This is a genomic window from Roseovarius sp. B-10 (genome assembly GCF_056859295.1).
In genome coordinates this window covers 1-54,006 of record NZ_JBSXOE010000029.1, presented here as the reverse complement: position 1 = coordinate 54,006, position 54,006 = coordinate 1, and the positions used below count along the sequence as shown (strand labels likewise).

Sequence of the window (54,006 nt, the reverse complement as noted above, 5' to 3'; positions counted from 1 at the left end):
GCGCGGGCGCATCGCCGCGCTACTGGGTGCGGCCTGTCGCGGCCATGACATCCTCTATTCGACCCGGATTCTGAAGAAGACGGGGCTGCGGCTACGGCCCGAAGGAGACACGTAATGTTTCGCCTGACCGAGTATATGCACCAACTGGTGACCCCCACCCCCGTGCGCCCAAGGCGTGGCGCGGCCGAGGTCAGGCCGGTGGTGATCTGGAACCTTACCCGGCGCTGTAACCTGAAATGCCGGCATTGCTACACGGTCTCCGCGAACGTGGATTTCCCCGGCGAGCTGACCCATGCGCAGGCCATGACGACGCTGGACGATCTGGGTGATTTCGGTATCCCCGCGCTGATTCTGTCGGGGGGCGAACCGCTCGACAGACGGGACCTGTTCGAGATCGCGCGCGCGGCACGCGACAAGGTGCGGATGCTGGCGCTGTCGACCAATGGGACGCAGATCCATGGCGAGACGGCGGATCGCGTGGCCGAGATCGGCTTTGACTATGTCGGCATTTCCATCGACGGGATCGGCAAAACCAATGACTGGTTTCGCGGCGTGGATGGTGCCTTTGCCGACGCATTGCGCGGGGTGCGCGAATGCAAAAAGCGCGGCATCAAGGTGGGGCTACGGTTCACGCTGACGCGGGACAACGCGACCCAATTGCCTGACTTGCTACAGCTTTGCGATTACGAGGGGGTGGACAAGTTCTACCTCTCGCACCTCGTCTATGCCGGGCGTGGTGACAAGAACCGGGGCGAAGACGCGGTTCACGCCCATACCCGTGCCGCCCTCGACGCGTTGATCGACCGCGCCTGGGTGGCTGCGGCGGAGAGCGCGCCGCTCGATATCGTGACTGGCAACAACGATGCCGACGCCGTCTATCTGCTGCGCTGGGCAGAGCGTCACTTCACCCCCGAGCGCGTGGCGCATCTGCATGCCCATCTCGAGGCCTGGGGCGGCAATTCCTCTGGCCTGGGTGTGGCCAATATCGACACGCTGGGACGTGTGCATCCTGATACCTACTGGTCGGATTACACCGTGGGGAACGTGAAAACCGCACGCTTTTCCGAGCTGTGGACCGGCGACGACCCGATGCTGGCGCAACTGCGCCGCCGTCCGCGCCCGCTCAAGGGGCGCTGCGGGGCCTGCGCCCATCAGTCGGTCTGCGGCGGCAACACCCGTATCCGCGCACTGCAACTGACCGGCGATCCCTGGGCCGAGGACCCGGCCTGTTACCTTGATGACGACGAGATCGGCGTGCGCGACGCGGGCGACCGCCTGGCCGTCACCCCCTTCAGAGGCAAGCGACATGATCCGGCTCATCGTTTCCACTAGCGCGTTGACCCTCGCCTTCGGCATGGCTCTGGCAGAACCGGCAGAGACCTACGACGTCCATTGCGCCGCATGCCACGGGGCAGATCGGCTGGGCGGCCTCGGGCCCGCGCTCATCCCCGAGACACTGGGGCGGATGCGCGGTCCCGACCTGACCCAAGTGATCTCCAGCGGGCGCGCGGCCTCGCAGATGCCAGCTTTTGCCGGTCAAATCGGCGAAGGCGACATCGCAGCGCTGGCCGACTGGCTGCGCAAACCGCTGGCCGACGTGCCGGAATGGGGCCTGGCCGAGATCGCGGCGACACGCTGGTTCGACCCCGAGTACACCCCCGCCGAGACCCCGGCATTCGACGCCGACCCCCTCAACATCACGCTGGTGGTGGAGACGGGCGACCATCATGTCAGCGTTCTGGATGGGGACACGTTCAAGGTACTCGAGCGATTCCAGACGCCCTTTGCCGTGCACGGCGGCCCGAAATTTTCGCCTGACGGGCGCTATGTCTTCATCATGTCGCGCGATGGCTGGGTGCAGAAATACGATATCTGGTCGCTGCATCAGGTGGGCCGCGTGCGCGCGGGCCTCAACAGCCGCAACATCGCGATGAGCCGGGACGGCAAGTGGCTCGCGGTGGCCAATTACCTGCCGATGACGCTGACGATCCTCGATACCGACAACCTGAGCGTCGAGAAGGTGATCGCCGTCACCGGCAAGGACGGCACGGCGAGCCGCGTTTCGGCGGTCTACCAGGCGCCGCAGCGTGACAGCTTCATCCTCGCGCTCAAGGATGTGGCGGAAATCTGGGAGGTCGCTACCGACCCCGAGGCCGACCCCGTCTACGAGGGCTTTGTCCACAGCCGCCGCAAGGACATGATCGAGGCGCTGCCATCGTCTCAGGGCCTTTTCGCGCGGCGGCGGATCATGTTGAGCGCACCGCTCGACGATTTCTTCTTTACCGACGATTATCGCCACCTGATCGGCGCGGCGCGTGATACCGGGCGCGGCGTGGTGGTCAATCTCAACGTGGGACGCGAGATCGCTGATTTACCCCTGCCTGGCATGCCGCATCTGGGATCGGGCATTTCATGGGAGCGGGACGGCCGCCGGGTGATGGCCACACCGCACCTGAAGGAGGGCAAGCTCTCGATCATCGACACCCAAAGCTGGACCGTGACCGATACCATCAAGACCGACGGCCCGGGCTTCTTCCTGCGCAGCCACGAGAACACGCGCTATTTCTGGGCCGACGTGTTCTTTGGCCCCAACCGCGACGCGATGCACGTCATCGACAAACAGAGCCTCGAAATCGTGCGCACCCTGCGCCCGGTGCCGGGCGCCACGGTGGCACATGTGGAGTTCACCCGCGACGGCAGCCACGCGCTGGTCTCGGTCTGGGAAGAGGATGGCGCGGTGATCGTCTACGATGCCGAATCGCTGGAGGAGGTGACCCGCCTTCCGATGCGCAAACCCTCGGGGAAATACAATGTCTACAATAAGATCACGTTCTCCGAAGGCACCAGCCACTAGCCCGCCCATGTCCACGCCCAAACGCCCGCCCCTGCGGCTTTACCTGCTGCTCTACCCGTTCACCGCGCTGGCGGTGGCGATCAACCTCTTCATGCTGGCGCTGATGTGGCAGGCGGTAGGATGGCCCGCCCTGACGCCGGTAGCCGCCCTGTGGCTCTGTCTGCCGCTTGGCCTGCCAGCCAACTGGTGGGTGACGCTGTGGGTCAAGGGCCTGATCGACGAGGCCGAAGGGCACAAATGAGGTGGGCCGCCCCGCGCGTGGCGAGGCGGCCCTTGTATATCGCGCCGAGGCGCTTACTCGAACGTCGCGAGATAGGCGATCACGTCGGCGATCTCCTCTTCCTTGCGCAGGCCGGGAAAGGCCATCTTGGTGCCCTTGGCATATTTACGCGGGCTGTCGAGGAAGGCAGCCAGTTCCTCCTCGGTCCAGACCGCATCCTCGGCGGCCATTTCCTGGAACACGTCGGAATACTTGAACCCCTCGACAGATGCGACCGGCCCGCCCACGACACCGTTGAGCGCGGGACCAACGCGGTTCTTGGCACCCTCGCCGACCATGTGACAGGCCTTGCACTTCCGGAATACCTTCTCGCCGGCCTCCGGGTCGCCCTCGGCCCATGCCGGGGCTGCCACGGCAAGTGCGAGAATCGCGGTCACGAGTTTCTTCTTCATGGTGTTTTCCTTTGCTTGGTTGCTGATCTTTCAGGTGAATACCTCGATCCGCGCTCCTGCGAACCGGGCCACGGCGCGCCGCGCCGCACCCTCATCCAGCAGGCAAAGCGCGGTCGAAAGGCCATCGGCGACAGATGCCCGACGGGCGGAAACGCTGACCAGTGCATGGCGCGGTGCGCGGCCAGAAGGGTCGATGATATGGCCCCGCCCGCCCGGCATGACCGTGCCCATCGGCGCAGAGGTGGCCAACGCGCGGTCGCGCAGCGTCACACGCTCAACCACCCGGCGATCCGGGTCGGCGATGCCCGCGCGCCACGCCGCGCCGTCTGCGCGCCGTCCGCGCGCCACGACCTCGCCGATATCCACCAGCACGTCGCCGAAACCACGCGCCGCCAGAAGACCGGCGATGCGGTCGGAGACATAGCCCTGCGCGATGCCGTTCAGGGTTAGCGCCATGCCGGGGCGGTCGAACCGCACGGTTCCGGCGTCGAACCGCACGGACTGCCAGCCTACGCGCGACTGCGCCGCGGTCTCTTCCCGGCCCGCCGCGCGCGCCTGCCAGAGCGGTTGCACCGACGGATCAAACGCGCCGCCGGTCGCGTCATGGATCGCGCCCGCCAATGCGAGCACCTCCAACAGCTCGGGCGGGGGCGCGTCGAGACGACCATCCGTATTGAGCCGCACCAGCGCGCTGTCGTCGCGGTAGAGACTGAATATCCGCTCCAACCGCCGCAACTCGGCCTCCAGCGCGGCAAACACCGGGCGCGCCTCCAAGGGCGTGATCCCGGCGAGGATCATCGTGGCCGGGGCACCCAGTGCGATACCACTCCAGCGGGCGCTCTGGCCTGCGACGGCGGCGGAGGGCGCGGCCAGCGCGGCCGCGGAAATGCTCAGGAAACGGCGGCGGGTCAGGGTCATGTCTGGGTCTCCTCCAGCACGATGTCTACGGGGGCGAGCACGGTCTCGGGCGGGATGGCGTCGAGCGTCATCACCTCGCCGCCCTTGTCGGCAGCAAACGCACGCGCCGCTGCGGCGTCCGAAAACGGCACGATCTCGGGCGCACCCATGCCTCCGGTGACGTGCGCGCCTACCACGAAATGCGCGGTGGCGGCCTCGGTCCAGTTGTCGATCCCGGGCGCATCCCAGCTCGGAGCGCGGCCCATGTCGCTGACATAGACGGCACGGATCTCGGCGTCGCGCTCGGGCCCCTTCAGATAGGCCAGCGCGTCGCGCACCTGGCTGAAGAAAATCGGATCGGGCAATCCGGCGAGGTGGATCTGCGCCTTGGGGCCGGGGTGCTGGTCGAGCTGCATCATGCAGAAATGGCCCAGCGCATCGCTGGTCATGGTGACGGGGTCGGGGGCGCGCGCCTCTTCTTCCTGGCAGGCGGCCAGGACCAGCATTGCGATCATGGCAAGATGCCTCATGACTCGACCCTCTCAAAGACCGTCCGCGCCAGCGCAAGCGCCAATACCGGCCACAGCAAGAGCGACAGTGGCGCGGCCCAGCCGGGCAGAGCCTCGCCCGCACCCGCCATGCCGGACACCAACGCCACCTCCTGCGCCGCCGAGACATTCCACAGCCGGAACGCATCCGCCGGGTTGAGCGCCAACAGCCAAGGGAAGACGTGCTTGGTAAACCCGCCCCCTGCATCCATCACCAGCGCGCCGAGAAGCCCGAGGTCGTAGAGCACCACCAGCACCAGCCACAGCGCCACCGCCAGCCCCGCGGCCCCCGCGCCGCTGCCCGACAGCGCCGACGCAACATAGCCCAGCGCAAGGAAGCTGGCCCCCAGCAGGATCGCCGTGGCGATGAGCCGCGCGAGCGCCTGCACGCTCGCCGGTCCCGCGCCCCCCGCGAGCCAGGCCGCGACCCCGGCCGAGCCGAGGCCGAGCGCGATGGCGATGGCCAGCACCGCAAGATGCGCCGCGAACTTGCCCAGCAGCATTTCGCCGCGGCTGAGCGGGTAGGTGAGCGTGAGCCCCAGCGTGCCGCGCTCCGCCTCTCCCGCGATGGCGTCGAAGGCGATCATCAGCGCAAGGAAGGGCGCGAGGTATACCGCGAGCGTCGTCATCGAAGCGACCGAGACCGTCAGCAAATCCACCCCCAGCGATCCGGTGGGCGCCGATCCGGCAAAGGTCAGCGCCAGCGCGAAGAGCGTCATCAGCACCGTGGCCGACGCCAGCCAGCGGTTGCGCGTCTGAATGCGGAATTCGGTCGCCGCGATAGCCATGATCCGGGTGATCATTGCCTGTTCTCCCCGCAATAGTGTCGATAGAGGTCCTCCAGGCTCGGTGGCACCATCTCTACATCGCGGACCGCTTCACCCAGCCCCGAGATGCGCGCGAGCTGCGCCATCTTCTGCTCGGTCGTGCAGTCCAACTCAACGGCGCGGCCATTGACGCGCCGCCCGCCAAGCTCGGCCTGCACCGCCTCTGCCGCGCCCTCGCGCGCCGTGAGGCGGATGCGCGTGGGCAGCGCGGCTGCGCGCGCGAGGTTGCCAAGGCTGTCATCCGCCACCAGCCGCCCCTTGGCCATGATCGCGATGCGGTCGGTGCGCGCCTCCAGCTCGGTGAGCGCATGGCTCGCGATCAGGAGCGCGGTGCCGTTCGCCGCCATCTCGTCGATAACGGCGTACAGATCGTGGCGCGAGATCGGGTCGAGGCCGCTCGTCGGCTCGTCCAAAAGCGCCACGCGTCGGCGGCCGAGAAGCGCTTGTGCCAGCCCCAGCCGCTGCCGCATTCCCTTGGAATATGTCCCGATGCGACCGTCGGCAGCGGGGGCCAGCCCGACCCGTTCCAGCAGCGGCGCGACGGTTTTCGGATGCTCGCCCGCCAGCCGCGCGAACATGGTCAGTTGCTCGCGCCCCGTCAGCGATCTGTGAAACGCCACCTGCTCGGGCAGGTAGGCGGTGGCGGCGCGCGCCGCCGCACTGCCAGGCGCATGACCGGCCACGCGGATGCTGCCCGCACCGGGCCGGATCAACCCGAGGATCATCTTGATGAGCGTGGATTTGCCCGCGCCGTTATGACCCAGAAGCGCCACCCGCTCGCCCGGGGCCACGTCGAGCGTGATACCCCCGAGCACCTGCGTGCGCCCGAAGCTCTTGTCCAACCCCGCGATGGCCAGCGCCGTGTCACGATCCGTCATGTCTCAGCTCCCAGTCCGGGATGGAAATCTCCACCGGCTGCATCAGCGGCGCACGGTCCACCACGCCCCCCGGCAACAGCGCCGGAAACGCCGATTGCGCCCATTTCACCAGTTGCACGGCCGGCGCGCCCAATAGCAGCTTGGCCGCCGGTTGCGTCCACAGGATGTGATCCATGCTGTCATTTGGCCGGTAGGGCGCATCGGCGATGCCGTCGCCGTCGAGGTCATAGCCCGCGAAATCGGACCAGTAATTGCCGCGCCCGCCTTCGCTCCAGTCCACCCAGGTGGAGCCCACGTATTTTACCTGCGTGCGGTTTCCGACAAAGGCGTTTCCGATAATCCTGTTGCGCTCGGATCCGGCGGTGAAATGTACGCCGATCCCGCAGCGCTCGAACCGATTGCCGGTGATCTCGTTCTTGTGGGCATTATAGATGAACAGGCATTTTGTACCTCCGCCCAGAACCAGATTGCCCCGCACCTCCGAGCCATTGGTATAATTTAGCATCACCCCGTGCTCGACATCGTTCACCGAGACGTTGTCGATGATCTTCACACCCCGCGAATACATCACGGCAAAGCCAAGGCCGTTGCCGATGGAGAGATTGCCGCGCACCTCCGAGCGGTTGGCATACATATAGTGCACCGCAAAGCGCAGGTCGCGGAAACGGTTTCCGACAAAGGCGTTGGAATGCGACGTGTTGACAAAGATGCCGTCGCGGCCCCAGCGGACATCGTTGCCGATGACCCGGGCACCGGGCGCGTTCCAGACATAGACACCGTTGCCGCGTTCGTTCATCCGGTGGTCCTGCCGTCCCTCGATCACGTTGCGTGTGACCAGCGCGTCGCGCGCACCGTGGATATCCACGCCGTAGAGGTTGCCGGTCAGGCGATTGCCCGTCACACGGGCCTCATCCGCCCCTTTCAGCAGGCGAATACCGCTGTCGAGAGATTCGTGATCGCTGCCCGATCCGGTGATGGCACAGCCGGTGATCGTCACGTCGGGCGCCGTCACCTCGAGGACGGAGCCCTGCCCGCCGCCGTCAATCCGTGCGCCCGGCGCGCAATCGAGGGTCAGCGGTTTGTCAATCTCTATGCCGCCCCGATGGCGGCCCGGACCAAGGCGGAGAATATCCCCCGCCTTGGCCCCTTGCACGGCCTGCGCCAGCGCCCCATCCGCCGCCGGCACGTCACCGATCTCTGCCCGGGCGCCCCCGGGCAGGATCAGGCAAAGCGCCAGCAGGATATCGGCGAGGCGCCGCATGGCTCAGGCGTCCCGCGGCTCGACCAGCATCCGGCCGCGCATCTCCATATGGAGCGCGTGGCAGAACCACTGGCAGTAGAACCAGTGCACGCCCGGACGGTCGGCGGTGAAGGTGACCGAGGCGGTGGCTTGCGGCGCGATCTCCATCGCCACCCCGTGGTTCGAAATGGTCAGCCCGTGGGTCACGTCGTCGATATCGTCGAGATTGGTGACGTAGATCGTCACCTCGTCGCCCTGCCGCACGGTGAATTTCTCCATCGAGAAGGTCGGGGCTATGGACCACATGTAGATGCGCACCTTGTTGCCGTCGCGGATCGGCTCGGGGTGACCGTCCTCCAGCACCACGCCATCGGCCTCGGCCTGCTTGCGCGCCTCTTCCCACGTCGGATCGTTGCGGTCCCAGACATTCACCGGGTTAACGATATCCCGGCGCACGATGACGCAGTCATGCGGCTCGGCAAAGGTCGGGCCATCATGAACGACCGGCATGTCATCCTGCGTGATGTCCAGAAGCTGCTCGTTCTCAGGCTTGAGCGGTCCGACATTTATGAACCGATCCTTGGAGAACTTATTAAGCGAGATCAGCCACTTGCCATCTGCCTCTTTGGTCTCTCCCATCGAGGTGTGGTTGTGACCGGGCTGGTACATCACGTCGGTCTTGGTCACGATCGGATCCACGTCCTCGCCGGCATAGGCGCGCACGGCCTTCTCGATGTCCCATTTCACGATCTGGCTGTCGAGGAACAGCGTCGTATAGGCCATACCCTTGCCGTCGAAGGCGGTATGTAGCGGCCCAAGGCCCAGTTCCGGTTCCGCCACGATGCAGGAGCGTTCGTCGGCATTGTCGGTAAAAAGCGCATCGACCTTGGTCACGTCGATCACCGAGCAGGTCGGAGACAGCTTGCCATTGATGACCACGTGGCGCCCGTCCGGCGCGGTGTTGCAGCCATGCGGGCTGTTGGGGACTGGCACGTAGCGGGTATAGTTCTTGTTGCGTCCCTTGCGGCCGTCGATCACCTTCACGCCGCTGTACTCGGTGTAATCACCCGCCGCGATACCCTTCTCGATCTCCTTGATGTTAAAGATCACGCAATGGTCCATCTCGCTCTCGGTCATCTCGGCGAGGTTCATCCCCATTTCCGAGTTGTACGAGGTCGAGAAGGCATACTTGCCCTGATAATCGGCATCGCAGTTATCAAGGTTGCCCGACACCATCACCTGCCACGCGATTTCCATCGTGTCACCGTCGATGGCGGTAAAGATGTTCACGTATTCCTCGGGCTGATCGAGGATCGTGCCATCGTTGACGATCGGCATTTCATGCTCGCCATTGGCAAAGACATAGCCGGTACGCGGGTATTTCTGCGGGCGCAGCCCGTGAATATCACCGGTATTGGGGATCTCGATGATCTTGTCGCATTTCATCACGTCGCAACGCACCCGCGCCACGCGGGTGTTGGCCTTGTCGTTCATGAACAGGTAGCGACCGTCATAGGTCCCGTCGGTAAAGGACATGTGCGGGTGGTGCAGGTCGCCGTTATCATAGGTGACCTTGCCGCGCTTGGCGAGGAACGCCTTGGTTTCCTCGGTCAACCCCTCGGTCAGCACCTTGAGGCTTTCGTTGGTCTGGCCCCAGCCGGTAGCCGAGCAGCGGTTGAACACAGGCACGCGCATCAGCTCGCGCATGGACGGAAATCCGAGGATGCGCATCTCTCCGGTCTGGCCCGAAGACCAAAAGCCGTAATACTCGTCCAGCTCGCCAGGGGCGAGATTGACCTTGCCCGCCGCCTGCGCCATCGGCGCACTGGCGAACAGGCCCGCACCGCCGGTGGTGACCGCGAGCGCGCCGGTGGCGGTGGCCCCCAGCATGCCCCGCCGGCTCAGTTTCATCTGTGTTTTGTCGTCAGACATTAGTGGGTCTCCTTTCCCGCTGTCTTGGGGCTGACGAGGCGCTCCAGCGCACCTCCATCGGCCTCCTGCGCCGCGCGATCCTTCGCGCGGCGTTTCAGTTGCCGGATAATTACCGGGCATTTCGCGTCGGACTGGTAGAGCACCTGGCAGTGCAGGCAGTTGACGCATTCGTTGGGGTTGATCTCGCCCGTGGGGTGGATCGCCTGCACCGGGCATTCATGGGCGCAGGTCTGACACGGGCTGCCGCATTCGCGGTAGCGCTTGAGCCAGTCGAACATCCGCATCCGCGCCGGGATTGCCAGCGCCGCACCCAGCGGGCAGAGATAGCGGCAGTAGAACCGCTCGATGAACAGCCCGATCACCAAGAGCACCACCGCAAAGACCACGAAGGGCCAGTCGCGCACGAATTTGAGGATGATCGCGGTCTTGAAGGGCTCTACCTCGGCCAGTTTCTCGGCCATCGGCATCGAGGCGAGCGAGACGCCGAACAGACCGAGGAAGATCATGTACTTCACCGGCCAGAGCCGCTCATGCAGACCCCAGGGCAGCGTCCATTGCGGCACCTTCAGCAGCCGCGCGACCCGGTTGGTCAGCTCTTGCAGCGCGCCGAATGGGCATAGCCAGCCGCAATAGGCCCCCCGGCCCCAGAAAATCAGCGCCGCGGCCACCGCGAACCACTGGATGAACACCAGCGGGTCCATCAGGAACGCGTCCCAGGTAAACCCCTCGCGCAGCGATCCGGCCAGTGCCATCAGGTTCACGACCGACAGTTGTGCATTGGCATACCAGCCGAGGAACACCAGCGTGACGGTGAGGAACGACATGCGAAACCACAGGTAGGCGCGCGGGTGGGCGGTGATCTGCATCTGGAAGAAGAACGCACCGGTAAGCACCGTCAGCATCACCGCCAGCACCGCGATCTCGGGCGTCTTGTCGCGCCAGATGCGCTGCCACAGCGCAGCCTTGGCGGCGGCCTCTTCATCGGGGGCGTTGATTCGCGGCGCGGGGGCCAGCGGCGCGAGGTAGCGCTCGGGCAGGCGGTAGCCGAGGTCGAACGTGACGAAGGTCTTTTCCACCGCGCCCACGGCCCGCTGCACCAGCAGTTGCAGGCGCCACGGCTCTGCCGGGTCAAAGCCGCTGTCGGCGGGGATGCGGAATATGTCGAGCTCGGTGAAACTCGGCGCGCCATCCGCCGCGATCTCACCCAGCCGCCGGTGATCGCGGTCGAAGAACCGCACCGACCGGTCCCCCTGGATAAGCTGTATCCGGTCGAAGATGCCACCGCGCACATACCCCGACCCCTTGAAGGAATAGCGCCCGCGCCCGGCGACGAGCAGCGCGTGGTCGCCCTCGTTCAGCCAGCCTTGCAGGTTGGCGTATTCGTTCTCGCCCAGCAGGCTGCGCCCGATGGTGGGCACGCTGACCAAGGCGGCGCGCATGTCGATGAAGGTGGCCTCGTCCGGGCCCTTCTCGGGCCGTGCGACAGCACGGTCATCGCCGCTCTCGGCAAAGGCGCGGTTGACTTGCCCCACGTCCAGCGTCAGCCCCCGTACCGATCCGTCGCCGGCCAGCACCTGCCAGTCCTCGACCGTGCCCTCGCCGGACTTCAACTCGCGCGCGGGCCCCGCCCGCACCACCGGCGAGAGGCCCCCCAGCCCCAGAGCACGCGCCACCTTGAGCCCGCCGCGCACGAGGCTGTCGTCGATCACCATCACCGTGACCGTCGCCCCCGAGATGATGTCGAGATCGTGCGCCGTCCCGGATTCGGCAGCCTCGGCCTTGAGATCGAGCCCGGAATAGCCCTCGATCACGCGGCGCATCTTTGATTCGGGGATGCCGATAAGCACGATGGGCTCGGAATGCTCGACCAGCGCCGCACCGGTCACGACAGCATCATCGTCGATCGCGGCGACGACGTGGATTGGCTTGCCCGAATAGCCGGTAGTGCCTGCGAAATCCGATGTAAGGAAGGCCCACGCCACCGTCTCGCCGTTCCGCAATACCGGGGCGACGGGCACGTCTTCGCGCAGCGCGCCAAAGCCGTCGGCCCCATCGACCAACGTGGCGGGATCGAGATCAGGCAGAAAGCGGCCAAGCTGTGCCCCCTCCTGCGCCTGCGCCGCCATAGCGGACAGGGCAAGACCGAGGGCCAGGACAAGACGATAGAGGAGATGCGCGACCATGAGACCCCGGCGATCAGATTGCTTGGGCTCGAGCTATGTGATGAGGCTGAGGACCGCGTTGACCAAAGTCAAGGGTCGCACATCACAGCGGCGCGCGGGACAATTCAGAGGCTAATAGTGCGGCGGGCGTTCCGCGCCAAGCACGACGCTGCCCTCGCCCTCGCCCTCGCGGTTTGACTCGCGGCGCAGGAGCCAGGCCACCTGCGCGCGCAATTGCTCGACCTCGCGATCCTGCCGGGCGATGACGTCCGACAGGTCGTCCACCGCGCGGATAAGATGGGCCAGGCGTTCCTCGATCTCGCTCATGGCGCGGGCTTACGCGGCCCGCGCGCACCGGTCAACCTTGCCCCTGCGCGCCCCTTGGGCTAGACCCCGCCGCGAATTGCCCGCGAAGGATCGCTGACCGATGGCCAAGCCACGCAAGACCCCGCGCCCGAGGGCCGAAACGCCCAAGGGCTTCCGCGATTATTTCGGCGCCGAGGTGACCGAACGCGCAGACATGCTCAGCAAGATTGTCGGGGTCTATCACCGCTACGGCTTTGACGCGCTGGAATCGAGCGCGGTAGAGACGGTCGAGGCATTGGGCAAGTTCCTGCCTGACGTGGATCGGCCGGGCGGGGGGGTATTCGCCTGGCAGGACGAGGACGAGAAATGGCTGGCGCTGCGCTATGACCTGACCGCGCCGCTCGCCCGCGTCTATGCCCAGCACCGCAATGATTTACCGACACCTTACCGACGCTATGCAGTGGGCCCCGTCTGGCGCAACGAAAAGCCGGGACCGGGGCGATTCCGTCAGTTCTATCAATGCGACGCGGATACGGTAGGCACGGCGTCGATGGCCGCAGATGCGGAAATCTGCGCGATGCTGGCCGACACTCTGGAGGCCGTGGGAATCGAGCGCGGCGATTACGTGGTGCGGGTGAATAACCGCAAGGTTTTGAACGGGGTTTTGGAGGCGACCGGCGTCTCGGACCCCGAACAACAGGCCGCCGTGCTGCGCACCATCGACAAGTTCGACAAGGTGGGCGAGGCAGGCGTGCGCGAATTGCTGGGCAAGGGGCGACTGGATGCCTCGGGGGCCTATATCGATGGGGTTGGGCTGTCGGACGAACAGGCGGCCCCGGTGCTGACCTTTCTGACGTCCAAGGGCAGCGGTACCATCGAGACGCTCGCCAACTTGCGCGTGGCGGTTGGAACCTCGGAAATTGGCGGGCAAGGCGTTTCCGAACTCGAAGAGATCGCCACGCTGCTGGAAGCCCAAGGCTACGGCCCCGACCGCATCGTCATCGACCCCTCCGTCGTCCGTGGCCTCGGCTACTACACCGGCCCGGTCTTCGAGGCGGAGCTGACCTTTGAAATCCTTGACGAAAAGGGCCGCCCCCGGCAATTCGGCTCGGTCGCGGGCGGGGGGCGCTACGATGACCTCGTCAAGCGCTTCACCGGGCAGGCGGTGCCGGCGACGGGAGTCTCCATCGGGGTGGACCGCCTGCTTGCCGCGCTGCGGGAGAAGGGGCGCACGGGCGGCGAGGCGCAAGGCCCCGTGGTCGTCACCGTGATGGATCGCGACCGGATGGCGGATTATCAGGCGATGGTCGGAGACCTGCGCCGCGCGGGCATCCGCGCCGAGGTGTATCTCGGCAACCCCAAGAATTTCGGCAACCAGATGAAATACGCCGACCGGCGCGGCAGCCCGGTGGCGATCATCGCGGGCGAGGACGAATTCGCGCGCGATGTCGTGCAGATCAAGGACCTGATCCTCGGCGCCCAGATCGCCGAGAACGCGACCCTCGAAGAATGGAAGGAGCGGCCCAGCCAGATCGAGGTGCCGCGCGCGCAACTCGTTGAAAGTGTACGTGAAATCCTGTCGAGGCAAGGCTGATGCCAGAGCGCGCCGCGACCCTGGCCGAGGCCGCGCGCCTGCGCGAGCTGTTCGAGGCGGCGGGCGCGCAGCCGGTGGAAACCTCCGTTCTGCAACCCGCCGAGGTGCTGCTCGATCTCTATGGCGAGGATATCCGTGCGCGCGCCTACGTGACCTCCGACGCCCTGCGCGGCGAGCAGATGCTGCGCCCGGATTTCACCGTGCCGGTGGTGCAGATGCACATGGAGCATGGCGCTGAACCGGCGCGCTATACCTATTCCGGCGAAGTGTTTCGTCGGCAGGAAGAGGATGCGCGGCGGCCCAACGAATACGTTCAGGTGGGCTTTGAAATCTTCGAGCGTGACGCGCCGGAGGCCGCGGATGCCGAAGTTTTCTCAATGTTTTTCAATATCCTGCACCCCCTTCGCCTACGCGCGGCGACCGGCGATATCGGCATCCTGATGGCCGCCGTCGACGGGCTGCGCACGACCGACAGACGCAAGGCGGCGCTGCGGCGGCATATCTGGCGACCGCGCCGGTTTCGCGCGCTGATCGAGCGGTTCTCGGGTCGCGCGCCCGTGCCCGAGACGCGGGCGGCGCTTTTGTCTGCGCGAGACCCGATGGCCGGGGCAGGGCCACTGATCGGATTGCGCGGAGAAGACGAAATAATAATCCGGATCAATGCGTTACGTGAGGATGCACAGACCGCTCCGATCTCCGAAACCGAAGTTGACCTGCTGGACGCGATCCTCGCCGTGCGCGAAACCTCGCCCAACGCGCTGGAACGGCTGCGCGACATCGCGGTGGACATGGCCGCGATACAGGGCGCGGTGGACCGGCTGGCCCGGCGTCTCGAGGCACTGGATGGGCGTGGCATCGACATCGGGGCGCTCGATTTCGAGGCGAGCTACGGGCGCACGCAGATGGAATACTACGACGGCTTTGTCTTTGGTTTTCATGCAGAAAATCGCCCCGACCTGCCGCCCGTCGCGACCGGCGGGCGCTATGACGCGCTGACCCGGCACCTGGGGCAGGGGTGCGAGATACCGGCGGTGGGCGGGGTGATCCGCCCGGGGCTGGTGCTGGGTCTCGGGGGGGTGTCATGAGCCTCAAGCTGGGTGTGCCCTCCAAGGGGCGGCTGATGGACAAGACGGTGGAGTGGTTCGCACGCCACGGCATCGCGCTTGGCCGAAGCGGTTCGGATCGGGAATATGCCGGGTATGTCAAGGGGATAGACGGTGTTGAGCTGGTCCTTCTGTCGGCCGGGGAGATCCCGCGCGAGCTGGCCGCCGGGCGCATCCACCTGGGCGTGACGGGCACAGACCTGATCCGCGAAAAGCTCGGTCAGTGGGAGCAGCAGGTCGAAGAACTGGCGCCGCTCGGCTTTGGGCAGGCCGACCTGGTGATCGCCGTTCCAAACGCATGGGTCGATGTGAACACCCTTGACGACCTCGATGCCGCCGCTGCCGCATTCCGGCTAAGGCACGGATTTCGCTTGAGAATTGCTACGAAGTACCATCGGCTGGTGCGCGAATTCCTGCGCGAGGCAGGGGTGGCGGATTACCAGCTCGTCGATAGCCAGGGCGCGACCGAGGGCACGATCAAGAACGAAACCGCCGAGGCGATTGCCGACATCACCTCTTCGGGTGACACCCTGCGTGCCAACCATCTGAAAATACTGGAAGATGGGCTGATTCTGAAGTCACAGGCGACGCTCTGCCGCGCCCGCGCCGCGGCGCTGACGGATGATGAGCGCATGACGCTCGCAGAGTTGCGCGCGCGGCTCGCGCTCGATTGAACGGCACGAAAACGGGCGGCCCCGTAAGGAGCCGCCCGCGCACGAACCTACAGGTTCAGGCTCAGAACCGAAAGGTTGCCCGCACCTGAGCGGTCGTTGCGTCAACGTCGGTGCTGGCGGTGCCAAAATTATCGAACTGGTGATAGAGCACCTCGCCGCCGACCGAGATGTTCTCGGTGACGAGATGTTCGTAGCCGCCGCCGATGAACCAACCATCATCGTCGCCGATATTGTCGGTATCAGCCCAGGCATAGCCGCCGGTTCCATAGGCGAGGCCCCGCCCGATCTTGTAGCCACCGCGCACCTTGGCGCGAGCCATCTTCTCGACGCTGGCAGTGGTGCCCGAGAGGCCAATGTCGGCGAAATCATAGTCGAGGCCACCGCCCACAACCCAGTCGCCGAGGTCATAGTCGTAGCCCGCGACCAGGCCGCCGATGAGGTCGTCGCCATCCACGCCGGCGGTATCGGTATCAACCCAGGCCCAGCCAAGCTGACCCCCGCCGTAAAATCCGGTCCAGTTGGGGGTGAGCGGAGCGGCGGGCGCCGGGGCCGGAGCCTCGACCACCGGTTCGGGGGTGGGCTCGGTCACGTTGCCTGCCAACGCGGGCACTGCAGTGAGGGTTGCCACTGTCGCGATTGCGGTTGTCGTCTTGAACATGGTGCATCCTTTCCTTGTCATCTAGTCGTGACCGGAGGCGCGCGGCCCCCTGCCCGGCGGTCTTCATCCCGACCGTCTTGGCGCATATCGTCGCCATCCTGAAAGTGGACAAGGGGTACGCGACACGATCCGGTTCACGAGCCGGTGATGGGTAATTTTTCGCTTAAATTTCAGAGTCCTTGGGCGAATTTCCGCGCGTCGGTGTTGCCTGTGGGCAACGGCACCGGGTCATGTACGCCCGACCGCTTGAACGCCGCACCGGGCGGGCAAGGGCGACGGTCAGAAGCGAAAGGTCGCCCGCACCTGCAGTGTCGTAAAGTCGATGTCGTTGCCGGTGCCGTTGAAGCTGTCGAACTGGTGGTATAGCACCTCGCCGCCGACCGAGAACCGGTCACTGACCATGTATTCGTAGCCACCGCCGATAAACCAGCCATCATCGTCGCCGAGGTTGCTGGTATCGGCATTGGCCCAGCCCGCCGCGCCGTAGATCAGGCCGCGGTCGATCTTGGGGCCGCCACGGACCTTGAGGCGAAACACCTCTTCGAGATCGGTTCCGGGGGCGACATTGGCATTGGCGAAATCGTAGTCGAGCGCGCCGCCCAGCACCCAATTGCCGAAATCACGGTCATAGCCCAGCGTGACACCACCCATGAAACTTTCGTCGCTGCTGGTGAGGTCGGAATCGGCAAAGCCGTAGCCAAGCTGCCCGCCGACATAGAAGCCGGTCCAGTCCACCGACCCGCCGATCGCGGTGCCCTGCGAGGAGAGGATCGAGCCGCGGCCCGTCGCCGGGGCGTTGGCCCCGGCGTCAAAGCTCAGGTCGGGCTGCGTCCCGAAGACCGGGGGCGGGGCCGCGGTATCGGTGCCTTGGGCCAATGCCGGGGCGGCAGCGAGGGGAAGCGCGGTGGTGGCAGCGACGAACGCGAGAGTGGTGGAGCGCATGATCCTGTCCTTTCCGTTTCCTTGTCTCTGAAAGGATGGGGACAGGGGGGCGGAGCCGCAATGAACGTTGCGGTCGCGCGTCGTCAAGTGACGGTGAGCGACGCGAGAGGTGCTCAGATCACGCCGATATCCGCGAGCGCGCTCGAAAGCTCCGGCGGCAGGCTGTCGTCGCTTTCGCGAGAGCGCGATAGATCGGGGGGCGTGTCGCCGGGCGGCAGATAACGCCAGCCTTGGAACGGGCGCTTGCGCGCGGTGGCGGTGCGGATGATCTCTGGCTCGAGCACGATGGCGCAGCGGCGGATACCGTCGCTGCCGATCACCTCGTCAAGCCGCAGGATGCGCTGGCGGCATTGCACGAGCCCCTGAATGACCCAGTAGATCGAACCACCGTCGAGCAATTCCTCGGCACGACGGGGCCACATGCGGGTGACATGCCGGGGGAGGCCGTCCGGCCCCTTGGCACGGGCCGAGCCCTGCCATGCGACAAGATCCTCGACCGAAGAGGTGCCAACGCTCAGCTTGATCAGATTTAGTGCCACGCGAATCCCCTTTTGCACGACATATCGTAGCGCCTTGGTCGCCGGGAGCAAGGGATGGTGGCACAATCGCTGCCGGTCGCGAAACATCCCGCCAAGAGAAGCCCCCATCGAGCGCACATGGGCAAGAACGCTCCGATGCCCCGTGTCGCTTTCTGCAAAAGCGTTTCGCAAAGCTGCACGCGGTGCGCGCGGCGCTTCCGCATCATGGCAGGCAGAAGGAGACACGCCATGACAGCCATGACCAAGCCCCGCAGCCGCTTGGGCGGGCGCGCCGCCCGGAGGAGCAGCCGCAGCGCGCCCAAGTTCGACATGCTGCCCGGCCTCACCCGTGCCCTGCCCACCTGCGAGGTCATGGACCCCGACCAGATCGCGCGGATCGACGCGGCGTCAATGGATATCCTCGAGAACGTGGGCGTGGTGTTTCGTGACGAGATCGCCCTTGCGGATTGGCGGCGCGCAGGCGCCAAGGTGGTGGGCGAGCGCGTCCATCTCGACCGTGGCCTCGTGCGCGACCTGATCGCGACGATCCCGGCGGATTTCACCTATCACGCCCGCGATCCGGAAAAGAACGTGCGCCTCGGCGGGCCGCATTCGATCTTCGTGCCGATGACCGGCGCGCCCTACTTGCGCGATCTCGATGACGTGCGGCGCAACCCCACGCTCGCCGACCTAGCGATGTTTCACAAGCTGAGCCACATGATGCCCGCGCTGCATTCCAGCGCGCATCACATAGTGGAACCCTACGACCACCCGATCAGCCAGCGGCACCTGCGCATCACGTATTCGTCGATGAAACACTCGGACAAGACCTTCATGGGCATGACGACGAGCCCGAAGAACGCCGAGGACGTGATGGAGATGTGCGCCATCCTCTTTGGCGAGGCGTTCATGGAGGAGCACCCGGTCACCACCGGCAATTGCAACGGCAACTCGCCGCTGGTCTGGGACGAGACGATGCTGGGCGCGATGCGCGCGTTTTGCCGACGCAACCAGCCGGTGCTGTGCTCTCCCTTCGTGCTGGGCGGCGCCAACACGCCCGCCTCCGTCCCCGCCACCGTCGCGCAGCTCAACGCCGAGGCGCTCTCGGCGCTGGCCTATACCCAGGTGATCCGCCGCGGCTGTCCGGCGATCTATGGCCACTACCTCTCGACCGTCAGCATGAAATCCGGCGCGCCGATGGCCGGCACACCCGAGATCAGCCTGATAAATTTCATGATCGGCCAGATGGCGCGGTTCTACGGCGTGCCGTGGCGCACGTCGAACACGCTCGGGGGCGCCAAGACCTTCGATGCGCAGGCAGGCTATGAGAGTGCCACGACGCTGTCGGCGGTGATCCATGCCGGGGCCAACTATATCTGGCATTCGGCGGGCTGGAACGAGGCGGGGATGCACTGTTCCGTTGCCAAGTTCGTGGTGGATGCCGAGCAATGCGCGATGGCGCATCGCATGGCCTCGGGTCCGCAATGGGGCGATTTCGAGCAGGCGCTCGCTGCGATCCCCGACGTGGGGCCGGGTGGGCATTACCTCGGCCACCCGCACACGCAGGAGAATTTCCAGACCGCGTTCTTCATGCCGGACCTGTTCGACAACAACCCGATCGGGCAATGGCTGGCGGATGGATCAAAAGAGATCACCGAGCGCGCGCTGGCCCATGCGCGTCGCCTGCTAGACGCCTACGAGGAACCAAGGCTCGACGAGGGCGTGAACGAGGCGCTGCTCGACTATATCGCGCGGCGCGAACGCGAGATCCCGGCGGCCGACGCGCTCAACCAGGACTTCTGAGACATCCTCCCTGACCTGGCCCGCCCTTCACGGCGGGCCTTTTTCCATGGCTTCATCTTGCCCCAAATATCCCGGGGGAGTCGCCCGCAAGGGCGACGGGGGCAGCGCCCCCGCTCACTCGTCGCCTGCGCGCCATTCCTTCCAGCGCAGCACCGCGTTGGCCCCGATCTCGCGAAAGGGCTGCGGTGGCAGGCGTTTCGGCTCCGCTTGGTCGGTGAAATGGCGGGTGATGGCGCTCGTGGTGTCGCAGGCCAGTTCCGCCGCGCCCATCCCCGTCAGCGTGCCGCGCGCGGTGCCGAGGCCGTTCTGCACGCAGGCCGAATAAAGCCCCGGCTCGATCTCGCGCATGACCGACACGCCGTTCAGGCTCAGGCACAGGTGCCCGGCCCAGGCGTGTTCCATGCGCATCCCGGCAAGCTGCGGGAAACGCTGGTCAAACTTGCGCTGCATCACGCGGGCGGCGCGGGCCATGTCTGCCTCGGTCGCACGCATCCCGGGGCGCAGCACTGCGCAAGTTCGGGTAACGATGCGGTTGCCGCCCTGTGCGGTGTCGATCCGGCGCATGGTGGTGCCCATCGGATCGGAGGGGGTGACGCCCCATCGGGGGCGTCCGCCGAGGCGCCCCAGGGTGTCGGCGTCGAGGTCGGGCGTCATGGTGGCAAATAGAAACACCTGCATAAGCCGCCCGCGCGCGATGCCGAAGCTTTCCAGGTGGCCGTTCACCGTCAGGATCACCTTGCCCGCGCTCAGCCGCCCCTTGGGCGTCTCCACCCGCCACGTATCGCCCTGCCGGGTAAAGCCGGTGACGGGGCTCTGCTCATGGATCGCCACGCCCTCGCGCCGCAGCCCGGCGGCGAGCCCACGCACGTAACCGGCGGGCTGGAGCATGACCGTGCCGGGGGTGTAGAGGCCCGAGCGGTAATGCGGGCTGCCGGTCAATTCGCGCATCGCCTGCGCGTCGAGCATCTCGGAGGCTTCATTCAGGCTCGCGAGGTGGCGGGCGTAGCTTTCGTTATGGGCATGGGCGGCGGCGCTTGCCGCGCCGTTGACCTTGCCGGAGGGGTCGAAGAACGCGGGGTCGATGCCGTACTCTTCTACCGCCGCGCGCCCGAACTCCTGCGCCATGCGGTTGAGCGCGATCATGGTGCGATCATCGCCCGTCCCGGCGTAGTCCTCGCTGGTCAACTCGTGCGGCAGGTCGATCATGAAGCCAGAATTGCGGCCCGCCGCGCCCTCGGCCACGCGCCCCGCCTCCAGCAGGGCAATGCGCGCGTCGGGGACAAGCTGCGTCAGCCGCCGCGCCGCCGACAGCCCGGCGAACCCCGCGCCGATCACGGCGATATCGGCGGAAGCGTCACCGTCAAGTGGATGCGCGGCCGCCTGCGCGGGCAGGATCGCGTTCCATGCCGCGGGGCCGAGGTGGCTCGGGGTGGTTGTGGCGCGGTAACCGCTCAATCCACCGCCTCGTCCGCGTCGTCGGCCAGGTCGAGCCAGATGGTCTTGAGCTGGGTATACTGGTCATGGGCGTGCAGCCCGTTGTCGCGCCCGCCGAAGCCCGACTGCTTGTACCCACCAAACGGCGTGGAGATATCGCCCTCGCCGAAGCTGTTGACCGTGACCGTGCCCGCCCGCAGCATCCGCGCACCGCGCAGCGCGCGCTTGGCATTGGCGGTGAAGAGCGAAGCACAGAGGCCATAGTCGGTGTCGTTGGCCACCGCGATGGCCTCGTCGAAGCCGTTTACCTCGATCACGCTCAGGATGGGGCCGAAGATTTCCTCGCGCGCCAGCGGGTGGTCGTTGCCGGGCAGCGCCACGACCGTCGGTTCGACGAAACCTTTTTCGGCCTTGCCGCCGAAAACGATATTCTCCGCCTGATCGAGATGGCCGCAGACCTTGGTGAAATGCGCCTCGCTCACCAGCGCGCCCACGCGGGTTTCGGGATCGAGCGGGTCGCCCACCACCCATTCGCGGGCGTGGGCCTCGATGCGCGACAGCAGCGCCTCCTTGACGTCGCGATGCACGATGAGGCGCGAGGTGGCGGAACAGTTCTCGCCCATGTTCCAGAACGCGCCCTGCACGATATGGGCGGCGACGCGGTCGAGGTTCTCGGCGTCGTCCATGACGATGGCGGGGTTCTTGCCGCCCATCTCGAGGACGATTTCCTTGGCGTTCGACTCAGCCGAATAGCCCAGGAACCGTTTGCCGGTGACGGTAGAGCCGGTGAAGCTGACCATGTCCACGTCCATGTGGCGGCCCAGCGGCTCGCCCACCTCCGGCCCGCTGCCGGGCAGCACATTGAGCACGCCGCGCGGCAGCCCTGCCTCATGCGCCAGTTCGGCCACGCGCAGGGCGGTGAGCGAAGTCTCCTCGGCCGGTTTCACGATCACCGAACAGCCCGCCGCCAGCGCCGGGCCGATTTTCCACGCGAGCATCAGGAGCGGGAAATTCCACGGCAGGACGAGGCCCACCACGCCGATGGGCTCGCGCAGGATCATGGCGATGTGATCGTCCGAGGCGGGGGCGACCTGATCGTAGATCTTGTCGATCGCCTCGGCGTGCCATTTCAGGCAATGGATGGTCTCGGGCACATCCACCGTCTCGCAATCAAAGATCGTCTTGCCCGAATCGAGGCTTTCCATCACCGCGAGTTCCCGCGCGTTGCGGGTCATCAGTTTGGCGAGGCGGATCAGCACCTCCTTGCGCGCGGACGGGTGCAGCCGCGACCAGCGGCCATCGTCAAACGCCTCGCGCGCCTTCACCACCGCGAAATCAACATCGTCGGCACCGCAGGCGGCGATTTCGGCCAGCGTCTCGCCGGTGGCGGGGTTCAGCGTGGCAAACGTCTTGCCCGTGGTCGCCGGGCGGTAGCCGCCGTCGATGAACGCGCCGGTGGGCAGGTCGAGCGTCGCGGCAATGGCCGCATATTCGTCGCGTGTCAGTAGGCCCATGTCTCAGCCCTCCGCCGTAATGGTTGCGATGGTGGTTTTCAGAACGCGCACCACCTGTTCCAATGCGCGCTTGTCGTCCTTGTTCAGCCCCTTGAGGGGCGGGCGCACGGCACCGGCGTCGATGCCGGTCATGGTCACGCCGTGCTTGATCGTCTGGATGAACTTGCCGCCCTGCTCCAGCACCCGCATCAGCGGCAGCATCGCCGACATGATGCGCCGCCCCTTGGCGAAGTCACCCTCGACCACGCAGGCGTTGTAGAGCGCGATATGCTCGACGGGCAGGAAGTTGGACCCGCCACAAACCCAGAAGGGCGCGCCCCAGGCGAAGAATTCCAAGGCTTGGTCGTCCATGCCACAACCCATCTGGATGTGCGGATAGTCGCGGGCCAGCAGGTGAACGCGGTTGATATCGCCCGAGCTTTCCTTGATGCCGCAGAAATTGCGGCTGCGACCGACCCGGTCGAGAAACTCCTCGCCCATCATCGTGCCGGTGCGACCGGGGTAATTGTAGAGCATCACCGGCAGGCCCGCCGCGCGGTCGATGGCGAGCGCGTTGAGCGCATTTTCCCGATCCGTGGGCACGGCATAGGGGGGCGAGGCCAGCAGGATCGCATCGGCGCCGATCTCGCGGGCGGCCTCGGCCAAGGCGATGGAGTCAGCGGTCAGCATCGCGCCGATGCCCACCACCAGCGGCACGCGGCCCTTGATCATATCATGGGTCAGCCGGGCAAGTTCCACCCGCTCGGCCACGGTCTGGGCATAGTTCTCGCCGGTAGAACCGCCGGTGATGAGGCCGTGCACGCCGCTGCCGATCAGGTGCTCGATCACCTGCCCGAGGGCTGCGCGATTCACCGTGCCGTCAGGGTGATAGGGAGTGATGACGGGAGTATAGATGCCGTCGAAGCGGAAGATCGGGGTCATGGCGGTCCTCATGCGGGGCTGGAGCGGGTGAGACGCCCCATCGGCACGTCGATGGCGGCAGGCATCACGAAACGTTCGATCTGGTGGCGCGAGAGGTTCCAGTGATCCTCGGCCAGCCCAGCCGCCGCGACCTCGTCACGGTCGGCGATGGCGTCGATGATGGCGTCGTGCTGGCGGCTGGCCTCGGCCACGTTGCCGACCATGTCGGCGGTATCGGCGCGGTAGAAGGTCATGGAAATGCGCGCGTGGTCGATCAGCAGGCGGTGGAAGGACGGCAGCAGGTAGATGTTGCCCGCCATCTCGCCGGTGATTTCGTGAAAGCGGTTGTTGGCCAGCGTGCGGTCGGGGGTGGAGCCGGCGCGCAGCGCGGCGCGAAACGTCTCTTGCGCGGCGCGCAGGGCGGCGATCTGCATGTCGGTGGCGTTCTGCGCTGCGAGCCGCAGGATCGCGCCATAGATCATCGGTGCGGCGAGGAAGAAATCGCGCAGCGTGGTGTGCGACAGGTCCGACACCCGCGGGCCGCGATTGTCGCGCAGGTCGACATAGCCCAGCCCTGCCAATTCGCGGAACACCTCGCGCACGGGGGTGCGCGACAGGTCGAACTCGGCGCAGATAGCGGCCTCGTCGAGATCGGCACCGGGGCGCAGCGCGGTGGTGAGAATCGCGTGTTTGAGATGCGTCGAAAGCGCGGTCTTGCGGTCCCTGGCGGCCATTCCTGGGCCTCCTTCATGGTGAATTATCGCTTGCCTTCTATATAATACAAACTGTATACGCAATGGATAAATTCTGACTCGCGTTAGTTTGCTACCGATCAGGATGCCGCCCGCCGATGGACCCGCCATGAAGAAGCCGCAGCACTTCGTCTTTGTCCTCGTCGAGGACTTTTCGCACCTCGCGTTTGCCTGCGCGGTCGAGCCGTTGCGCATCGCCAACCTGCTGAGCGGCGAGACGCTCTATCGCTGGTCCTTCGCCTCCGAGGACGGGCAGAGCGCGACCTGCTCCAACCGGTCGGTGACGCTGGTGCATCACGGGCTCGACAAGCTGCCCGTGTGCGACCGGCTGTTCATCCTGTCGGGGATCAACATGCGACAGCACGTCACCCGCCCGTTGCTGAACATGCTGCGGCGCGAGGCGCGGCACGGCACGCCCATCGGGGCGCTGTGTTCGGGGGCGTGGGTGCTGGCCGAGGACGGGTTTCTCAACGGGATGAAGGCGGCGATCCACTGGGAATTTCATGACAGCTTCATGGAGCGGTTTCCCGAGGTGAACCTCGTTCGCAACGTGTTCGTCGCCGACGAGCGGCATCTCACCGCCTCTGGCGGGACGGCAACGGCGGACCTGATGTTGCACCTGATCGAGCGCGACCACGGCCATGACCTGTCGATGGCGGTGGCCGACCAGATGGTCTATAGCGCGGCGCGTGAGGCGACGGCGGCACAGCGCGTGTCACTGCAATCGCGCAACGGTATTCGCAATGCACATCTCACCCGTGCCATCGAACGGATGCGCGAGACGATCGAGGAGCCGATGAGCCCTGCGCAGATCGCCGCGGAGATCGGCATTTCAACGCGTCAGTTGGAGCGGCTGTTCGGGAAGTTTCTCAATACCTCGCCCAAGAAGTACTTCATGGATCTGCGGCTCGATCGCGCGCGGAACCTGCTCATCCAGACCGAGGCGCCGGTGATCGATATCGCGCTCGCGTGTGGATTCGAAAGCTCGGGCCATTTCTCGCGGGTCTACCGAGCCGCCTATGGCGTGGCGCCAACGCAGCAGCGCGGGCGGCTGACGTAAGATGCCCTGAAACCGGGCGGGCGCTGTCGGGTCGGGCGGTAATTTACATACAGTCATGATTGTTTGTTGCCAAAGTGGCTCACCTGTGCTGTGCTCGGGCCAAGGGGTACGTGATGATGGGACAGCACGACAACACCGAGGCCGAGGACACCGGGACGCCACGCCGCCGGACGCAGGATGAGCGCTCTGCCGCCACCATAGAGAAGCTGTGCAACGCCACCATCTCGCTCATCGCCGAAGTGGGCTATGCCAACCTCACCACGACGATGATCGCGCGGCGTGCGGAAATATCGCGCGGGGCGATCCTGCACCATTTCGACACGCGGGCCGACCTCGTGAAGCGGGCGACCGGCGGGATGTGGGCCTCGGTGGTGGAGGCCGCAGCCGCGATTCGGGCCGATCATCGCGCCGGGGGGCTGACGGCGGAAGAATTCATCGAACGCTCCTGGACCGGGTTGATGACGGATACCTACGTGTCGGTCACCATCGACATGATGACTGCCTCGCGCGGTGATGCGGACCTGCGCCAGCATGTCGAAGGATGGATGCGGCGCATGTTCTCCAGCTATCGCCGCACCGCGCGCGAGGTGTTCGGCGATTCCGGGCTGACCCCGGAGGAGGCCGAGACGCTGATGCTGGTGGTGACATCTTCGCTGCGCGGGCTGCGCGTGGGGCAGATGATCGAGCCCGACCCGGCAAGGGCGCGGGCGGCGCTGGCGCTGCTGGCCGAGGTGATCCGCACACGCGTAAGCACGGGATTCAGCCCATGAGCCCCCTGCTCGAAGCGCGCGGCATGAGCCGCAGCTTTGGCGGCGTGAAGGCCGTGCGCGACATGTCGCTCGACGTGGAACGGGGCACGATTACCGGCCTCATCGGCCCCAACGGCGCGGGGAAATCGACCCTGTTCAACCTGCTGAGCGGCGTCATCCGCGCGGATGCGGGCGAGGTGCGCCTGAAGGGGCAGGACATCACCCGGCTGGCCCCGTGGCGGCGGGCGCGGCTGGGCCTGATCCGCACGTTCCAACTTGCCCGCGAGTTTCAGCGCATGACCGTGCTGGAAAACCTGATGCTGGCACCGCAGGCGCAGCTTGGCGAGCGGTTCTGGCCGATCTTCCTGCGCCCCGGCGCAGTGCGCGCGCAGGAGGCGGAGGTGTATCGCCGCGCCTGCGAGGTGATGGAAATCGCCACGCTGACGCATCTGCGCGACGATTATGCCGGCGACCTGTCCGGCGGGCAGAAGAAGCTGCTGGAACTCGCCCGAACGCTGATGATCGACTGCGACCTGATCCTGCTCGACGAGCCGGGAGCGGGGGTGAACCCGGCGCTGATGAACACGCTGACCGAGATGATCCGTCGGCTCAACCGCGAGCACGGAAAGACCTTTCTCATCGTCGAGCATGACATGGACATGATCGCGCAGCTTTGCGACCCGGTGGTGGTGATGACGCAGGGCAGCCTGCTGACCAAGGGCAGTTTCGACGAGTTGCGCCGCCACCCAGAGGTGATCGAGGCCTATCTCGGGAGGGTCGCCGATGCCTGAAACGGTGCTTGCAGCAGAGAGCCTGACGTCAGGCTATGGCAAGGCGGTGATCTGCCAGGACGTGTCGCTCGCACTGGCCGAAGGCGAGATCACCTGCGTGATCGGGCCGAACGGCGCGGGGAAATCGACCCTGCTCAAGACCATTGCCGGAGTGGTGCGCCCCATGTCGGGAAACGTTCGGATCGCCGGGCGCGAGATCGCCGGGCTTCCTGCGCCGCGCATCGCGCGATCCGGTATGGCCTATGTGCCGCAAGAGGCCAACGTCTTCCGCCAACTCACCACGCACGAGAACCTGACCATGGGTGCATGGGCCGATCCGGGCCGGGCCGAGGTCGCCTGCGCGCGGGTCTACGGGATGTTCCCGGATCTAGAGCCGCTGCGCCGGGTGCGCGCGGGCAATCTGTCAGGCGGGCAGCGGCAGATGGTGGCCTTTGGCATGGCGATGATGCTGGAGCCGCGGGTGCTGTTGCTCGACGAGCCGTCGGCGGGGCTGTCGCCGCTGATGGTGCGGCATATGTTCGACATCGTGCGCCGCGTCAACGCCGACGGTGTGGCAATCCTGATGGTGGAACAGAACGCCATCGAGGGGCTGCGAGTCGCGCATCGCGGGATCGTGATGGCAGCGGGGCGCGTCGCGCTTGAAGGGACGGCCGGGGCGCTGCTGGACTCGAGCGAAGTATCGGAACTCTACCTGGGGACGCGGGCATGAGCCTTCAGATGATCGTCAACGCGCTGGTCAACGCCGCCCTCATCGCGCCGCCGGCGATGGCCTTTTCGCTGCTGTTCGGGATCCTGCGCTTTCCAAATTTCGCGATCGGTGGCTACATCACGGTCGGGGCCTTTGCCGCCTTCACGCTCAACGTCCCGCTGGGCCTGCCCTTGCCGCTGGCGGCGGCGGGGGCGATGGCGGTGACCGCGCTGGTGGTCTGGGGTGCACATGTGCTGGTGTTCCGCCCGATGGAGGGACAGTCTGCGATCACGCTTCTGGTGGTGTCGATCGCGGTGACGCTGATCCTCGAGAACGTGGTCCGGCTGTTTTATTCGGCGGATGTGCGCGGCTTTGACATCCCGCTGCAACGCCCGTGGAAGGTATTCGGCGCGCACATCACCCCCGAACAGGTAGAGATCATCGGCTGGAGCCTTGCCATCGGTGTCATGCTGCATCTGCTGCTGGCGCATACCCGCATCGGTCGGGCAATGCGGGCGGTGGCCGACAACCCGATGCTGGCGGCGATCCGGGGGGTGAACGCAGGCCGCGTCACGGCCTTTACCACCGCCATCTGCGGGGCGCTGTTCGGGCTGACGGGGGTGTTTGCCGGGCTCGATCTGGTGATCGAGCCGCTGGTGGGCTGGAACCTCACGATCCCAATTTTCGCCGCTGCGATCCTCGGCGGCATCGGCTCGCCCTATGGCGCGATCCTGGGCGCGGTGCTGGTCGGGCTGGCGGAGGAGGCCACGATCCTCGTGCTGCCCTCGACCTACAAGATCGCGGTGGGCTTCGTCATCATCGCGGTGCTGCTGCTGGTGCGCCCGCAGGGGCTGTTCGGGACGGCGGAGATCAAGAAATGAGCGCGTATCTCGTCTCCATGGGCACCTATGCGGGGTTCTTCATGATCCTCGCGCTGGCGCTCAACCTGCAATGGGGCATCACCGGGATGGTCAATTTCGGCATTGCCGGGTTCTACGCGCTGGGGGCCTATACCTCGGGTCTGCTGGCGGTGAAGCTGGGCGTGCCGGTGGGCCTCGCGATTCCGGCGGCCTGTCTTGCGGGGCTGGGTATGGGGGCGGTGGTGGCGCTGTTGTCGGTGCGATTGCGCGAGGATTTCCTCGCCATCGTAACGCTGGGCGTGGGCGAGGTGATCCGGTTGATCGTGCTCAACGAGGATCAGATCACCGAAGGCCCGCGCGGATTGCGGATCGAGGCGCGACCTTTCGGCGAAATCATCGGCCCCGACCTTTACCCGCTCTTTTATCTCGGCCTCGTCGCGGCCTGCGTGCTGCTGACTTATGCGGTCTGCGAGGCGATCAGGCGCGCGCCGATGGGCCGCACGCTGCGCGCGATCCGCGAGGATGACGTGGTGGCCGAGGTGCTGGGCAAGAACGTGCTGTTGCACCGGGTGCAGATCTTTGCGGTGGGCGGGTTCTTCATGGGCCTCGCCGGGGCGCTTTATGCCCATTACGTGCAGAATATCAGCCCCGAGGTGTTCATGCCCGTGGTGGCGATGTTCATCTGGATGTCCGTGATCGTCGGCGGTGCGGGCAACAATCGCGGCATATTGCTCGGTGCGGGGGCGGTGATGGTGTTCCTGGAGGGAACCCGCTTCGTCGGCGATTTCACCGATGCGCTCGACGCCGAAAAGATGTCGGCGCTGCGGATCATCGCCATCGGGCTCCTGCTCATCGTGACGCTACGGCTGCGCCCGCGCGGATTGCTGCCGGAACGGAAATTCAAGGCCCCTTCCGACTGAAGCGCCCGACAGAAGGCGCCCTTCCTCAAACCAACAAGGAGATTGACATGACAAGCGAATGGACAAGACGAACCTTGCTCGCCAGCGGCGTGGCCGCGCTTGCGACGCCGTCGATCCTGCGCGCGCAGGAGGGCGATATCGCCATCGGATCGCTGACGCCCAACACCGGCGGCGGCGGCCCGTTCGGCCCCAACATCACCGCCTCGCACAAGCGGGTGGCCGAAGCAGTGAACGCCGCAGGCGGCGTTCTCGGCCGGCAGATCCGGCTCTACCAGGAGAACTCGGAGACCAACCCGGAAACAGCGGTGCGCGCCGCGGACAAGCTCATCAACGTCAACGGAGTGCTGGGGATCATCGGTACATGGTCATCCTCGGTGACGCTGGGGATCATGCCCAAGTGCCAGAGCGCGGGGGTGATCCAGATGTGCACCTCGTCAAGCTCTGACATCCCGGTGGCCGACGAGAAGGGGCTTGTGTTCAACTTTCAGCCGCTGTCGCCGATCTGGGGCCGCGCCATCGCCGACCTGGTGCTGAGCCGTGGCATCGAGAGTTATGCGCTGATGGCGCTCAACAACGACTTCACGCGCTCGATGATGGACGGCTTCATCGAGAAGGTGGGGCAGGACGCGATCGTGCAGGAGCCGTTCTACTACAATGCCGGGCAATCCTCCTATCGCTCGGAGGTGACGCAGCTGATCGAAAAATCGCCGGAGGCGGTGTTCATTCCGTCCTACGTCACCGATTTTACCGCCGTTTATAAAGAGCTTTACCGGCAGGGATACGAGGGCGTCGTCATCACCACCTCGCTGTCCACGGGAACGCAGTTCAAGGACACCGTGGGCGCGGCGGGCAACGGGGTGATTCACGGCTTCCCGGTCCCGGCGCTTTCCTCACCTGCCTACAAGCAATATCTGGATGAGGTGGGGCTGGAGGATACCGGCTCGGTGCAGCACCCGTTCGGCACCGCTGGGCGCGACCAGATGTCGGCGCTTTTGCTGGCCATCGAGAAGGCCGGCACGACCGACAGCGCCGCCGTGGCGCAGGCCATCTGGGACGTGACCACCGGCGAGGGCAAGACCACCGTTTACAACGTCGCCGACGGGCTGGAGGCGCTGCGCGCGGGCGAGGAGATCAACTATTCGGGTGCGTCAGGCAGCCTCGAATTCAACGAGGAGGGCATGGTGCTGGGGCGCGATTTCCAGCTCTCGGAAATCCGGGACGGGCAGGACGTGGTCCTGCAACGTCTCGAATTCTGAAACCCAACGGGAGGGGGCCACGGCCCCCTCTCACAGCCAGAACGGAGGTAACATGGCCCGTGTCAGAGATGTCGGGATCGACGAGGTTCCCGAGGAGGTCCGGCCCGTTTACGAGCGTTACGCGCGCGAATACGGCCCGTTTCTCAACCAGGTGAAGGTGTTTGCCCACCGCCCCCCGGCGGTCAAGCACATCATGGGGCTGTTGCTGGAGCTGCATGACGAGGCGGTGCTGCCCAAGCGCTACCTGGAAATCGCGCTGGTGACCGTCTCGACCATCAACGCGTGCGAGTATTGCATCGGCCACCACGCGCCGCGCGCCGTATCGCACGGGCTGAGCGCGGCGGCGGTGGAGGATATTCTTGTCGACAGCCCCGAGGGGTTCGATGCGGTCGATATCCTCGTGCGCGACTATGCCGTGCAGGTGACCAGCAATTTCAACTACATGAAGGACGCGATTTTCGACGAACTGAAGCGCCACTTCACCGAGGAACAGATCGTGGAGCTGACGTTGCGCATCGCGCTGTGCGGTTTCTTCAACCGGGTCAACGATTCGCTCCAGATCGAAACGGAGGACGGCGTCGAGCAGATGCTCGCCTGAACGGCGACGGCAACAGGGAGGACCGCGATGACCGAGCGGCTGAACGACGGGCTCTGGGCCTGGAAGCAGAGCGAGAACAACAACCGCATGATCGACCTGCAACGCGATGCACCCGCCGGGGGGCCGGTGCGGCTGGCGTATTTCGGCGGCTCGGCCTTTCGCATTACCGCGCCCTCGGGGCTTACGCTGATGGTCGACCCGTGGCGCAACCCGCCCTGGGGCACGTGGAACTGGTACCTGTGCGAGTTTCCCGAAATCGAGGTCGATATCGGCCTCTCGACACACGCCCATTTCGATCATGACTGTCTGCACCGCCTGCACGCGAGCACGCTTCTCGACCGGCTCATCGGGCGCTATGAATTCGCCGACGTGGCGATCACCGGCATTGCCGACAAGCACGTGTCGGACACCTCGCACGCGGATGTGGACTGGGCCGGGCTCACCCGCAAGCTCACCCCGATGGAGACGCTGCCGCCTGATAACTGGCGCTCGTTCGACAATACGCTACTGCTGATCGAGACGGGGGGTTTGCGCATCCTGCACTGGGGCGACAACCGCCCTGATCCTCCGCCCGAGGTCTGGGACCGGCTGGGCCATGTCGATGTGGCGCTTCTGCCCATCGACGGCTCGCAGCACGTGCTGGGGTACGAGCAGATCGAGACGCTGCGCGAGCGCCTGCAGCCCAAGGTGATCGTGCCGCACCATTACTTCATCTGGAACGTCACGCATCGCGCCTCGACGCTCGGACCGCCGGGCGAATGGATAGCACGGCAGGGCAACGCGATCTGGACCGACGATGCCGAGATCACGCTCGAAACCGATTGGGTGATGCAGCAAACCGATCTGGCGCTGTGTTTCGGCGACCGGGTGAGCTTTGACCCGCCCGATCCGGCGCGCGCGAGCGACCGGCATGACGGCGCCTGACCGCGCTGCGGGTCTCAGATGTCGTGATAGTCGCGATACCATTCGACAAACCGGCGCACACCCTCGCGAAACGGTGTCTGGGGCCGGTAACCGGTGAGGGTTTGCAACAGCGTCGCGTCGGCCCATGTGGTGGGCACGTCGCCTGTCTGCATGGGCATGTAGTTGCGGATCGCCGCGCGCCCGGTTTCTGCCTCGATGGCGTCGATGAAATCCAGCAGGCGCACCGTGTCGGAATTGCCGATATTGACCACGCGGAAGGGCGCGGCGGGACTGAGGCTATCGCCCTCCACCGCCGTCTCGGGGCCGCCGGGCACGACATCGACAAGCAGCCGTATGGCGCGCACGAGATCGTCGACATAGGTGAAATCGCGCCACATCTCGCCATTGTTGTAGATGTCGATGGGCGTGCCCTCGAGAATGCCCTTGGTGAACTTGAACAGCGCCATGTCGGGACGGCCCCAGGGGCCATAAACGGTGAAGAATCGAAACATCGTGACCGGCAGCCCGTGGATATGCGCCCAGGCATGGCCCATCGATTCGTTCGCCTTCTTGGTGGCGGCGTAGATGGTGAGTTGCGTGTCGGCCTTCTGCCGCTCGTCAAAGGGCATGTCCTCGTTGGCGCCATAGACCGAGGAGGTCGAGGCCATCAGAAGGTGCTGCACCCGGGCGGCGTGCGCGGCCTCCATCACGTTGAGCGTGCCGACGACATTGGCATCAACATAGGCACGCGGGTTTTCAAGGCTGTAGCGCACCCCCGCCTGGGCGGCGAGATGCACGATGACATCGGGAGCAAAGGCCGAGACCGCCGCGCAGAGCGCGGCCTCGTCCTCGAGCATCGCCTCGGTGGCGGTAAAGCCGGGGGCCTGGTGCAGCATCGCGTGGCGACGCTGTTTCAGGCGGACATCGTAGTAATCCGTCATCCCGTCGAAGCCGGCCACCTGGTGCCCCTCGGCCAGAAGCAGGCGCGCGAGGTGAAACCCGATGAACCCGGCGGTGCCGGTGACGAAGACGCGCATCAGCGCCCCACCCCCTCATACCGCTCGAACCCGGCGCGGCGGGCATCCCGCGCGGAATAGATGTTGCGAAAGTCGGCCATGCGGGGCGTGGCCATCTTCTTTGCCAGCTTTTTCAGGTCGAGCGCGCGGAACTCGTTCCACTCGGTGAGGATCACCAGCAGATCGGCGTTGTTGGCGGCCTTGTAGGGATCTTCCAACCAGACCACCCCGGGCAGCAGCGCCTCGCCCTCGCGGCGGCCCTGTGGATCGACCACGCGGACCTTGGCCCCACCACCCACCAGTGCGGGCACGATGGTCAGGCTGGGCGCGTCGCGCATATCGTCGGTGTTGGGCTTGAAGGTCACGCCCAGCACGGCGACCACCTTGCCGTTGAAGCTGTCATCGACGAGGTCGCGCAGCTTCTCGATCATCCGCGCCTTGACGCCCGCGTTGACGCGGATCACCGTCTCGACGATGGTTTGCGGCACCGCGTGCTCCTGCCCGATGCGCGCGAGCGCCGTGGTGTCCTTGGGGAAGCACGATCCGCCATAGCCGGGGCCCGCGTGCAGGAACTTGTTGCCGATGCGCCCGTCGAGGCCCATGCCTCTCGCCACTTCCTTGACATCCGCGCCCACCCGCTCGCACAGCGCGGCGATCTCGTTGACGAAGCTGACCTTGGTGGCGAGGAAGGCGTTGGCCGCGTACTTGATCATCTCGGCCGATTCCAGATCGGTGTAGACGATGGGAAACTCGCGCAGGAACAAGGGGCGGTAGACATCAGCCATCACCTCCTGCGCGCGGCTCGATTGCACGCCCACCACCACGCGGTCGGGCTTCATGAAATCCTCGATCGCCGCACCCTCGCGCAGGAACTCGGGGTTCGACGCCACGTCGAACTCGGCCTTCGGGTTGGCCTTGGCCACCGCCTGCTTGACCTTGCGGTTGGTACCCACGGGAACGGTCGATTTCGTGACGATCACGGCATAACCGGTCAGTGCGCGGGCCACCTCTTCGGCGGCGGACATGACGTAGGTAAGATCGGCGTGCCCGTCGCCGCGCCGCGTGGGCGTGCCCACGGCGATGAAGACCGCGTCGGCCCCGTCCACCGCCGCCGCGAGGTCGGTGGTGAAGGAGAGCCGCCCCGCCTCGACATTCCTGGCCATCAGCGCGTCGAGCCCCGGCTCGTAGATCGGCACCTCGCCGCGCTCGAGCATAGCGATCTTTTCGGGCTGCTTGTCCACGCAGATCACGTCATGCCCGAAATCCGAAAAACACACCCCGGAGACGAGCCCGACATAGCCCGTGCCGATCATCGCGATTCTCACAATCCTGTCTCCCCGATGTCCGCACCTGCCCGGTAAGGCCCGCCGTTGCAGGGCCTGACGCTTGTCTTACACATCTGGCCGGGGCTTGAGAAGGCAAGAGAGGGACGCAGGCGGGCACAAATCCGGCCCGCCGCGCGCAAGGCCCCTCAGAGACCGAGCCGCGCCGTCACGATCTCGTTCACCGCCTTGGGATTGGCCTTGCCGCCGGTCGCCTTCATCACCTGGCCTACGAACCAGCCCGCAAGCTTGGGGTTGGCTTGCGCCTTTTCCACCTGGGCGGGGTTGGCGGCGATGATCTCGTCCACCGCCTGCTCGATGGCACCGGTATCCGTCACTTGGCGAAGGCCGCGCGCCTCGACGATCTCTTCGGGGTCACCGCCCTCGGTATAGACGATCTCGAAGAGGTCCTTGGCGATCTTGCCGGAAATGGCGTCGGACTTGATGAGCCGCACGATGGCCGCGAGTTGCGCCGGGCTGACGGGGCTCTCCTCGATGGAATGATCCTCTTTCTTGAGCCTGCCAAAGAGTTCGTTGATGACCCAATTCGCGGCCAGCTTGCCATCGCCCGCGTCCGCCGCCACCGCCTCGAAATACCCGGCATTGGCGAGGTCGGCGGTCAGCACGCTGGCGTCGTATTCCGACAGGCCGAACTCCAGCACGAACCGCGCCTTTTTCGCATCCGGCAGTTCGGGCAGGTTGGCCTCGATCTCTTCCACCCAAGCCTGCTCGATTTCCAACGGCAGGAGGTCGGGATCGGGGAAATAGCGGTAATCATGCGCCTCTTCCTTGGAGCGCATGGATCGGGTCTCGTTGCGGTCGGGATCGTAGAGGCGGGTTTCCTGCACCACTTCGCCGCCCGATTCCAGAATCGCGATCTGGCGGCGCGCCTCGTAGTCGATGGCCATCTGGATAAAGCGCATGGAGTTCATGTTCTTGATCTCACAGCGCGTGCCGAGATGCGCGAAGTCCTGCGTTTCCTGGTATTTCTCGTACTGCCCCGGACGGCAGACCGACACGTTGACGTCGGCCCGCAGGTTGCCGTTCTGCATGTTTCCATCGCAGGTGCCCAGGTAACGCAGTATCTGGCGCAGCTTGGTGACATAGGCGGCGGCCTCTTCGGGGCCGCGGATGTCTGGGCGGCTGACGATCTCCATCAGGCAGACGCCGGTGCGGTTGAGATCGACGAAAGACATCGCCGGGTCCATGTCGTGGATCGACTTGCCCGCGTCCTGTTCCATGTGGATGCGCTCGATCCGCACAAGCCGCGCGATCCCCGGCTCCATGTCCACGAGGATCTCGCCCTCGCCCACGAGCGGGTGGTAAAGCTGGCTGATCTGGTAGCCCTGCGGCAGGTCGGGGTAGAAATAGTTCTTGCGGTCGAAGGCTGACCAGAGGTTGATCTTTGCCTTCAACCCCAGCCCGGTGCGCACCGCCTGCTCGACGCAAAACTCGTTGATGACGGGCAGCATGCCGGGCATCGCCGCATCCACGAAGGAGACGCAGGAATTGGGCTCGGCCCCGAATTGGGTGGAGGCGCCGGAAAACAGCTTGGCGCGTGAGGCCACCTGCGCGTGCACCTCCATGCCGATGACCAGCTCCCAATCGTGCTTGGCCCCGGCGATCACCTTGGGTTTCGGCGCGTCATAGGTGAGATCCAGCATGCTCGGGCTCCGTGTCTTGGCTCGGCCTGCGTTCTACGCGGCGGGCCGCGGCGGGGCAAGAGGGCCTAGCGCGCGAAGGACAGCCCCATGTCCCAGAAGCCGACCTCCAGCCGGGTCGCGGTGGTGAAGCGGTGGCAGAGCCTGTCCCAACCCGGCGTGGTCTCGGGCGCCGGGCCAAGACGGCGCGCCACCGCCCCGTCAAAGAGCGCCCCCACCTCGCGGCAAACCTGTTGATACTCGTCGCCGGCATAGGTGGCGATCCAGTCGGCATAGGGGTGACCATCGGCCACGTCCTGCCCCAGCCGCGCGCCGATCTCGCCATAGCCCATGACGCAAGGTGCCAGCGCCGCCAGCAGATCGAGAAAATCACCCGAATGCCCGGCATCGAGCACGTAGCGGGTATAGGCGAGGTTGGCGGGGTGTTCCTCGGCGGCGATGAGGTCGGCCTCCGACAACCCCTCGGCCCCGCAGGTGCGGACATGCAGGCCGATCTCGGTATTGACCAGCGCATCGACGGTGGCCGCGCAAGTGCGCATCTCGTCCACCGTTTCGGCCTTGGTCACGGCCAGCGCCCAAGCCCGCGCGAAATGGACGAGGAAGATGTAGTCCTGCACGAGGTAGCCGAGAAACGCCGCGCGCGGCAGGCTCGCGTCGCGTAGCCGCTCGACAAAGGCGTGGCCTGTGTAGTCGCGCCAGACCGCCCCCGCCGCATCGCGCAGGCGGGGGAAGGTCGTGCCGTAGCCCTCGGTCATCGCGCGTTCATATCCAGCGCGAGGCCCGAAACGGGCGTGTCGGTCTCGATCATGCCCGCCTCCAGCAGAAAGCGCTCGAAGCGGCGATAGCGGGCGTGATCGAGCGCTGCGGGGCGGGTGGCAAAGCGCGGATAGGTATCGGCCCATGCCTTCTCGTTCAGCTCGTCCTGCAACTCGGTCGAGGTGCCCGCGAACATCTCCCAGCTTTCTTGTGGGTGGTTCATGATGTATTGCGTCGCGCGCTCGGTAGCGTGCAGGAAGCGGCGGATCATGTCCGCATTCATCGTCTCGGGATTGGCCACGTAGATAAGCTCGTCATAGGAGGGCACCCCCTCTTCTTCGACGTAGAAGCAGCGCCCCGGCACGCCCTCGATTTCCATCTGGTTCAATTCGAAATTGCGGTAGGCGCCGATCACCGCATCCACCTGTCCCGACATCAGCGAGGGCGAGAGCGACCAGTTGACGCTGACGAGCTCGATATCATCGAGGGTCAGGTCATGTTGCGCGAGGATGGCCGACAGCAACGCCTCCTCGACCCCGGCGACGGAAAAGCCCACCTTGCGGCCCTTGAGATCGGCGGTGGATTTGACAGGGCCATCCTCCAGCACCAGAAGGCAGTTGAGCGGCGTCGCGATGAGCGTGCCCACCCGGCGCAGCGGCAGCCCCTCTTCGACCTGAAGGTGAAGCTGCGGCTGATAGGCGATCGCCAGGTCGGCCTTTCCGGCGGCGACCATCTTGGGCGGGTCGGAGGGATCGGAGGGGGCCACCACCTCGACTTCCAGCCCGGCCTCGTCGAAATAGCCAAGCTCCTCGGCGAGGATGATCGGCCCATGATCGGGGTTCACGAACCAGTCGAGGATCAGGGTCATCTTGTCCTGCGCCATGGCCGGGGCGGCCAGAAACGCGAAGATCAGGGTCAGGTATCTCATGGGGTTCTCTCCTCTGGGGTATCGCCAAGAGCGATCAATGCAATCTCTCCGTCCCAATGGCCGCGCAATCGCGTCGCGGCCTGCCACGACCGCAGGCCGGATCGGCAGGCCAACACGGCGCGCGTACCTTTGGGGTGGAGGGTGTCGAAATCCGGCACGCTGTGGCGCGTGGCGTCAGGCAAGGCGGGACCGCTCTCCTCCTCCGCCCGCAGATCGACGAGCCAGTCGTCGTCCGTGATCTGTGCAGGCGTGATGAAGCCGAAGCCGCTTTCGGGCTCGGGCGCGCCGTCGAAACGGAAGCCGCCGAAGCGGTGACCGATGGCCTCGAAGGTGACCAGTTGGCCGAGTGGTTGTGGCTCTATTCCGGCCAGAATCGTCAATGCCATCTGCGCCTGAAGACTGCCGATGACACCGACAGCGGGGCCGAGCACGCCATCGGCATCGCAACTGCCCAGCCGGTCCGGCAGGTCGGGGAACACCGCACGCAAAGACGGCGCGCCACCGCAAAACCCGCCAACGTAGCCGGAGGTGCCCACCACCGAGGCGCTGATCAGCGGCGTGCCTAGCGCGAGGCAGGTGTCGGACTGGATGTAGCTCGCCGCGAAGCTGTCGGCGCAATCGAGAACCAGGTCGGCCGCGGCCACGTGATCGGGGGCGTTCAGTGGATCAAGCGGCTCTGACACGGTGGAAATCGTACAGTCTGGGTTGAGCGCAGCCATACGCGCCGCGGCGATCTGCGCCTTGGGGTGGCCGATATCCGCCATCCGAAAGAGCGTCTGCCGATGCAGGTTGCTCAAGGAGACCCGGTCGCCGTCCATCAGCGTGATCCGCCCCACGCCTGCGCCCACCAGGTATTGCAGCACCGGAGCGGCAAGCCCGCCCGCCCCTATCACCAGCACATGCGCCGCGCCGAGCCGCGCCTGCCCCTTTGCCCCGAACTCGGGCAAGGCGATCTGACGGGCATAGCGGGTCACTTGGTGGCCTCGATCCATTGCCGTACCCGCGCCTCGGGGTCATCGTTCAGCGTGATATCCGTCACGGCAGACACCACATCCGCCCCCGCGTTGAGCGCGCCGTGCGCGCGCTCCACCGACATGCCGCCAATGGCGACGAGGGGGATGTCGCCGATCAGGCGCTTCCATTCGGTGAGCTTCTCAAGCCCCTGTTCGTGCCATTTCATCTTCTTCAGGATGGTGGGATAGACGGGGCCAAGGGCGACGTAATCGGGATCGTGCGACAAGGCTCGATCCAGTTCGGCATGGTCATGGGTGCTGAGCCCGATCTTGATCCCTGCCCGCCGGATGGCAGGGATGTCGGCGGTATCGAGATCCTCCTGCCCGAGATGCACCCAGTCGCAGCCCAATTGAATGGCCTCCTCCCAGTGGTCGTTGACCACGAGGATTGCGCGATTCTCCCGACACAGGCTCTGTGCTTGCGCAATCTGCTGTTTCAGTATTTCGCCGGTCAGCTCCTTGATGCGCAACTGCACCAGCTTCACACCGAGCGGCAGGGTGCGGCGAAGCCAGTCCGCGTCATCGAAGATCGGGTAAAAGCGCGGCAGGGCCATCAGGTGAACGCCCTCCCCAGCACCGGCGTCGACGGCGCGGCCATGTCGCGCGGCTCCATCGGGTCGGCCTCGAACCCCAGCCGCCCGGCCTCCAGCGCGCGCGCGAAACCCTCGGCCATCGCCACCGGATCGCCCGCCTTGGCCACGGCGGTATTGAGCAGCACCGCGTCAAAGCCCAGCTCCATCGCGTGGGCCGCCTGAGAGGGCAGGCCCAGCCCTGCGTCGATCACCAGCGGCAGGTCAGGGAAATGGGCACGCAAGCTGCGCAACCCGTAGATATTGTTGAGCCCCAGCCCGGTGCCGATCGGCGCGCCCCAGGGCATCAGCACCCGGCACCCGGCCTCGACCAGCCGTTCGCAAAGCACGAGATCCTCGGTGCAATAGGGAAACACCTTGAACCCCTCGTCGGTCAGGATGCGCGCCGCCTCTACCAGTCCGAAGGGGTCCGGCTGCAAGGTGTCGGCATGACCGATCACCTCGAGCTTGATCCAGTCGGTGTCGAACAGCTCGCGCGCCATCTGCGCCGTGGTCACCGCCTCGCGCACCGAATGGCAGCCGGCGGTGTTGGGCAGGACGTGCGCGCCCAGATCACCGATCATGTCCCAGAACGCCTGTCCCGCGCGCTCGCCCCCCGCCTCGCGGCGGACCGAGACGGTGGCGATGCCCGCACCGGAGCGCTTGAATGCCTCGGCGAGGATCGCGGGTGAGGGGTATTGCGCGGTGCCGAGCATCAGGCGCGAGGTAATCTCGGTGTCGTAGTAACGTGGCATCTCAGCCCCCTTGCCGTGGCGCGACGATCTCGATCTGATCGCCATCAGCTAGTCTGTGTTCCGGCCTCATCGCTGCCGGAACGAAGCTCTGGTTCACCGCGGTCGCCACCTTGGCCGCGCCATAGCCCAGCTCATCCAGCAGCGCGTCGAGGGTGGTGGCCGCGCTCTCCTGCTTGGTGCCATTAACCGTGATCTTCATGGTAAAACTCCGGTCTCTGATTTTCGCGCATCACCAGCCCGGCTGTTATCCGTGCCACCGCGGGCGATAGCAGAAAGCCGTGCCGGAAAAGGCCGTTGACGTGGATCGTCTCGCCCTTGGCCGTGATGCGCGGCAGGTTGTCGGGAAAGGCGGGGCGCGCGTCGGCCCCGATCTCCACCACCTCGGCCTCGCCGAAGGCGGGGTGCAGGGCGTAGGCGGCCGAGAGCAATTCCATCACCGAGCGCGCCGAGGCGCGCCAGCGCTCCTCGCTCTCGATCTGCGTCGCGCCCAGCATGAACACGCCATCGCCGCGCGGCACGATGTAGAGCGGAAAGCGCGGATGTAGCAGGCGGATGGGCCGATTCAGGGTCACATCCGTCGAGCGCAGCACCACCATCTCTCCTTTGACGCCGCGCAGATCAGACAGGCTGTCCTGCGCCGCGAGGCCACGACAGTCGATCACCGGGCCATCGGGGGCGGCGGCGTCTTGCTCAAAGCGCGCGCCCGCCTCTTGCAGCCGTTTGCGCAGGTGCATGAGTGCGGCCCGCGGGTCGATATGCGCCTCGTCCTGAAAATAGAGCGCGCGGTCGTGGCGGTCGGCCAGATGCGGCTCTAACGCGGCTAAATCCTCGCTGCTCACCAGCCGGTGCCCGGTGGTGCGCCGCGCGAATTGGTCCAGCTCGCGCCGGTCGCGTTGCAGCGTGACAACGAGTGAGCCGCGCCGAATTACCTCGACGCCCTGCGCTTCCCACCAGTCGGCGGCCTGTTGGCCAAGGCGGACCACCGGCTCTTCCGCCGTCATCCCCTCGCAGAAGGGCGCAAGCATGCCACCCGCCCACCACGAGCAGCCATGCGCGCCGGGTTCCGGTGCGGGATCGCGAAGGGTGACGGCAACGCCCCGCGCCATGAGTTCAGTGGCCACACAGAGCCCCACGATGCCCGCGCCGCGAATGGTGATTGCGTCGGTCATGTCCAGACCTCGTGAAAATGATGTACCGGGCCATGCCCCTGCCCGATCTCTAGCGCGTCGGCGGCAAGGATCGCCCGATGCAGCCAGCCATGCGCCCGCGCGACGGACTCGCGCAGGGTCAGCCCCTGCGCCAGCCCCGCCGCGATGGCCGAAGAGAGGGTGCACCCGGTGCCGTGGGTGTTGCGCGTGGCGATGCGGGGGGCGTCGAGGCGCGTCACCTCATCGGCAATCAGCCAGTCGGTGCAGGTCTCTCCCTGCCCATGACCGCCCTTCATCAGCACCGCACCCGCGCCCATCCCGCATAACCGTGTGCCCTGCGCCTGCATGTCTGCATCGCTCATGGCCTCGGTACTGCCCAACAGCGCCGCCGCCTCGGGCAGGTTGGGTGTCAGTAAATCAGCGCGCGGCAGCAGATGCGCGATCAGCGCCGTGCGCGCCGCCTCGGGCAAGAGCCGCGCCCCGGACTTGGCGACCATCACCGGGTCAAGCACGATCGGGCCGTCATAGCCCGCTAGCGCCTCGGCGACCGTCTCGATCAGCCCGACATCGCCGAGCATCCCGATCTTGATGCAATCGATCCTGATATCGCCCAAGACGGCCGCAATCTGCGCCGCCACGGTTGCGTTCGGCACCGGGTGCACATCGGTCACGGCACAGGTGTTTTGCGCGGTCACGGCGGTGATCACGCTCGCGCCATACACGCCCAGCGCCGAGAATGTCTTGAGATCGGCCTGGATCCCCGCGCCGCCACCGCTGTCGGAGCCTGCGATTGTCAATGCGGTCGCCGCCATGCGCGTCTCCCTCAAGTTTTCGGGGAACGGATGCAGGGCGCGCTCGGGCTTGCTGATATCCGTTCCCTACGCCGGTATCATCCGGATCAGGTTCGATGGGTTGGCGCATCGCCTCTCAGCCCGTGCATCCCGGGCACCCCAACGGAGCTACCCAAGAGGTAACAGTGGCGCCGGACGCTCGCAAGGGGGGAAAGCGGGACAGGATATGTCGCAAACCGGCCGCACGCCGCCGGCTCCCGGGGTCAGGATGGGGCTTGGCCAATCCCTCGGAGATGCGCCCATGTCCTATGCCGCCAATATCGACCAATTCGCGCCCATCGCACGCTTCGCGCTCAATGTGGCGTTGCCCGTCCCCGAGGAGGTGCTGGCACGAACGGCGGTGCTCCTCATCGACACGCTGGGGGTGGCCGCGGGGGCGGCGTCGCTCGACGCAGGCCGCATCGCGAGGGATTTCGTCTACGATTTCCACGGGGCCGCGCGCGAGGATCACAGCGCCACCCTCCTCTTTGACGGGCGGCGCTGTGCCATGCCGGGGGCAGCCTGGGCGCTGGCCACGCAGCTCGACAATCTGGATGCGCATGACGGGCTGAATGCCACCAAGGGGCATATCGGCTGCGCCCTGGTGCCCGCGCTTTTCGCCTTTGCGGAGCAACGCCCAGGACTGACCGGGCGGCAGGCGCTCACCGCGCTGGCGATGGGCTACGAGGTGGCCGCGCGCGCCGCCGTCGCACTGCATGCCACGGCTAGCGATTATCACACCTCCGGCGCGTGGAACGCGCTGGGCGTGGCGGCGCTGGGGGCGCATCTGCGGGGGGATACGGCGGATGTGCTGCGCCACGCGCTCGGCATCGCCGAGTATCACGGGCCGCGTAGCCAGATGATGCGCGAGATCGCCAACCCGACGATGCTGCATGATGGCTCTGGCATGGGGGCCCTTGTCGGAGTTTCGTCCCTGTTACAGGCTGAACGCGGCTTTACCGGCGCGCCGGCGATCACCGTGGAGGGGGCGAATGTGGCGCCTGTCTGGGCCGATCTGGGCCACGACTGGACGGTGATGCGCAATTATATCAAGCCCTACCCGATCTGCCGCTGGGCGCATGGCGCGCTCGAATGCCTGCGGATGCTGGTCGAGGAAGAGGGCGTCAGACCGGAGGAGATCGAGGCACTGGAGGTCGCCACCTTCGCGCAATCCGCGGCCCTCTTTCCCGGGATGCCAGAGACGACGAGCGAGGCACAGTATTCGCTGGGATTCGCGCTGGCGGCCTACCTCGTGCATGGCCGCCTCGGCCCGGCGGAGATAACCGGGGACGCGTTACGCGATCCGCGCGTGGCGGAAATGCACGCCGGCATCACCGTGCGCGAGGAGCCGCGCCATTCCGCGCGCTTTCCCGAGGGACGCTGGTCTGACGTGACCGTGCGGCTACGCGACGGACGCGTAGTCCGTTCGGGCGATTGCAACGCGCGGGGCGGGCCGGAGGCACCGATGCCCGAGGCCGATATCCGAGCCAAGCTGTCGGTGATGGCCGGGGGCGCGCTCTCGGAGGCGCGGATCGGCGCGCTGTGGGAGATGCGCGAGCGGCTGCTTGACCAGGGCGCGGAATTCTCGCAGCTTGCCGGGCTCGTATACCCCGAACCGGACAGGCCATGACCGACGCCCCCCGTATCCTCGTCCACACCAGCGACCCCGCCCCGATGCTAGCGCGGCTGGCCGAGGTCGCCCCGGAAATCGAGGCGCGCGGGCATGATGGCTACGAGGGTCTTGATCGGGTGCTGGCGGAGTTCCGACCCGATATCGCCTATTCCGTCGCCTTCCACGGGCGCACGGGCTATCCGCGCGAGGCGCTGCTCGGCGCGCACGGGCCGCGCTGGATCGCCGTGGGCGGGGCGGGGGTGGATCATCTGACACCGTGGGACACGGGCACCGTGACGGTCAGCAACGCCGCCGGGGTCGCAGCACCCATGATCGCGGAATACGTATTCGGGTCGGTGCTGCATTTCACGCTCGACATCGACGGGATGGCCGCCGACCGCACAGCGCGGCACTGGGACAGCACGCGACTGATGACGCCGCTTCAGGGAAAGACCCTGCTGATCGTGGGGCTGGGCCATACCGGTCAGGCGGTGGCGTCGCGGGCCAAGGCGTTCGGCCTCAACGTGATTGGCACCCGTGCCCGACCGAAACCGATGGAGAACGTGGACGAGGTACATCCCGCCGATGCACTGCCCGATCTGTGGGGCAAGGCGGATATCGTGGTGCTGTCGGTGCCGCTTGTGTCCGGGACGCGGGGCCTTGTGAACGCGCGGTCGCTGATGGCGATGAAGCCGGATGCGATCCTCGTGGACGTGTCGCGCGGCGGCGTGCTCGACGGGGCGGCGCTCGTGAATACCATGCGCACGGGGCATTTGCGCGGCGCCGCGCTCGACGTGTTCGAGACCGAGCCGCTGCCCGGCGATCACCCGCTCTGGGGTCTGGACAGGGTGATCCTGTCGCCGCATTGCTCGGCGGTCTGGGAGGGCTGGGCGATGCGGTCCTTCGAGCTGTTTCTTGACAATCTCGGGCACTGGCGGCGGGGCGAGCCGCTTTTCAACGTCGTCGATCCGGAACGCGGCTATTGAGACCGAAAAACGCCCCGCCACGGGGGGCGGGGCAAGGCAAGGGCGCCCGGCCAAGTCAGGCCCCGGGCACCGGCGGTATGGGTGTCAGTTCGGGCGGTCGGCCATCTCGGCGCGGATCTGCTGGCGCAGCACGTCGATGGGCACGGTCTTGCCCTCGCGGCGAAAGCACCAGTAGGTCCAGCCGTTGCAGGACGGCGCGCCCTCGAGATGCGCGCCCACCTTGTGGATCGAGCCGTTGATCCCGTCGGCCACCAGCGTGCCATCGGCGCGCACCTTGGCGGCGGATTTGCCGTTCATCGAGGTCAGGACCTCGCCGGGGCGCAGCATCCCCCTCTCGACAAGCTGGCCGAAGGGGACGCGCGGCTCGGCGCGCTTGGACGTGGAAACCTGGAGCGCGTCACGGTCGTACTTCCTGATACTGGCGAGCCGTTTCTCGGCCACGCGGCGATAGCTCTCTTCGCGCTCGATCCCGATGTAATCGCGGCCCAGCATCCGGGCCACCGCCCCGGTCGTGCCGGTGCCGAAGAACGGGTCGAGCACCACGTCGCCGGGGCTGGTGGTGCCGACGAGCACGCGGTGCAGCAGGCTCTCGGGCTTTTGCGTGGGGTGCGCCTTGTCGCCGTTCTCGTCCTTGAGCCGCTCATGCCCGGTGCAGAGGGGCAATACCCAGTCAGAGCGCATCTGGATGCCGTCATTGAGCGATTTCAGCGCCTCGTAATTGAAGGTGTATTTCGCGCCCTCCTCGCGGCTGGCCCAGATCATCGTCTCGTGCGCATTGGTCAGCCGCTTGCCGCGGAAATTCGGCATCGGGTTGGACTTGCGCCACACCACGTCGTTGAGGATCCAGAAGCCCGCATCCTGCAACGCGGCGCCGACGCGAAAGATGTTGTGATATGAGCCGATCACCCAGATCGCGCCGTTGGGCTTGAGGATGCGCCGTGCGGCCGCCAGCCATTGCTGCGTGAAGCGGTCATAGGCGGCGAAGCTGGCAAAGCTGTCCCACGCGTCGTCCACCGCATCGACCTGGCTGTTGTCGGGACGGTGGAGATCGCCGCGCAGTTGCAGGTTATAGGGCGGGTCGGCAAAGATCAGGTCGATGCTGGCCTCGGGCAGGCCATTCATCACCTCGATACAATCCCCGGCAAGAATCGTGTTGAGAGGGAGCGCGGCGGGGCGCCCGGTCTTGGTCTTGGTTGTCATTTTCTGCCTCTGTTCCCGGCGCCTTTGGCGCTCTGCTCATTGGCAAAAGAATGAGTCAAAGCCGATTCGCGGTCAATTTCTTTTTTGAATCAGGGGGTTAGTTATTTTTCTTGATACAAGATATTGTGCACCGGTTTGAATGAACGCCTATGGTGAGGGGTGACCCCGAGATTTAGGAGCGCGGCGCGATGCGCTTTTGACGGGTAGCCGGCGTTGCGCTCCCACCCATAGCCGGGAAACTGTTGCGCCAAATCCCGCATGAGACGATCACGGCAGGTTTTTGCCACGATCGACGCGGCCGCGATCGACAGCGAGACGGCATCGCCCTTGACGATGGCCCGCGCCGGGAGCGCCAGGCCGTGCGGCAGCATGTTGCCGTCGATGAGCGCCATGTCGGGGGAAGGATCGAGCGCGGCGACCGCCCGCTCCATCGCGAGATGCGCGGCGCGCAGGATGTTGATCTCGTCGATCTCGGCGACGGTAGCGTGGGCAATCGACACCTGCGCCGAGGCGAGGATCGCCTCGGTCAGCGCCTCGCGGCGCGCCGCACTCAGCTTCTTGGAATCGTTCAGCCCCTCCGGGATGGCCCCCGGATCGAGGATCACCGCCGCCGCTGTCACCGGCCCCGCGAGCGGGCCGCGCCCGACCTCGTCCACCCCGGCGATGCGGGCATGACCGAGGGCGCGCGCGGCGCTCTCGTACGTGAAATCGGGGCCTGTCATGCGCCCTGATGCCACGGGCCTGCCACGAATGCAAAGGGAGGGGCTCATTGGCCCCTCCCCGCGTGCCTGCTCGAAGGCCTGCGGTTCAGTGGTATCCGTACCGATTGAGGCACCGGTCGCGATAGATCGTCCCGTGACGCCCGCCCACGCGGACGGCACAGGCCGAGGGCAGCGCGGCATAGCTGTAGTTGTAGCCGCTCAGGCAGCGCCCGGAATAGCCAGACCGATGGCCCTTGTGGACGCGGCAGGCGCCGGGCAGGTTGACGCGCCGGTGGCCGTAGCCCTTGTGGCGCTTGTATCCGCGGTTGTGACTGCGGTGATGGCCACGGTTATGCGCGCGCCCATAGGTGTCATGGCTCCGACGCGAGACATATCCGTCATTGTGCCGCCGCTTCTTGTTGTTGCTGGCGATGGCCGCGCCGATGATCGCACCGACGGCGAGGCCCGCGACAATCTTGCCGGTGTCGTTCCCGGCGCGCACCTCTGTCGGGGCGGTCGCAGAGGCGAGCGCTAGCGCGCCTGCCAAGAGGGTTGCGGTGAGCTTGGTGAACATGGGTTTGATCCTTTCCTTGACTGGGACTGAATGGCCAGGGCACGCCCCGGATTCAGTCACTTGCCGTAGCGGTCGCGCAGATGGTTCTGTCGCCCGTCGTATCCGTGACCACGCCGATAGCTGTCATGTAGGCCAAAGACCGGATACCGTCCGCGATAGCCGTGCCGATAAGCCCGGAAGTATCCATGCCGGGGGTGTTGGTAGCCGCGCCCGCGATAGCGGGGCCGGGCGTCTCGATAGCCGCGCCGGTATCCGCGAGCATCATGGCCGCGGTGGGCACGGTGGGTGCGGTGGCCGACGAGCGTCACCTCTGCACCGATGGCCGGGGCGCCCTGCAAGGCAGGGATGGCAGTGGCCGCTTGCGCGCCACCCGCACCGAGGGCCATGCCGAAGACGAGAACGAGAAGCTTGCGAAACATGGTGTCTCCTTTCAGGTTTACGTGGCAGCGCGGTGCGAGAGGTGTGTCAGACCGCCATGACCGCAGGTCGTGCCCCGAAAGATGTGCCCGGTCCCGAGGGACAGGCAATATCGCTCCCATGATATCTGATAACGTGCGCTTTCAGGGTCATTTCACGTCACGGGATATTGAATAGCCGCATGCGCTGGCGCATCTTGGCTCCATGACACGGATCATTCATACCCTCGCCCCGGCCCTCGCTTTCACGCTCATTGCAGAGGCGGCGGTGGCGGCTTGCCAGATCGAATACAAGGCCAAGCGGGAAAACCCGTTCGAGCTTTTCTATGACGTAACCACGGTCAACGCACCCTGTTCGGCAGCCGAGGCGGCGCTGAGGGCGCAACTGGCGAAACAGGGTCTGACCTTGCTCAAGGTCATGTCGAAAAAGGAAAAATAACGTGACCATGCGAGCATGATGACGCCGCGCGGACAGGGAACATCCGCCGCAGACATGCGCCGGTCGAGCACCCGCGTCGTGGTGATCGGCGTGATTGTCATTGTCGCGATCCTGACGCTCGCGGCCGTGTTCCTGTTTCTCAGCCTACCCGACGCCAACGCGTTCAACGCGCGGGTCGAGCGCATTTTCGTCGAGAATGACGCGCTGACCGGCGAGGGCGAGATCAAGCTGCTGGAGATCCTCGCGCTATCGGGCACCGCCTTTTCCGAGACACTTGTCAGCTACCGGATGGTGATCTTTGTGTTGCTGGTGTTCTCCACGGCGCTGCTGGTGGCGTCGCTGGTGTTCCTGGTGATGCTGGTCACGCTCAACCGCCGCATGGCACAGATCGAGCGGACGGGCATACAAGTCTCGTCGCTGCTTATCAGCCGCGACGAGCGGACGGTCTATCTCAACGACATGGGCTTCAAGTTGACCGACGCCGCGCTCGAGACGCTGAGCATTCTGGCCGAGGCGCGGCTCGACGGCGATGTGCTCAGCGGGGCGGAAATCGAGGCGATGATCTCGGGGCGGCGGCCCGAGGACTGCGAAGAGGCCGCCGGTGCCACGCGGATCAAGCGGCTGCGCGACGCGCTCGGCAATCAGCTTGTGAGCGAGATGCTGGTCAAGAACATCGCCCGGCGCGGCTACGTGCTGCTGGTGGACAAATCGGTGATCCGGGTGCAGTGACGAGCCCCCGGCGGCGCAACCCAAACGGGGGACGCCTGCCCCTTTGGCCGACACCCCCCGCTACCCCACGTGCTCCCTACGCACCACACGTGTAACTCTTTGGAAGGTCCCGGCCATCCTGGCCCTGACAAGATGACCTTACCGCAAACGCGCGGCCCCTCCAAACCCGGAGTGCCGCGCATTCGTTTCAAATTGATGGGTTGCCGCGCTCAGGCGGCCTTTTTAGGGAATTGCGCCACAGCGCCCTCGATCAACACCCGGTGCAACGCGGTGATCGCCGGTTCCATGTCTCTGGAGCCGAGAACGAATTGCACGTCCACGCCGCGCGGGGTCTGGTGCGCGGCGATCACTTCGATGCCCGCTTCCTCCAGCGCCGACAACCCGCGGCTCAGGACCTTGAGCCCTTGAAGGTTGCGCCCGATGGGTGACACCACCGACAGCGTGCGCGCCGAGACCTTGGCCGAGGGGAACACCTCTTCGAGATCGCGCGCCACGCGCCGCACCGTCTTGAGCGAGGCGTGCACGTAGTGGGTGATCGTGTTGGCGTTGGAGGTCTTGGACACGATCCAGACATTGTGCCGCTTGAGCGCGTCGAGAATGGCCGCGTCATAGCCCTTTACGCCCACCATGTCCTGCTCGAACAGCTCCAGCGCCACGACCTTTAGGCCGGTCACGATCTCGACATTCGCCTCGTCGGCAGGCTGATCGTCGATCAGCGTGCCGGGATCGCCGGGGTCGAACGCGTTGGTCACGCGCAGCGGCACCTCGGCCTGGCGCAGGGTCTTGGCTGCCTTGGGGTGGATTGCCTCCATCCCGAGATTCGAGAGCTGATCAGCCACGTCGTAATTGGTGTGCCCCAGCTTGCGCACGGCGTCCTCGCCCACGAGGTTCGGATCGGCCGAGGACAGATGGAACTCCTTGTGGATGATCGCCTCGGACGCGCCCGTCCAGGCGGCGATACGGGCGAATGTCACCTCGGAATAGCCGCGGTCGAATTCGCGCATCAGTCCCTCGGTGCATTGCGCATAGCCGGTGACGATGGGCAGTTCGGTGGCAAGATCCACATCGCCCAGCCCCTGTGCGATGCGCTCAGACAGGGTGTGCTCGGCCTCGTCGCGCCAGCCGCTGAGGTCGATGAAGCGCGCATTGACGCCCGCGCGCTGCAACAGCAGCGTGGTGACGAAAGCGGAATGCGCCTCGCCCAGCCCCGAGAGCAATTCGCGGATGACCAGCATGTGATCGGCCAGCCGGAAATGCCCGTAGGAGCACAGCCGTTGAAGGTCGAACAGGCACGAGCGCGCGCCCTCGATCCGCTCGCGCACGAACTCGTCGGCCATGGTGCGATCGCCAGGGTGCTCGAGAATCTCGGTATGCGCCTCGCGCATGGCATGGCCCACCTCGGTCAGCGCGTCGAGCCAGCCGTGATCGTCATCGTCATTCGCAAACCGCGCATAGACACCGGGCGTGCCGGATTTCTTGTGCTCCAGCAGCTTGTTCGTGATACCGCCAAAGGCCGAGACCACGAAGACCCGGTGATAGAGCGATGTGCCCTCGCGGTTCCCGATGAATAGCGTGTCCAGCAACTCGGCCACGCGGCTCATGGATGTGCCGCCGATCTTCTCGACGGTGTGCTGTGGAAAATTCATATCCTCTTTCCGGGGCGCGTGGCCCCGGACCTTTCTCAGCTGTCTTCCAGCGCGTAGGAGCCGTCTTCCTGATGGACTTCCTTGCCGGTCACCGGCGGATTGAAGCAGCAGGCCATGACAAGCTCTTCCTCGGCGCGCAGGATGTGGCGATCGTGCTTGTCGAGCGCATACATCACGCCGGGCTTGATCTCGTGCGTCTCGCCGGTGGCCAGATCGGTGATCGAGCCCTTGCCCTGCACGCAGTAGACGCTCTCGAAATGGTTCTTGTACTCGAACGTGTGCTCCGACCCTGGCTCGAGGAACGTGATGTGGAACGAAAACCCCATCCCGTCATCGGCCAGGAGCATCCGCACGCTCGACCATTGCGCATCCGAAACGACGCGGTCGCGCTCTTCCTCGACGATCTTGTTGAAATCTCTCACGATCATGTTTGTCACTCCGCTGCGATTTTCTGTGTCTCGGTCACGTCCTGCACGGCCTCGGCGAGGATGTCGAGGCCGCGGGCAAAGGTGTCCTCGGGCGTGGTGAGCGGCGCAAGCACCTTGACCACCTCATCATGCGCGCCCGATGTCTCGATGATGAGACCTTTTTCAAAGGCACGCGCGCAAATCTCGCCCGCGAGATCGCCATTTCCGACATCGACGCCCTGCATCATGCCGCGCCCCTTGAGGCGGGAACCGGGAATGCCATCTGCGATGCGGGTGAGCGCGTCGCGCAGCATCTCGGCCTTGGCGGTGATCTCCTTCTGGAACGTATCGTCCTTCCAGAATTTCTCAAGCGCCACGCGCGCGGTGACAAAGGCATGGTTGTTGCCGCGGAAGGTGCCGTTATGCTCGGCCGGACCCCAGACATCGTGCTCGGGCTTGATGAGCAGCGCGGCGAAGGGCAAGCCCATCCCCGAAAAGCTCTTGGCCATCGGGATGAGATCGGGCTCGATCCCCATCTCCTCGAAGCTGAAGAACGTCCCCGTGCGGCCGCAGCCCGCCTGGATGTCATCGACAATGAACAGCGCGCCATGCTCTTTCGCCAGCTTTGCCACCCCCTGCATGAAGGCGGTCGAGGCGGCGTTGAGCCCGCCCTCGCCCTGCACCGGCTCGATGATGAAGGCAGCGGGCGCGTCGACGCCGCTCGACGGATTGCCGAGCAACTCCTCGATGATCTTCAGGCTGTCCATGCCATCGCCGAACGCGCCCTCGTAGGGCATGTGCGTGACATCGTGGAGCGAGACAGGCCCGGCACCGGCACGCTTGCCGGCGTTGCCGGTCGCTGCCAGCGCGCCCATGGTCATACCGTGGAACCCGTTGGTGAACGCGATGATGTTGCGGCGACCGGTGATCTTGCGCGCCAGCTTCATCGCCGCCTCGACGGCATTGGTACCGGTGGGGCCGGTCATCATCACCTTGTAGTCCATGTCGCGAGGCTTGAGGATGATCTCCTCGAACGCACCCAGGAAATCGGCCTTGGCTCCGCTGTGCATGTCAAGGCCGTGGGTGATCCCGTCGGCAGTGATGTGCTCGATCAGCGCGGCTTTCATGTCGGGGTCGTTGTGCCCGTAGTTGAGCGACGAACACCCGGCGAGAAAGTCGATATAGGTGCGGCCCTCGGCATTCGTCAGCTCGGACCCCTGCGCCTTGACAAAGGACGTGGGGAAGCTGCGGCAATAGCTGCGCGCCTGCGATTCACGGCGCGCATAGATTTCGAGATCGGCTGACTTGTCAGTCGGCATAACGTGTTCCTTCATGTGATTGGGTATGGGGCGCGGGCGGCGGCCGATTTCAGGCCGCCTTCTTCATCCGCGCCTTGAGCGAGATCGTCACCATGTACTCGGTGTCGTGAAGCTCGTCGAAATGATCGTCCTTCGAGAAGTAGGGCGCGCTCGACAGCGCGGCGTCGCTCATCTCGGTGAACTTGCGGAACAGCGCCCAGCTTGCGGCGTTGTCGCGGGTGATCGTGGTCTGCACGCGGGTCACGCCCTTGCAGATGTCGCGGGACAGCAGGCCACGCAGCATCAGCGTGCCAAGCCCCGTACCGCGCGCCGTTTCCGACACGGCGACCTGCCAGACGAATAGCGTTTCGGGGTCATGGGGCAGCTTGTAGCCCGAGACCCAGCCCACGATCTCGCCATCCATCTCGGCGACGATACAGGTGTCGCGGAAATGATCGCACTGCACGAGGTTGCAATACATGGAATTCTCGTCGAGCGGCTTGCAGGCGCGAACGAGCCTCCAGATATCGGCCCCGTCCTCGGCTGCGGGCTTGCGCAGCGACGGCATGGCTTTCCCGAAAATTTCCCTTGCATGGCGCATGGATCATTGGCCCTCTGTTGTTTCGATTGACTAACTATATTGCTTAGCCTATGAAATCAACCTTGATCCGTAAAATAGTTATTTTTCTGCATGAAAATGCCGATAAAGCCAAGAAATCCGAGCTTAAAAGATTAGCTTTTTTGACTAACGAGGCGAGAAAGATGAAGGAGGGAAGAATTTGCAATTGAGTGACAGCTTTGCAACCATCGCGTCCATTAACGGGAGAGACCGCATGGATCGCACCGATCAGAGCCTCATCGCGCTCCGGCGCATCCTGCGCGCCACCGAGATTTATGGGCGCAAGCTGGCCAATGCCGCCGGACTCACCGCCGTGCAGTTCCGCGTGCTCCAGATCGTGGCCGAGCGCGGCCACAGCACCGCGACCGAAATCGCCCGGCGGATGCGCGTGAGCCAGGCGACCGTCACCTCGCTGGTCGACAAGCTGGTCAAGCACGGCATGGTCACCCGCGAGAAATCACAGGCCGACCGGCGGCAGATCAACATCCTCATCACCGAGCGCGGGCACGACACGATCAACCTCGCGCCTGACGCGCTGCAACAACGCTACGTGCGCAAGTTCGAAACGCTGGAGGACTGGGAACAGGCGCAACTTATCGCGTCGCTCGAACGGGTGGCGGCGATGCTCGACGCCGATGACATCGACGCCTCGCCGGTGCTTGATACCGGCGACCTGCGCAGCGCGTCCTGAGCCGAAACGCAAACGCCCGCCACGAGGGCGGGCGTTGTCGCGGAAATGACAGCCTGTCAGCCGTAGACCGATTCCCTGCCGAAATGCTTGGTCAGCATGTAGTAGACCACGGCGCGATACTTGTTGCGCTCGGAGCGGCCATAGGTCTCCAGCACCTGGTTGATCGCGTCCATCAGCGCGGGGGTGTCGGAGAGGCCCAGCTTCTTGACGAGAAAATTGTTTTTCACGGTTTCGAGCTCCCCGGGCTGCCCTGCCGCCACCGTCGCGGCGTCGGCGTCGTAGATCGCCGGGCCGCAGCCGATTGTCACCTTGGTGAGCAGGTCAATGTCGGGCTCCATTCCGCACTTGTTGCGCAGATCGTCCGCATAGCGTGCAATCAGATCGTCACGTTTTCCCATCAAAAATCTCCCAAATTCCCGGCCGATGCACCGGCACCTCGTTTCACCAAGCCCCTAAAATGGCGCTTGGCGAACGATAGCGGCTGATCTTGCGCGCACAAAGGGAAAGTTCTCCGCGCTTGGCCTCCCTCAATACCGGTAATGCTCGGGCTTGAACGGCCCTTGCGGCGTCACGCCGATATACTCCGCCTGGTCGGGGCGCAGTTCGGTCAGCTTGACGCCGATGCGGTCCAGGTGCAGGCGCGCCACCTTTTCATCG

Annotated in this window: 59 protein-coding genes and 1 riboswitch (1 of these 60 only partly in view); of the genes, 22 read left to right on the top strand and 37 right to left on the bottom strand. The window is 65.6% G+C overall.

The annotated features are described in order from the left end of the window. The 4 genes in view from ahbB to AC13D8_RS07510 are tightly spaced (at most 7 nt apart) and all read left to right on the top strand, a layout consistent with a single transcriptional unit that may run on beyond the window. Positions 1-115: the end of a siroheme decarboxylase subunit beta gene (gene ahbB, locus AC13D8_RS07525; protein WP_482968341.1), read on the top strand. Its footprint begins 377 nt before the window's first position; 115 of the gene's 492 nt are visible here — the last part of the coding sequence; the start codon falls outside the window, past its left edge; the stop codon is at positions 113-115. Beyond that, the gene (gene nirJ, locus AC13D8_RS07520) at positions 115-1,332 is read left to right on the top strand and encodes a heme d1 biosynthesis radical SAM protein NirJ (protein WP_482968340.1); all 1,218 of its coding nucleotides are present in this window, start codon (positions 115-117) and stop codon (positions 1,330-1,332) included. Before ahbB ends, nirJ begins: the two co-directional genes overlap by 1 nt. Beyond that, entirely contained in the window at positions 1,307-2,854 is a 1,548-nt protein-coding gene (locus tag AC13D8_RS07515) for a cytochrome D1 domain-containing protein (protein ID WP_482968339.1), read from the top strand. Before nirJ ends, AC13D8_RS07515 begins: the two co-directional genes overlap by 26 nt. A gap of 7 nt (positions 2,855-2,861) precedes the next feature. After that, positions 2,862-3,095 (top strand): hypothetical protein, encoded by a 234-nt coding sequence (locus AC13D8_RS07510; RefSeq protein WP_482968338.1) that lies wholly within the window; start codon positions 2,862-2,864, stop codon positions 3,093-3,095. 53 nt (positions 3,096-3,148) lie between these two features. Here AC13D8_RS07510 and AC13D8_RS07505 read toward each other — a convergent pair whose 3' ends face one another. The 9 genes from AC13D8_RS07505 to AC13D8_RS07465 form a co-directional block, all read right to left on the bottom strand. Next, a complete protein-coding gene (locus AC13D8_RS07505; RefSeq protein WP_482968337.1) occupies positions 3,149-3,526 on the bottom strand; it encodes a c-type cytochrome in 378 nt (125 codons plus the stop codon). A 30-nt stretch (positions 3,527-3,556) separates the two neighbouring features. Further along, a complete protein-coding gene (locus AC13D8_RS07500) occupies positions 3,557-4,444 on the bottom strand; it encodes an FAD:protein FMN transferase (protein WP_482968336.1) in 888 nt (295 codons plus the stop codon). Further along, complete coding sequence (locus AC13D8_RS07495; protein ID WP_482968335.1) at positions 4,441-4,953, bottom strand: nitrous oxide reductase accessory protein NosL; 513 nt, start codon at positions 4,951-4,953, stop codon at positions 4,441-4,443. Before AC13D8_RS07495 ends, AC13D8_RS07500 begins: the two co-directional genes overlap by 4 nt. Further along, entirely contained in the window at positions 4,950-5,771 is an 822-nt protein-coding gene (locus AC13D8_RS07490) for an ABC transporter permease (protein WP_482968357.1), read from the bottom strand. Before AC13D8_RS07490 ends, AC13D8_RS07495 begins: the two co-directional genes overlap by 4 nt. Then, positions 5,771-6,676 carry an ABC transporter ATP-binding protein gene (locus AC13D8_RS07485; protein WP_129431342.1) on the bottom strand — a complete coding sequence of 302 codons (906 nt, stop codon included), beginning with the start codon at positions 6,674-6,676 and terminating at the stop codon, positions 5,771-5,773. Before AC13D8_RS07485 ends, AC13D8_RS07490 begins: the two co-directional genes overlap by 1 nt. Further along, entirely contained in the window at positions 6,663-7,937 is a 1,275-nt protein-coding gene (locus AC13D8_RS07480; RefSeq protein ID WP_482968334.1) for a nitrous oxide reductase family maturation protein NosD, read from the bottom strand. Before AC13D8_RS07480 ends, AC13D8_RS07485 begins: the two co-directional genes overlap by 14 nt. Positions 7,938-7,940: 3 nt before the next feature. Then, the gene (gene nosZ, locus AC13D8_RS07475) at positions 7,941-9,848 is read right to left on the bottom strand and encodes a TAT-dependent nitrous-oxide reductase (protein ID WP_482968333.1); all 1,908 of its coding nucleotides are present in this window, start codon (positions 9,846-9,848) and stop codon (positions 7,941-7,943) included. Further along, positions 9,848-12,031, bottom strand: a complete 2,184-nt coding sequence (locus tag AC13D8_RS07470; RefSeq protein WP_482968332.1) for a 4Fe-4S binding protein — start codon at positions 12,029-12,031, stop codon at positions 9,848-9,850. The genes nosZ and AC13D8_RS07470 overlap by 1 nt, the downstream gene beginning before the upstream one ends. Before the next feature lie 111 nt (positions 12,032-12,142). Next, positions 12,143-12,337 carry a SlyX family protein gene (locus tag AC13D8_RS07465; RefSeq protein ID WP_482968331.1) on the bottom strand — a complete coding sequence of 65 codons (195 nt, stop codon included), beginning with the start codon at positions 12,335-12,337 and terminating at the stop codon, positions 12,143-12,145. Between the two features lie 100 nt (positions 12,338-12,437). Between AC13D8_RS07465 and hisS the strand changes: the two genes are divergently transcribed. Genes hisS through hisG form a run of 3 tightly spaced genes read left to right on the top strand, consistent with a single transcriptional unit; the run spans position 12,438 to position 15,687 of the window. Next, entirely contained in the window at positions 12,438-13,910 is a 1,473-nt protein-coding gene (gene hisS / locus AC13D8_RS07460; RefSeq protein WP_482968330.1) for a histidine--tRNA ligase, read from the top strand. Then, positions 13,910-14,995 (top strand): ATP phosphoribosyltransferase regulatory subunit, encoded by a 1,086-nt coding sequence (locus tag AC13D8_RS07455; protein ID WP_482968329.1) that lies wholly within the window; start codon positions 13,910-13,912, stop codon positions 14,993-14,995. Before hisS ends, AC13D8_RS07455 begins: the two co-directional genes overlap by 1 nt. Continuing rightward, a complete protein-coding gene (gene hisG, locus AC13D8_RS07450) occupies positions 14,992-15,687 on the top strand; it encodes an ATP phosphoribosyltransferase (protein WP_482968328.1) in 696 nt (231 codons plus the stop codon). The genes AC13D8_RS07455 and hisG overlap by 4 nt, the downstream gene beginning before the upstream one ends. Positions 15,688-15,748: 61 nt before the next feature. On the opposite strand, the gene AC13D8_RS07445 is transcribed toward hisG, so the two are convergent. The 3 genes from AC13D8_RS07445 to AC13D8_RS07435 form a co-directional block, all read right to left on the bottom strand. After that, positions 15,749-16,345, bottom strand: a complete 597-nt coding sequence (locus AC13D8_RS07445; RefSeq protein ID WP_482968327.1) for an outer membrane protein — start codon at positions 16,343-16,345, stop codon at positions 15,749-15,751. A gap of 279 nt (positions 16,346-16,624) precedes the next feature. Continuing rightward, positions 16,625-17,287 carry an outer membrane protein gene (locus AC13D8_RS07440; protein WP_482968326.1) on the bottom strand — a complete coding sequence of 221 codons (663 nt, stop codon included), beginning with the start codon at positions 17,285-17,287 and terminating at the stop codon, positions 16,625-16,627. Positions 17,288-17,400: 113 nt separating this feature from the next. Then, positions 17,401-17,826 carry a DUF1489 family protein gene (locus AC13D8_RS07435; RefSeq protein ID WP_240611590.1) on the bottom strand — a complete coding sequence of 142 codons (426 nt, stop codon included), beginning with the start codon at positions 17,824-17,826 and terminating at the stop codon, positions 17,401-17,403. A gap of 228 nt (positions 17,827-18,054) precedes the next feature. Between AC13D8_RS07435 and AC13D8_RS07430 the strand changes: the two genes are divergently transcribed. Next, the gene (locus AC13D8_RS07430; RefSeq protein WP_482968325.1) at positions 18,055-19,608 is read left to right on the top strand and encodes a trimethylamine methyltransferase family protein; all 1,554 of its coding nucleotides are present in this window, start codon (positions 18,055-18,057) and stop codon (positions 19,606-19,608) included. Between the two features lie 114 nt (positions 19,609-19,722). Here AC13D8_RS07430 and AC13D8_RS07425 read toward each other — a convergent pair whose 3' ends face one another. The 4 genes from AC13D8_RS07425 to AC13D8_RS07410 are packed head-to-tail and all read right to left on the bottom strand — an operon-like array spanning position 19,723 to position 24,190. Continuing rightward, positions 19,723-21,063, bottom strand: a complete 1,341-nt coding sequence (locus AC13D8_RS07425; protein WP_482968324.1) for an NAD(P)/FAD-dependent oxidoreductase — start codon at positions 21,061-21,063, stop codon at positions 19,723-19,725. Then, on the bottom strand, positions 21,060-22,556 hold the full coding sequence (locus AC13D8_RS07420; RefSeq protein ID WP_482968323.1) for an aldehyde dehydrogenase: 1,497 nt from the start codon (positions 22,554-22,556) through the stop codon (positions 21,060-21,062). The genes AC13D8_RS07425 and AC13D8_RS07420 overlap by 4 nt, the downstream gene beginning before the upstream one ends. A gap of 3 nt (positions 22,557-22,559) precedes the next feature. Continuing rightward, complete coding sequence (locus AC13D8_RS07415) at positions 22,560-23,477, bottom strand: dihydrodipicolinate synthase family protein (RefSeq protein ID WP_482968322.1); 918 nt, start codon at positions 23,475-23,477, stop codon at positions 22,560-22,562. Positions 23,478-23,485: 8 nt separating this feature from the next. Continuing rightward, complete coding sequence (locus tag AC13D8_RS07410; RefSeq protein ID WP_482968321.1) at positions 23,486-24,190, bottom strand: GntR family transcriptional regulator; 705 nt, start codon at positions 24,188-24,190, stop codon at positions 23,486-23,488. A 127-nt stretch (positions 24,191-24,317) separates the two neighbouring features. Between AC13D8_RS07410 and AC13D8_RS07405 the strand changes: the two genes are divergently transcribed. From AC13D8_RS07405 to AC13D8_RS07365, 9 genes are all read left to right on the top strand, one after another. Continuing rightward, on the top strand, positions 24,318-25,268 hold the full coding sequence (locus tag AC13D8_RS07405) for a GlxA family transcriptional regulator (protein ID WP_482968320.1): 951 nt from the start codon (positions 24,318-24,320) through the stop codon (positions 25,266-25,268). 116 nt (positions 25,269-25,384) lie between these two features. Then, complete coding sequence (locus AC13D8_RS07400; protein ID WP_482968319.1) at positions 25,385-26,038, top strand: TetR/AcrR family transcriptional regulator; 654 nt, start codon at positions 25,385-25,387, stop codon at positions 26,036-26,038. Continuing rightward, on the top strand, positions 26,035-26,808 hold the full coding sequence (locus AC13D8_RS07395; RefSeq protein ID WP_482968318.1) for an ABC transporter ATP-binding protein: 774 nt from the start codon (positions 26,035-26,037) through the stop codon (positions 26,806-26,808). The genes AC13D8_RS07400 and AC13D8_RS07395 overlap by 4 nt, the downstream gene beginning before the upstream one ends. After that, complete coding sequence (locus AC13D8_RS07390) at positions 26,801-27,517, top strand: ABC transporter ATP-binding protein (protein ID WP_482968317.1); 717 nt, start codon at positions 26,801-26,803, stop codon at positions 27,515-27,517. The genes AC13D8_RS07395 and AC13D8_RS07390 overlap by 8 nt, the downstream gene beginning before the upstream one ends. Then, the gene (locus tag AC13D8_RS07385; protein ID WP_129431323.1) at positions 27,514-28,377 is read left to right on the top strand and encodes a branched-chain amino acid ABC transporter permease; all 864 of its coding nucleotides are present in this window, start codon (positions 27,514-27,516) and stop codon (positions 28,375-28,377) included. The genes AC13D8_RS07390 and AC13D8_RS07385 overlap by 4 nt, the downstream gene beginning before the upstream one ends. Next, a complete protein-coding gene (locus AC13D8_RS07380; RefSeq protein WP_129431322.1) occupies positions 28,374-29,276 on the top strand; it encodes a branched-chain amino acid ABC transporter permease in 903 nt (300 codons plus the stop codon). Before AC13D8_RS07385 ends, AC13D8_RS07380 begins: the two co-directional genes overlap by 4 nt. Before the next feature lie 47 nt (positions 29,277-29,323). After that, positions 29,324-30,532, top strand: a complete 1,209-nt coding sequence (locus tag AC13D8_RS07375; RefSeq protein WP_482968316.1) for an ABC transporter substrate-binding protein — start codon at positions 29,324-29,326, stop codon at positions 30,530-30,532. A 52-nt stretch (positions 30,533-30,584) separates the two neighbouring features. Further along, complete coding sequence (locus AC13D8_RS07370; RefSeq protein ID WP_104018166.1) at positions 30,585-31,130, top strand: carboxymuconolactone decarboxylase family protein; 546 nt, start codon at positions 30,585-30,587, stop codon at positions 31,128-31,130. A gap of 27 nt (positions 31,131-31,157) precedes the next feature. Then, positions 31,158-32,054: an MBL fold metallo-hydrolase gene (locus AC13D8_RS07365; protein ID WP_482968315.1), complete on the top strand. Its 897-nt coding sequence runs from the start codon at positions 31,158-31,160 to the stop codon at positions 32,052-32,054. A gap of 14 nt (positions 32,055-32,068) precedes the next feature. Here the strand turns inward: AC13D8_RS07365 and AC13D8_RS07360 are convergent, their stop codons facing one another. From AC13D8_RS07360 to thiD, 11 genes are all read right to left on the bottom strand, one after another. Beyond that, complete coding sequence (locus AC13D8_RS07360) at positions 32,069-33,073, bottom strand: NAD-dependent epimerase/dehydratase family protein (protein ID WP_482968356.1); 1,005 nt, start codon at positions 33,071-33,073, stop codon at positions 32,069-32,071. Further along, positions 33,070-34,374, bottom strand: a complete 1,305-nt coding sequence (locus AC13D8_RS07355) for a UDP-glucose dehydrogenase family protein (RefSeq protein ID WP_482968314.1) — start codon at positions 34,372-34,374, stop codon at positions 33,070-33,072. The genes AC13D8_RS07360 and AC13D8_RS07355 overlap by 4 nt, the downstream gene beginning before the upstream one ends. Positions 34,375-34,520: 146 nt before the next feature. Then, positions 34,521-36,035: an Asp-tRNA(Asn)/Glu-tRNA(Gln) amidotransferase subunit GatB gene (gene gatB / locus AC13D8_RS07350; protein ID WP_482968313.1), complete on the bottom strand. Its 1,515-nt coding sequence runs from the start codon at positions 36,033-36,035 to the stop codon at positions 34,521-34,523. A gap of 65 nt (positions 36,036-36,100) precedes the next feature. Continuing rightward, positions 36,101-36,787: a thiaminase II gene (gene tenA, locus AC13D8_RS07345; RefSeq protein ID WP_482968312.1), complete on the bottom strand. Its 687-nt coding sequence runs from the start codon at positions 36,785-36,787 to the stop codon at positions 36,101-36,103. Beyond that, positions 36,784-37,716, bottom strand: a complete 933-nt coding sequence (locus tag AC13D8_RS07340; RefSeq protein ID WP_482968311.1) for an ABC transporter substrate-binding protein — start codon at positions 37,714-37,716, stop codon at positions 36,784-36,786. Before AC13D8_RS07340 ends, tenA begins: the two co-directional genes overlap by 4 nt. Further along, positions 37,713-38,690, bottom strand: a complete 978-nt coding sequence (locus tag AC13D8_RS07335) for a ThiF family adenylyltransferase (protein WP_482968310.1) — start codon at positions 38,688-38,690, stop codon at positions 37,713-37,715. The genes AC13D8_RS07340 and AC13D8_RS07335 overlap by 4 nt, the downstream gene beginning before the upstream one ends. Then, positions 38,687-39,283: a thiamine phosphate synthase gene (locus AC13D8_RS07330; protein WP_482968309.1), complete on the bottom strand. Its 597-nt coding sequence runs from the start codon at positions 39,281-39,283 to the stop codon at positions 38,687-38,689. The genes AC13D8_RS07335 and AC13D8_RS07330 overlap by 4 nt, the downstream gene beginning before the upstream one ends. Next, positions 39,283-40,053 (bottom strand): thiazole synthase, encoded by a 771-nt coding sequence (locus tag AC13D8_RS07325; RefSeq protein WP_482968308.1) that lies wholly within the window; start codon positions 40,051-40,053, stop codon positions 39,283-39,285. The genes AC13D8_RS07330 and AC13D8_RS07325 overlap by 1 nt, the downstream gene beginning before the upstream one ends. Position 40,054: 1 nt before the next feature. Further along, positions 40,055-40,252 carry a sulfur carrier protein ThiS gene (thiS, locus tag AC13D8_RS07320; RefSeq protein ID WP_104018156.1) on the bottom strand — a complete coding sequence of 66 codons (198 nt, stop codon included), beginning with the start codon at positions 40,250-40,252 and terminating at the stop codon, positions 40,055-40,057. Next, complete coding sequence (locus AC13D8_RS07315; protein ID WP_482968307.1) at positions 40,236-41,222, bottom strand: FAD-dependent oxidoreductase; 987 nt, start codon at positions 41,220-41,222, stop codon at positions 40,236-40,238. The genes thiS and AC13D8_RS07315 overlap by 17 nt, the downstream gene beginning before the upstream one ends. Next, positions 41,219-42,013 (bottom strand): bifunctional hydroxymethylpyrimidine kinase/phosphomethylpyrimidine kinase, encoded by a 795-nt coding sequence (gene thiD, locus AC13D8_RS07310; protein WP_482968306.1) that lies wholly within the window; start codon positions 42,011-42,013, stop codon positions 41,219-41,221. The genes AC13D8_RS07315 and thiD overlap by 4 nt, the downstream gene beginning before the upstream one ends. 46 nt (positions 42,014-42,059) lie before the next feature. Continuing rightward, positions 42,060-42,164, bottom strand: a riboswitch (TPP riboswitch). Positions 42,165-42,293: 129 nt separating this feature from the next. Here thiD and AC13D8_RS07305 point away from each other — a divergent pair. Further along, positions 42,294-43,661 (top strand): MmgE/PrpD family protein, encoded by a 1,368-nt coding sequence (locus AC13D8_RS07305; protein ID WP_482968305.1) that lies wholly within the window; start codon positions 42,294-42,296, stop codon positions 43,659-43,661. Beyond that, positions 43,658-44,629: a D-2-hydroxyacid dehydrogenase gene (locus AC13D8_RS07300; protein ID WP_482968304.1), complete on the top strand. Its 972-nt coding sequence runs from the start codon at positions 43,658-43,660 to the stop codon at positions 44,627-44,629. The genes AC13D8_RS07305 and AC13D8_RS07300 overlap by 4 nt, the downstream gene beginning before the upstream one ends. Before the next feature lie 84 nt (positions 44,630-44,713). On the opposite strand, the gene AC13D8_RS07295 is transcribed toward AC13D8_RS07300, so the two are convergent. The 4 genes from AC13D8_RS07295 to AC13D8_RS07280 form a co-directional block, all read right to left on the bottom strand. Further along, positions 44,714-45,829, bottom strand: a complete 1,116-nt coding sequence (locus tag AC13D8_RS07295) for a site-specific DNA-methyltransferase (protein ID WP_129431305.1) — start codon at positions 45,827-45,829, stop codon at positions 44,714-44,716. A gap of 101 nt (positions 45,830-45,930) precedes the next feature. After that, positions 45,931-46,551: a ribonuclease HII gene (locus AC13D8_RS07290; RefSeq protein ID WP_129431304.1), complete on the bottom strand. Its 621-nt coding sequence runs from the start codon at positions 46,549-46,551 to the stop codon at positions 45,931-45,933. Between the two features lie 85 nt (positions 46,552-46,636). Further along, a complete protein-coding gene (locus AC13D8_RS07285; protein ID WP_482968303.1) occupies positions 46,637-47,104 on the bottom strand; it encodes a hypothetical protein in 468 nt (155 codons plus the stop codon). A gap of 56 nt (positions 47,105-47,160) precedes the next feature. Further along, the gene (locus tag AC13D8_RS07280; protein WP_482968302.1) at positions 47,161-47,523 is read right to left on the bottom strand and encodes a hypothetical protein; all 363 of its coding nucleotides are present in this window, start codon (positions 47,521-47,523) and stop codon (positions 47,161-47,163) included. Positions 47,524-47,725: 202 nt separating this feature from the next. On the opposite strand from AC13D8_RS07280, the gene AC13D8_RS07275 reads away from it, so the two are divergent. Both AC13D8_RS07275 and AC13D8_RS07270 read left to right on the top strand, forming a co-directional pair. Then, the gene (locus AC13D8_RS07275; RefSeq protein WP_129431302.1) at positions 47,726-47,959 is read left to right on the top strand and encodes a hypothetical protein; all 234 of its coding nucleotides are present in this window, start codon (positions 47,726-47,728) and stop codon (positions 47,957-47,959) included. A gap of 18 nt (positions 47,960-47,977) precedes the next feature. Continuing rightward, positions 47,978-48,688 carry a winged helix-turn-helix domain-containing protein gene (locus AC13D8_RS07270; protein ID WP_129431489.1) on the top strand — a complete coding sequence of 237 codons (711 nt, stop codon included), beginning with the start codon at positions 47,978-47,980 and terminating at the stop codon, positions 48,686-48,688. Positions 48,689-48,897: 209 nt separating this feature from the next. Here AC13D8_RS07270 and AC13D8_RS07265 read toward each other — a convergent pair whose 3' ends face one another. Genes AC13D8_RS07265 through ectA form a run of 4 tightly spaced genes read right to left on the bottom strand, consistent with a single transcriptional unit; the run spans position 48,898 to position 52,607 of the window. Then, positions 48,898-50,334, bottom strand: coding sequence for an aspartate kinase (locus tag AC13D8_RS07265; protein ID WP_482968301.1), 1,437 nt, complete (start codon positions 50,332-50,334; stop codon positions 48,898-48,900). A gap of 35 nt (positions 50,335-50,369) precedes the next feature. Continuing rightward, positions 50,370-50,762 carry an ectoine synthase gene (locus AC13D8_RS07260; RefSeq protein WP_104018145.1) on the bottom strand — a complete coding sequence of 131 codons (393 nt, stop codon included), beginning with the start codon at positions 50,760-50,762 and terminating at the stop codon, positions 50,370-50,372. A 5-nt stretch (positions 50,763-50,767) separates the two neighbouring features. Further along, positions 50,768-52,060 (bottom strand): diaminobutyrate--2-oxoglutarate transaminase, encoded by a 1,293-nt coding sequence (ectB, locus tag AC13D8_RS07255; RefSeq protein WP_482968300.1) that lies wholly within the window; start codon positions 52,058-52,060, stop codon positions 50,768-50,770. Between the two features lie 49 nt (positions 52,061-52,109). Continuing rightward, positions 52,110-52,607, bottom strand: a complete 498-nt coding sequence (gene ectA, locus AC13D8_RS07250; RefSeq protein ID WP_240611588.1) for a diaminobutyrate acetyltransferase — start codon at positions 52,605-52,607, stop codon at positions 52,110-52,112. A 265-nt stretch (positions 52,608-52,872) separates the two neighbouring features. On the opposite strand from ectA, the gene AC13D8_RS07245 reads away from it, so the two are divergent. After that, on the top strand, positions 52,873-53,349 hold the full coding sequence (locus tag AC13D8_RS07245; protein WP_206735487.1) for a MarR family winged helix-turn-helix transcriptional regulator: 477 nt from the start codon (positions 52,873-52,875) through the stop codon (positions 53,347-53,349). 56 nt (positions 53,350-53,405) lie between these two features. On the opposite strand, the gene AC13D8_RS07240 is transcribed toward AC13D8_RS07245, so the two are convergent. Further along, positions 53,406-53,747, bottom strand: a complete 342-nt coding sequence (locus AC13D8_RS07240) for a DUF2853 family protein (protein WP_129431299.1) — start codon at positions 53,745-53,747, stop codon at positions 53,406-53,408. A gap of 129 nt (positions 53,748-53,876) precedes the next feature. After that, positions 53,877-54,006: adenosylhomocysteinase (locus AC13D8_RS07235; protein WP_482968355.1), on the bottom strand; the 130-nt coding region annotated here is incomplete at its 5' end.

What these genes read in the sequence shown, in the direction of transcription:
- AC13D8_RS07305 (WP_482968305.1), top strand. Translation starts at nt 42,294, where the DNA reads ATGTCCTATGCCGCCAATATCGACCAATTCGCGCCCATCGCACGCTTC.
- AC13D8_RS07295 (WP_129431305.1), bottom strand. Translation starts at nt 45,829, where the DNA reads ATGACAACCAAGACCAAGACCGGGCGCCCCGCCGCGCTCCCTCTCAAC.
- nosZ (WP_482968333.1), bottom strand. Translation starts at nt 9,848, where the DNA reads ATGTCTGACGACAAAACACAGATGAAACTGAGCCGGCGGGGCATGCTG.
- AC13D8_RS07515 (WP_482968339.1), top strand. Translation starts at nt 1,307, where the DNA reads ATGATCCGGCTCATCGTTTCCACTAGCGCGTTGACCCTCGCCTTCGGC.
- AC13D8_RS07325 (WP_482968308.1), bottom strand. Translation starts at nt 40,053, where the DNA reads ATGCCACGTTACTACGACACCGAGATTACCTCGCGCCTGATGCTCGGC.
- ectB (WP_482968300.1), bottom strand. Translation starts at nt 52,060, where the DNA reads ATGCCGACTGACAAGTCAGCCGATCTCGAAATCTATGCGCGCCGTGAA.
- AC13D8_RS07405 (WP_482968320.1), top strand. Translation starts at nt 24,318, where the DNA reads ATGAAGAAGCCGCAGCACTTCGTCTTTGTCCTCGTCGAGGACTTTTCG.
- AC13D8_RS07445 (WP_482968327.1), bottom strand. Translation starts at nt 16,345, where the DNA reads ATGTTCAAGACGACAACCGCAATCGCGACAGTGGCAACCCTCACTGCA.
- AC13D8_RS07240 (WP_129431299.1), bottom strand. Translation starts at nt 53,747, where the DNA reads ATGGGAAAACGTGACGATCTGATTGCACGCTATGCGGACGATCTGCGC.
- tenA (WP_482968312.1), bottom strand. Translation starts at nt 36,787, where the DNA reads ATGACCGAGGGCTACGGCACGACCTTCCCCCGCCTGCGCGATGCGGCG.
- AC13D8_RS07290 (WP_129431304.1), bottom strand. Translation starts at nt 46,551, where the DNA reads ATGACAGGCCCCGATTTCACGTACGAGAGCGCCGCGCGCGCCCTCGGT.
- AC13D8_RS07365 (WP_482968315.1), top strand. Translation starts at nt 31,158, where the DNA reads ATGACCGAGCGGCTGAACGACGGGCTCTGGGCCTGGAAGCAGAGCGAG.
- AC13D8_RS07300 (WP_482968304.1), top strand. Translation starts at nt 43,658, where the DNA reads ATGACCGACGCCCCCCGTATCCTCGTCCACACCAGCGACCCCGCCCCG.
- AC13D8_RS07430 (WP_482968325.1), top strand. Translation starts at nt 18,055, where the DNA reads ATGACAGCCATGACCAAGCCCCGCAGCCGCTTGGGCGGGCGCGCCGCC.
- thiD (WP_482968306.1), bottom strand. Translation starts at nt 42,013, where the DNA reads ATGGCGGCGACCGCATTGACAATCGCAGGCTCCGACAGCGGTGGCGGC.
- AC13D8_RS07485 (WP_129431342.1), bottom strand. Translation starts at nt 6,676, where the DNA reads ATGACGGATCGTGACACGGCGCTGGCCATCGCGGGGTTGGACAAGAGC.
- AC13D8_RS07505 (WP_482968337.1), bottom strand. Translation starts at nt 3,526, where the DNA reads ATGAAGAAGAAACTCGTGACCGCGATTCTCGCACTTGCCGTGGCAGCC.
- AC13D8_RS07340 (WP_482968311.1), bottom strand. Translation starts at nt 37,716, where the DNA reads ATGAGATACCTGACCCTGATCTTCGCGTTTCTGGCCGCCCCGGCCATG.
- nirJ (WP_482968340.1), top strand. Translation starts at nt 115, where the DNA reads ATGTTTCGCCTGACCGAGTATATGCACCAACTGGTGACCCCCACCCCC.
- AC13D8_RS07395 (WP_482968318.1), top strand. Translation starts at nt 26,035, where the DNA reads ATGAGCCCCCTGCTCGAAGCGCGCGGCATGAGCCGCAGCTTTGGCGGC.
- AC13D8_RS07315 (WP_482968307.1), bottom strand. Translation starts at nt 41,222, where the DNA reads ATGACCGACGCAATCACCATTCGCGGCGCGGGCATCGTGGGGCTCTGT.
- AC13D8_RS07480 (WP_482968334.1), bottom strand. Translation starts at nt 7,937, where the DNA reads ATGCGGCGCCTCGCCGATATCCTGCTGGCGCTTTGCCTGATCCTGCCC.
- AC13D8_RS07260 (WP_104018145.1), bottom strand. Translation starts at nt 50,762, where the DNA reads ATGATCGTGAGAGATTTCAACAAGATCGTCGAGGAAGAGCGCGACCGC.
- AC13D8_RS07380 (WP_129431322.1), top strand. Translation starts at nt 28,374, where the DNA reads ATGAGCGCGTATCTCGTCTCCATGGGCACCTATGCGGGGTTCTTCATG.
- AC13D8_RS07245 (WP_206735487.1), top strand. Translation starts at nt 52,873, where the DNA reads ATGGATCGCACCGATCAGAGCCTCATCGCGCTCCGGCGCATCCTGCGC.
- thiS (WP_104018156.1), bottom strand. Translation starts at nt 40,252, where the DNA reads ATGAAGATCACGGTTAATGGCACCAAGCAGGAGAGCGCGGCCACCACC.
- AC13D8_RS07400 (WP_482968319.1), top strand. Translation starts at nt 25,385, where the DNA reads ATGGGACAGCACGACAACACCGAGGCCGAGGACACCGGGACGCCACGC.
- AC13D8_RS07510 (WP_482968338.1), top strand. Translation starts at nt 2,862, where the DNA reads ATGTCCACGCCCAAACGCCCGCCCCTGCGGCTTTACCTGCTGCTCTAC.
- AC13D8_RS07370 (WP_104018166.1), top strand. Translation starts at nt 30,585, where the DNA reads ATGGCCCGTGTCAGAGATGTCGGGATCGACGAGGTTCCCGAGGAGGTC.
- AC13D8_RS07265 (WP_482968301.1), bottom strand. Translation starts at nt 50,334, where the DNA reads ATGAATTTTCCACAGCACACCGTCGAGAAGATCGGCGGCACATCCATG.
- AC13D8_RS07465 (WP_482968331.1), bottom strand. Translation starts at nt 12,337, where the DNA reads ATGAGCGAGATCGAGGAACGCCTGGCCCATCTTATCCGCGCGGTGGAC.
- AC13D8_RS07455 (WP_482968329.1), top strand. Translation starts at nt 13,910, where the DNA reads ATGCCAGAGCGCGCCGCGACCCTGGCCGAGGCCGCGCGCCTGCGCGAG.
- AC13D8_RS07470 (WP_482968332.1), bottom strand. Translation starts at nt 12,031, where the DNA reads ATGGTCGCGCATCTCCTCTATCGTCTTGTCCTGGCCCTCGGTCTTGCC.
- ectA (WP_240611588.1), bottom strand. Translation starts at nt 52,607, where the DNA reads ATGCCGTCGCTGCGCAAGCCCGCAGCCGAGGACGGGGCCGATATCTGG.
- hisS (WP_482968330.1), top strand. Translation starts at nt 12,438, where the DNA reads ATGGCCAAGCCACGCAAGACCCCGCGCCCGAGGGCCGAAACGCCCAAG.
- AC13D8_RS07415 (WP_482968322.1), bottom strand. Translation starts at nt 23,477, where the DNA reads ATGACCCCGATCTTCCGCTTCGACGGCATCTATACTCCCGTCATCACT.
- AC13D8_RS07375 (WP_482968316.1), top strand. Translation starts at nt 29,324, where the DNA reads ATGACAAGCGAATGGACAAGACGAACCTTGCTCGCCAGCGGCGTGGCC.
- AC13D8_RS07275 (WP_129431302.1), top strand. Translation starts at nt 47,726, where the DNA reads ATGACACGGATCATTCATACCCTCGCCCCGGCCCTCGCTTTCACGCTC.
- AC13D8_RS07500 (WP_482968336.1), bottom strand. Translation starts at nt 4,444, where the DNA reads ATGACCCTGACCCGCCGCCGTTTCCTGAGCATTTCCGCGGCCGCGCTG.
- AC13D8_RS07440 (WP_482968326.1), bottom strand. Translation starts at nt 17,287, where the DNA reads ATGCGCTCCACCACTCTCGCGTTCGTCGCTGCCACCACCGCGCTTCCC.
- AC13D8_RS07285 (WP_482968303.1), bottom strand. Translation starts at nt 47,104, where the DNA reads ATGTTCACCAAGCTCACCGCAACCCTCTTGGCAGGCGCGCTAGCGCTC.
- AC13D8_RS07420 (WP_482968323.1), bottom strand. Translation starts at nt 22,556, where the DNA reads ATGGGCCTACTGACACGCGACGAATATGCGGCCATTGCCGCGACGCTC.
- AC13D8_RS07385 (WP_129431323.1), top strand. Translation starts at nt 27,514, where the DNA reads ATGAGCCTTCAGATGATCGTCAACGCGCTGGTCAACGCCGCCCTCATC.
- AC13D8_RS07270 (WP_129431489.1), top strand. Translation starts at nt 47,978, where the DNA reads ATGACGCCGCGCGGACAGGGAACATCCGCCGCAGACATGCGCCGGTCG.
- AC13D8_RS07410 (WP_482968321.1), bottom strand. Translation starts at nt 24,190, where the DNA reads ATGGCCGCCAGGGACCGCAAGACCGCGCTTTCGACGCATCTCAAACAC.
- gatB (WP_482968313.1), bottom strand. Translation starts at nt 36,035, where the DNA reads ATGCTGGATCTCACCTATGACGCGCCGAAACCCAAGGTGATCGCCGGG.
- AC13D8_RS07390 (WP_482968317.1), top strand. Translation starts at nt 26,801, where the DNA reads ATGCCTGAAACGGTGCTTGCAGCAGAGAGCCTGACGTCAGGCTATGGC.
- hisG (WP_482968328.1), top strand. Translation starts at nt 14,992, where the DNA reads ATGAGCCTCAAGCTGGGTGTGCCCTCCAAGGGGCGGCTGATGGACAAG.
- AC13D8_RS07495 (WP_482968335.1), bottom strand. Translation starts at nt 4,953, where the DNA reads ATGAGGCATCTTGCCATGATCGCAATGCTGGTCCTGGCCGCCTGCCAG.
- AC13D8_RS07330 (WP_482968309.1), bottom strand. Translation starts at nt 39,283, where the DNA reads ATGGCCCTGCCGCGCTTTTACCCGATCTTCGATGACGCGGACTGGCTT.
- AC13D8_RS07280 (WP_482968302.1), bottom strand. Translation starts at nt 47,523, where the DNA reads ATGTTTCGCAAGCTTCTCGTTCTCGTCTTCGGCATGGCCCTCGGTGCG.